Source organism: bacterium (assembly GCA_016124905.1).
Lineage (GTDB): Bacteria > Pseudomonadota > Alphaproteobacteria > Rickettsiales > RI-342 > RI-342.
The window spans coordinates 1-55,294 of record WGMV01000031.1 but is presented as its reverse complement, the minus strand read 5'-3'; the positions used below and the strand labels follow the sequence as shown (position 1 = coordinate 55,294).

Sequence of the window (55,294 nt, the reverse complement as noted above, 5' to 3'; positions counted from 1 at the left end):
GGCCTGATTCGAAGCAGCATGCAACTGCTTGAACAGGTTTATGGCCCATCCACCATCAGGTAAGGCTTTCCCTAGGGCGCTGGGTGCGTTATAGGCAATCCTGCCTGCGGATGTGGCGAAATGGTAGACGCACCAGGTTTAGGTTCTGGCGCCGAGAGGCGTGGAGGTTCAAGTCCTCTCATCCGCACCATTTGATCATGGACCCTGACATGAAAAAGCTCGTCGGCCTTGTTTTTCTTGGTGTATGGGCGATGTGCATATGGCTGTATTTGACCCGCCCCGATTTTTCAGAAATCAAACTTCAGGACGGCGATCTGGTTTTTCAAACATCCACCAGTAATCAATCCCTGGCTATTTTAACCGCAACCGCGAGCCTATACACCCATATGGGCATTGTGCGCGCTGGACATAATGGATTTGTGGTTCTGGAAGCGGCCGGAACAGTTCGGGAAACACCGTTAAAGGATTGGGCCAGGCGAGGCGTTATGCAACGTATTGCCGTTTACAGACATCCCAATATGCCAAAAGAAACCGCTGAAACCATTCTGGTGACAGCGGGAAGTTACAAAGGGAAGCCATACGACCCATTCTTTTCATTTAAGAACGACGCCATTTATTGCAGCGAGCTTCCCTATCTTGCCTATAAGCAGGCAGGCATGGCGATTGGTAAAGTACAGCGCTTATCCGAACTTCATTTCGATAATATGCTTGTACGCCAACTTATCAAGAAGCGCTGGAAACGCCATGAGGAATGCTTGACCAGGCATTTCGGCCTCAAGGAATGTTATGATTATCTGTTGAGTCAGGAGCTCATCACGCCCGACAGCATTGCAAAGGATGCCAGCCTGGTAAAAGTCTACTCCAACTATCCTTTTTAACATGAGCGCATTTTCGCTGCAGTGCACACTCCGCCTTTCTTTCAGCAATTCAGCATTATAAAAAATTCTTTTGCTTTCGGCGGTTTCCGGGAGTACTCAAGTGATTGTATCGGAAAAGAAATTATTGCGGCGCAGCATAAGCGCCGAGGTACAAGAAAACACAGGGAGCTTCCATGAGTGGGGTCGATGCGGCGTCCGCCAATCCGGTTATTTATCATGTTTACACATCCTCCTTTTATGACAGCAACAGTGATGGCACCGGTGACCTGAGAGGTATTCGCGAGAAGCTGGATTACATCAAAAGCCTGGGCGTGGATGCGATCTGGGTTTCGCCCTTTTACCCAAGCACACGGGACCCGAAGAATTCCGACGGCGGCTATGCGGTGAGCGACCATTGCGCGGTGGCGGACATATACGGCAATATGGACGATTTCGATGAACTGGTTCAGGCCGCCAGGGATATGGGCATTGAAATCTACGTGGATTTTGTGCTGTGCCATACGTCCGACGAGCATGAGTGGTTTCAGGCAAGCCGTGACCCGCACCACCCCGAGCATGAGCGCTACAAGGACCATTATGTGTGGTGGACGCCGCCGGAGGGGCAATCCGGCCCGCCGAACAACTGGCTTTCCTGTTTCGATGATCAATCCGCCTGGCAGTGGGACGATGTGCGCCAGGCCTATTATCTGCGGCATTTCGCCACCTCCCAGCCCGCGCTGAACCTCAACCGGGTGGAAGTGCAGAACGATGTGCTGGAGCAGATGAAATTCTGGGCGCAAAAGGGTGTGAACCTGCGCATCGATGCCATCCCTTTCGCCAATTATCATCCGGAACTTTATGATAACCCAGGTTATTACGGCGATGGGCGCAGCTGGGGCAGCCAGTATTTTCAGCACAGCATGTGCCAGCCGCAGACCAACGAGCTGGTGAAGCGCATCCGCGAGGAAGTGTGCGACGCTTACGGGGTGAAGGCGCTGGGCGAGGCCATCGCGGGGCGCGAGGGTGGAAATAATTCCATCTTCGTGGCCAGCGAATATCAAAAGGCCGGGCTACACATGGCCTATACCAACCTGCCGATCGGCACCATGTGGAAATACCCAACCGCCTATGATCTGCAAAGCATGGTGCTTCAGCTTCAGGAGCATTTGCCGGAAGGGTGCACGATCAATTTCGGCAACCATGATTTCATCCGCATGGCGAGCCGCCTGACGGCGCACGCGCCGCAGGAGCTGCATGACGAGATCATCAAACAGGTGCTGACCATCGGGCTGCACTTCATTCCGGGCAGCTTCTGCCTGTATAACGGCGATGAGCTGGGCCTGCCGCAATTTGACGATATTCCCGAATGGCGGCGCAAGGACTGGTCCGACAAAAAACGCCCACGGGATGGATGCCGGATTCCCTTTCCATGGCAAAAGGACACGGATGAGATCAGGAATGCCGGGTTTTCGACAGCCCCTGAGCCGGATCTTTATCTTCCCATACCGGATTCCTACCGCACGCGCGCCCGCTCCGTGGAGGAAACGGACCCCAGCTCGGTGCTGAACGTCACCCGTCGCTTGATCGCCGAGCGAAAGGCCAACCCTGCCCTGCAATATGGCGACATCACCTTTGTCGATTCCGGGCATCCGGATGTGGTGGCTGCCGTTCGGCGGGCGGATGGTCAGGAAGTGTTCCTGGCGTTTAATATGAGCGGGGTGCCGATCTCGCTGGATTTCAGCCATGTGCATGTGAATGGCGCGCCGGTGGGCCGCATGACGCTGCGCGCCTATGGCCGGGCCGACCGGGGGGTAAGAACGCCGGAGGAGGTGTCTCGCTTCGAGGGCGGCGACAGCGCCATTGAGCCAAGCCCGCCTATACCGGGGCACAAACGCGTGTTCGCCTGTGACATGATGTTCTGGGACCAGTTCCACCAGATAGATAATCTGGCGCATCTGAACGGCGCCATCCATAATGACGAGCTGCCGCGCAAGCGGCTGATCGACGGAACCCTGCACGAGGCCCTGAATTACGGCGGCGGCGAAGGCGCGCCCGGCGGTTCCACTTCCACCGTGATGTGGACCTTGAAGGAAATGCTGGGCGATGCCTGTGACGTCACCCTGCTCACCAGCCGTGCAAAGGACGATATTGGCGGGCGACTGAGTGCGTTCATGGAAAATGCCGACATTCGCCTGGTGCCGCAAAATAAGCGCTACTGGGGTGAAAGCAGCGCCATTTCCCATGTGATTGAGGATGGCAACGAGCCGCTGCGGGTGCTGACCTACACGGGCACGGCGCAGCAGGATATGTGGAATTACCTGCGCAGCACGCGCAACAGTTCCTATCACGATGTGGAGGACTGGATTGCCCAGTCCGACCTGGTGTATCTGCCTGCCTCGGTTGCGCAGAAATATGGCGTGATGCTGACCAACGCCATCCTGAAGGACCGTTATTTCCACCAGAAGGAGCTGGTGCTGGCGCTGCCGGTGAATGCCGAATTCGGCTATGACGATGTGAACCTGTTCCGCGGGCTGGTGGCCAGCGCCAATGTGGTGATCGGCTCTTACGACCAGTTTTGCCGGTTATACCAGCTGGAGGTGGACAGCCCGGCCTCGCAGGACGCCATCATCGAACGCATCCAGCTGGAATTCGCCAAGAACGTGCTGCAACGCGACGGCATGCCGCAGCACTGGAACGGCCAGGCCGCCGTGATGCTGCGTGAGAATGGCGATGCCGTTCTGGTGACCGCCAATGGTGTGGAAACCGTGCAGCAGCCACAGCCAAAAGCCGAAGGCAGCAGGCTTGGCTCCCTCCATGCGGCGATTGCGGGGTTCATGGCCGGTTACTGCGAGGATCTGTCGCATCTGGAATCCGTCAGGCTCGCATTGCAGATGCAGCGTATCAAGCACGAACAGAATGCACCGGAAGTGTTCCTTCACGAGCCGACGCAGGCGCTGAATACGGCGATTGCTTCGCTTGGGGACGAGCATCTGGCTGGTGCGTTTTCCGATATTCAGCACCGGGCGACGGAGCACCGAGCCAGCTGGGTTGCCTAAACAAGGCGTCAGGCAACGTGCTTTCTGGGGGCATCATCGCGCGATGTCGTGATGATGAGGTTTGGGATAAGGGTGTCGATCGGCTCCTGGGAGATCAGCCCCATGGCTTTTTCCCGGACAGCGTTCAGGCGATTGTAGATCGCCTCCCCGTCCACAGCATAGGCATTGCCGTCCAGAACCAGGCTGAGAGGGTTGGCAAACGTGTGCAGAGCCATACGCCTCACATCCTCATACGTGATGCGGTTGAGCAGATTCACTAAATTATCCGTCACTTCGAATTCGGGATTCTGCAGCAGGCATTTGGCTATGCGCGACATACCAAAACGCGCGCCATCCAGCCGCATGGCCTTGACGGTGGCTTCTTTCGTTTCATTGAACAGCCGCAGAAAACGCTCATCGGGTTCACGCAGGAAGGCTTCAAGCCCTTCCGCAATAATATTGGCAGCGTCCATAAAATATTCGCTTTCGACCTCTGTTCCAATGTAGAGGCCGCTACGCGTGTAATCTTCCTCTATGGACGCATTGATGTCGTAGCCAAGCCCATCCCCACGTAATTTTGAGCTCATCCACCCATCACGCCAGGCGGAAAGCATGTTTCCCAGCATAAAGAGGGCAGCCATGTTCTGCGTATCGCTGATGGCAACCGATGGGAAATAGAGCCGCAAGGAAAGCTGTTCTGCATTCGGATAGGGAAAGAGCACCCATCCGCCATCGGGGTTGTAGCGCTCGTCGCGCCATTGCGTGGAACCGGGCGGGATGAGGTGCATATGTTCCCGCACGGTTTCTAGCAATTCCATGTCCGGCTTGATGGAGCCGCTTAATGTCAGCACCATATTGCCTGCCCTGTAATGCTCATCCACATAGCGTTGCAGCTCTGGCAGGGTGATGTTGCTTACCGTGGCTGGCTGCCCGCCGACCAGCTTGTTGTGAGGAAAATTGGCGTAGATCAGCTCCATCAGTTTTTGCGCGGCCTGGTAGGAGGGTTTGTTGGCCTCACGCATTTCCTGCACGACGATAGCTTTTTGTTCCTCGAAAACATCCGGCGCGATGTCTTTGGCGGCGGCCATATGGGCCATTAGCTCCAGCGCATCGGGGAGTTCGTCGCGCAGGCATTCAATGGTGAAGATGGTGGTTTCCTGTCCTACCTGAAAAGGATTCTCGCGGTTGCCGAAGGCCGTGATGCGGGCCATGAGCTCCGGCTCCTGGGGGTATTGCTCGGTATGGGGAACAACATGCTCGGAAAGATGAGAGAGACCGTAGGTCGTTTTCTTTTTTTCCATGGCCTGACCGGAATGGATGTGAAGCCGCACCACCACCCCTTCTTTTCTGGAATCATATTCCGGGATGACGATCACGCGCATGCCGTTATCCAGATCGGCCACATGAATGTCGTTATCCGCCAGTACCTGTACCGTGCGCGCATTGAAACTGCGCGGCGCAAATGCCGTGTTGTTAAACATAAACCTGCCCTGTTTTTTTATTTGTATCGGCAGCGTAACAGCGATTGCCATTCCAATGCAAGCACTGCCTATAAGCCATTGAATCGCTGTTTTTAATCCTGCGCCTCATACATACCGGGTACGCGGCTGAAGGCAATTTTGTCGCCGCCGATTTTCTTTTTTACGTCTTCGTTCACGCCGAAGGTGATGGTGTTGCGGCCGAATTTGCGGTTGAGGGCGTCGACCGTCTGCATCACCTTGTTGCGTTTGGGCGCGGTGAAGAGGTCGTCCTGATGGTGCTGGGCGGCCACCAGGCCGTGCAGCACCACACCGGTGCGGTGCGGGCGGGTGTTTGGCGGGTGGAGGCGCCAGGCTTCTTCCAGCTGCCGGAGCAGGAAGGAGGTGTCCTGCGTTTCGTTGAAGCGAATCTGTTCGGCCCAATAGCCTGCATGATCCGCCAGTTTGACGTGGATGCTGAGGTTGCGGGCGTAGTAACCTTTGCTGCGAAGACGTTCGGCGGCTTTGGTGAGGAGGCCGCGGGTGATCTCGTAGGCATCCTTCCAGTTGCGCAGGTTGGGTTCCAGCACGTGCTGGTGGCCGATGGTGCTGGTGTTGGTATCCTGCGGCTCTATCTGCTCCCCATGCAGAAGCTGATGGAAACGCGCACCGCCAACATTGCCCCAGATGGCGCGAAGCTGCATGGAATCGCACGCATAAAGCTGGGTGATGGTGCCGATGCCGCATTTGTAGAGCCGACGCGCCATGCGCGGGCCGATGCCGGGAATGGCCTGAAGCGGCAGGTGCTCGATGGATTGGGGCAAGGATTCCTTAGTCAGCACCGTGAGACCATCGGGCTTTTGCATGTCCGACCCCAGCTTGGCCAGCAGGATGTTGGGGGCCAGCCCAACCGAGGATGTAAGGCACTCTCCGACCTGGGTAGTGATGGCTTTTTTGATTTTCTTTGCCAGGGCAATGGCATTTTCCAGTTCTTTTTCCGGGCCCATGAGGCGGCAGGCGACTTCGTCGATGGACATAATACGCTCCACCGGTATGCAGGTGTCGATCGCATCGAGGATGCGATGATGGTACTGAAGGTAGGTTTTCGGGCGGCTAAGGACGAAGCGCATGCCGGGGCACATGGCCCTCGCCTCTTTTACGCCGGTGCCGGTTTTGATGCCGTATCGCTTGGCTTCATAGCTGGCGGCGAGGATGGAGGTGTAGTCGGTCTCCACGGCGATGACGCCGACGGGCTTGCCGCGCAGTTCAGGGTTCTCCTGCTGTTCGCAGGAGGCGAAGAAACTATTGAGATCGAGCACTAGCCATTGGACCTGGGGCATATAAACAAAGCCCCCTCACCCCAGCCCTCTCCCACAAGGGGAGAGGGAGAGATTAAGCGGCTTCCACCTTGTGATAGATTTTGCTGCCGGTTTCGCGGAATTTTTCGGACATTTCTTTCATGCCTTCCTCTGCCTGTTGCTTGGCGGCGAAGTCACGCACCTGCTGGGTGATTTCCATGGAGCAGAATTTGGGGCCGCACATGGAGCAGAAATGGGCGACTTTCGCGCCTTCCGCCGGGAGGGTGGCGTCATGGTATTCCATCGCACGGGTGGGGTCGAGCGAGAGGTGGAACTGGTCGCGCCAGCGGAACTCGAAACGTGCGCGGGAGAGCGCATCGTCGCGGAGTTTGGCGGCGGGGTGGCCTTTGGCGAGATCGGCCGCGTGGGCGGCGATTTTGTAGGTGACGACGCCAACGCGCACGTCCTCGCGGTCAGGCAGGCCGAGATGTTCTTTTGGCGTGACGTAGCAGAGCATGGCGGTGCCGTACCAGCCGATCATGGCGGCGCCGATGCCGCTGGTGATGTGGTCGTAGCCGGGGGCGATGTCGGTGGTGAGCGGCCCGAGCGTGTAGAAGGGGGCCTCTTTGCAAAGCTCCAGCTGCTTGTCCATGTTCTCCTTGATCTGGTGCATGGGCACGTGGCCGGGGCCTTCGATCATCACCTGGCAATCGTGCTTCCAGGCGATATCGGTGAGCTCGCCCAGCGTTTCCAGCTCAGCGAACTGAGCCTGGTCGTTCGCATCGGCGATGGAGCCGGGGCGAAGGCCGTCACCGAGGGAGAAGGTGACGTCGTATTGTTTCATGATCTCGCAGATTTCCTCGAAATGGGTGTAGAGGAAATTCTCCTTATGGTGGGCCATGCACCATTTGGTGAGGATGGAGCCGCCGCGGGAAACGATGCCGGTGACGCGGTTAGCGGTCATGGGGATGTAGCGAAGCAATACGCCCGCATGGATGGTGAAGTAATCCACGCCCTGCTCGCATTGTTCGATGAGGGTATCGCGGTAGATTTCCCAGGTCAGGTCCTCGGCAATGCCGCCGACTTTCTCCAGCGCCTGATAGATGGGCACGGTGCCGATGGGCACGGAGGAGTTGCGGATGATCCATTCGCGGATGTTGTGGATGTTGCGGCCGGTGGAGAGGTCCATCACGTTATCCGCGCCCCAGCGGGTGGCCCAGATCATTTTCTCGATCTCGTCATCGACCGATGATGTGACGGCGGAATTGCCGATATTGGCGTTGATCTTGACCAGGAAGTTGCGGCCGATGATCATCGGCTCCACCTCGGGGTGGTTGATGTTGGCGGCGATGATGGCCCTGCCCGCGGCCACTTCGCTGCGCACGAATTCCGGCGTGATAAGGCCCGGGAGGTTGGCGCCGAAGCTCTCGCCGCCCTGGCTGGCTTTCATGGCGGCGGTGCGGCCTACATTCTCGCGCACGGCGATGTATTCCATCTCTTTCGTGATGATGCCCGCTTTGGCATAGGCCATCTGGCTGACATTCCTGCCGGGTTTGGCGCGGAGTTTGGTTTTGGGGACGTTGGGGAATTCCTCCACCAGTTTGCCGCTGGCGGCGTTCCAGTCCTTGAAGCCGTTATCCTCGGGTTTTACATCGCGGCCGGTATATTCCTCCACGTCGCCGCGGGCCTTGATCCATTCGCCGCGGATGTCGGCAACACCCTTGCGGGTGTCGATGGCGATGCTGGGGTCGGTATAGGGGCCGGAAGTGTCGTAGAGGCGGACGTTGGGTTCTTTGGCCTCGACACTCATCTGTACTTCGCGCATGGCCACGCGCATGCCAGAGGGGGTTTCCACGTAAATTTTCTTTGAGCCGGCGATGGGGCCGAGGGTCAGGGTGCCCGGCAGGTCGGCTTTCAGGTGGGTGAGTTTGGTGGAACTGGTCATGGCTGTAACCCTTCAGATTGGCTGGCCAGTGTAGCAAAACGCGGGGGGCTTACAAGCGTTAGAAGTCCAGAACGACTTTGTCGCGGGGTTTTTCCGAGATGAAGGCCATGGAGGCATCGTTTTCATCCTCAATCTGCATCAGCCAGTCATCCAGGGCTTCGACATCGATGGGCGTGGCATCCGGCTTCAATTCACCGAATACCGCGTATTCATGGTTCATTTCATCATCGCTGTCATGCGTCAATGTAACCAGTGCATTGTCCGGCTGCTGGCAGAACTGACGGTAATCCTCACTGGCCAGGAAGGCCTGAGCATCTTCTTTTTCCGAAAAAAAGGTGATGAGCCAGGCCACTACGCAGCACTCTTATTGCCGATGTTGCGGGCGGCGAGCATGTCGGCGAAGACTTTCTGGTTCTCCTCGCCCAGCGGCTTGAGGAAAACATTACCTAGGGCGACATAGCCGATGCGGTCATAGAATTTCGTGGCGTTCTCGTTGCCTTTGTAGGATTTGAGCAGCACCAGTTTGCAGCCGAGTTCCTCGGCGCGTTTTTCCAGCCAGTCCATCAGCATGCGACCGTAGTTTTTGCCGCGGTGTTCGGGCAGGACGATGAGGTTGTCGGGTTCCAGGAACTTGTCGCACCAGAACTGGTGGGCGAGCCAGTAGCCGACCAGAGCGGCGAGCTTGTTATCCTCAAACAGGCCGACGAGCACCTCCCCTTCATCGGTGACGATTTTCAGCAGGCGCTGGAAGGCTTCGTCCGTCATGTCGGGGTTGAGGGAATAGAGCAGCGGGTAGCAGGTTTGGGCTGCTTCTTCGTATGCTATTTCGCGGATGGTGATGGTGGCCATGATTGTATGTCGCCCTCGGAATAAAACCATATTGCGCAGGCTGGCGGCTGGGGCATGGCGGCAAGGAGGTTTTTGACCTGATCCTGTTTTGTTTTTTGGGGCGCGGCCAATACCAGCAAAGCGTCCTGCTTCAGGTCTTTTAGCGCGGTTTGCAGCCAAGGCAAGGAGGGATTTTCAGGGATTTTGGGGAGATGGATGGGGTGTGAGGTGGATTCGTTGAGGCGGTATTCTGCCTGGCCCTGCTCTTTGGTGAGGCGGCATTCAGCCATTTCGCCATGATGGGCGACATCCACTGTTTGGGCGATGATGTGGGCTTGCTCCAGCGCGGTCCAGTCCGCGGGAGTGATGTCGAAATGGAGGTTGGCGCTGCGGGCTTTCAGCAGGCGGGCGCATTCCCGCGTGATGTGGGAAGGTTCGTGCCAGTCGTAAAGCCAGTCGGAAAAGGGCATGGTTTGCTCGTCATTCCAGCGGAGGCTGGAATCCAGCCTTCTGTCGTACATGACAGGTTATTACGGATGAGAGATGGATTCCAGCTTTCGCTGGAATGACGGCTGTGGGGAGGTGTGGATCCTTCGCTGCGCTCAGGATGACAGGTTGGCTAAGCGCTGGACGCGCTAAGCAACCTGTCACATGTGGATTACCTGGCCGTAGGCATCCAGCACGGATTCGTGCATCATTTCCGACAGGGTTGGATGTGGGAAGATGGTGTGCATGAATTCGGCTTCAGTGGCTTCCAGCGTTTTGCCGAGGACGTAGCCCTGGATGAGTTCGGTGACTTCCGCGCCGATCATGTGGGCGCCGAGGAGTTCGCCGGTCTTGGTATCAAAGATGGTTTTCACCAGGCCTTCGGGCTCACCGAGGGCAATGGCCTTGCCGTTGCCCATAAAGGGGAAGCGGCCTACCTTGATGCTGAAGCCTTTTTCCTTGGCTTTGGCTTCCGTCAGGCCGACGCTTGCGACCTGCGGGTGGCAATAGGTGCAGCCGGGGATGTTTTCGCGTTTCATGGGGTGGACGTGTTTTTTGCCGGCGATTTTCTCGACGCAGATCACGCCTTCGTGGCTGGCTTTGTGGGCGAGCCATGGGGCACCGGCGACGTCGCCGATGGCATAGACACCTTGTTCGGCGGTTTCGAGCCATTCGTTGACGACAATGTTGCCTTTTTCGACCTTTACCTTGGTGTTCTCAAGGCCGATATTCTCGGTGTTGGCGGTGATGCCGACGGCCATGATGACGCGGTCGACGGTGATTTCTTCCGTCTTGCCGCCGGATTCCACGGTGGCGGTGACGTTGTTCGCGCCTTTCTTCAGGGCTTTGACGGTGGCACCGGTCTTGATGACCATGCCTTGTTTCTCGAAGGATTTGCGAGCGAGTTTGGAGATTTCCTCATCCTCCACCAGCATGACGCGGTCCATGACCTCGACCACGGTGACTTCGGCACCCAGGGTGCGGTAGAAGCTGGCGAATTCGATGCCGATGGCGCCGCTGCCGACGACGAGGAGTTTTTTGGGCATGACATCCGGCACCATGGCTTCGCGGTAGCTCCAGACGAGTTTGCCATCGCTTTCCAGCCCAGGCAATTGGCGGGCGCGGGCGCCGGTGGCGATGATGATGTGTTTGGCGGTGACTTCCTCGACCTTTTTGCCGTCCTTGGAGACCTCGATCTTGCCTTTGCCGGCCAGTTTGCCGAAGCCGTCCACCACGGTGACCTTGTTCTTTTTCATCAGGTGGCCGATGCCCTGCGTCAGCTGCTTGGAGACGGCGCGGGAGCGTTCGACGATCTTTTTTAGGTCAAAGCTGACATTCTCCACCTTGATACCGAAGGCATCGCCATGTTTGGCGAGGTGAAGCACCTCGGCGCTGCGCAGCAGGGCTTTGGTGGGGATGCAACCCCAGTTGAGGCAGATGCCGCCCATGTGTTCCTTCTCGATTACCACGGTTTTCAGGCCGAGCTGGGCAGCGCGGATGGCGGCAACGTAACCGCCGGGGCCGCCGCCGATGATGGCAATGTCGCAGGAGATGGGCATGGGTGTCCTCTTGTGTTTAGGCCCCCTCACCCCCACCCCCCCCCCGCAAGCGGGGGGGGGGGGAATAGAGGCCGGTTAATGGGTTAGGCCATCATGGCGAGTGGGTTTTCGAGGTAGCGCTTGAGCGCTTCGAGGAAGACGGCACCGACTGCGCCATCGACCACGCGGTGGTCGGATGAGAGGGTGATGGTGGCGACATGGGCCACGTGCATCTGGCCTTTTTTGGCGACCACACGCTCTTCCGTCGCGCCGACGGCGAGGATGCAGGCCTGTGGCGGGTTGATGATGGCGTTGAATTGCTTGATGCCATACATGCCGAGGTTGGAGATGGAGAAACCGCCGCCTTGGAATTCCTCCGGCTGGAGCTTGCCAGCGCGGGCGCGCTTGATGAGGTCTTTCAGCTCGTTGGAGAGGGTGGAGAGGCTCTTCTGGTCGGCATTGCGGACGATGGGGGTGATGAGGCCGCCATCGATGGCAACGGCTACGGAGACATCCACGTTGTTGAACTGGATGATCTTGTCGCCGCCCCAGGAGGCGTTGGCCTCCGGCACGTCGCGCAGGGCCTGGGCCGTGGCTTTCACGATCATGTCGTTGACGGAGATTTTGTAGGCGGGCTGGGCGTCCTTGTCCTTCAGGCTTGCTTCGGCAGCGGTATTGAGCTGTTTGCGGGCGTTCAGGAGACTATCCATCTCGATATCGACGGAGAGGTAGAAATGCGGGACGTTCTGTTTGGATTCCAGCAGGCGGGAGGCGATGACCTTGCGCATCATGGAAAGCGGGACATCGATGCTTTCGACCGGATTGCGGCCAACGAGGGAGGCGGCAGCGCCCTTGGCGGGTTTGCCGCCCTTAGCGGAGCCGGAGGCAATGGCTTCCTCGACATCGGCCTTGATGATGCGGCCATGTGGGCCCGTGCCCTGGACGTTGCCGAGGCTCACGCCGCCCTGCTCCGCCACACGTTTGGCGAGCGGGCTGGCGAAAACCTTTTCGCCTGATTTGGAGGTAGCAGGCGCAGCAGCCGGAGCGGATGCGGCAGCGGCGGGGGCTGTGTCTTTTTTGGCGGGTGCTGCGGCAGCGGGGCTGTTGCTGTTGGCGGCGTAGCCTTCCAGCGCTTTTTTGTCTTCACCGTCTTCCAGCAGCAGGGCGATGAGGTCGTTCACTTTCACGGCCTGGGCGCCGTCGGGCACCATGATCTTGCCGATGATGCCTTCGTCGACGGCTTCCACTTCCATGGTGGCTTTGTCGGTCTCGATTTCGGCAATGACCTGGCCGGATTTGATCTTGTCGCCTTCTTTCACGAGCCAGCGGGCCAGATTGCCCTCGGTCATGGTGGGGGACAGAGCAGGCATCAGGATTTCAATTGGCATCGTGAATCTCCCAGGATTTACTTATTGCGGTAGCACGCCTTGCGGACGGCTTCGATGATCTGTGGTGCTTTCGGCAGGGCCAGGGCTTCCAGGTTGGCGGCGTAGGGCAGCGGGATGTCGAGGCCGGCCACGCGGGTGACGGGAGCGTCGAGGTAATCGAACGCGTGTTCCATCATCACGGCGGCGAGTTCGGCGCCGATGCCGCTTTGGGCCCAGCCTTCTTCCACCGTCACCAGGCGGCTGGTCTTTTTGACGGATTCGATGACGGTTTCGGTATCCAGCGGGCGGATGGTGCGAAGGTCGATGACTTCCACGGAGATGCCGTCTTCTTTCTCCAGCACCTCGGCTGCCTGAAGGGCATGGCCAACGCCGATGGAGAAGGTGGCGATGGTAACATCCTTGCCTTCGCGGCGGATGCGGGCTTTGCCGATTTCGACGATGTGGTTGTCGTTTTCGGGTACCTCGAAACTCTGGCCGTAGAGAATCTCATTCTCGAGGAAGACAACCGGGTTTGGGTCACGGATGGCGGCTTTTAGCAGGCCTTTGGCGTCATCAGCGGAATAAGGAGCGAGAACTTTCAGGCCCGGCACATGGGCATACCAGCTGGCGTAGCACTGGGAGTGCTGCGCTCCCACGCGGGAGGCCGCGCCGTTGGGGCCGCGGAAGACGATGGGGCATTTCACCTGACCGCCGGACATGTAGAGCGTTTTGGCAGCGGAATTGATGATGTGGTCGATGGCCTGCATGGCGAAGTTGAAGGTCATGAACTCCACCACGGGCTTGAGGCCCATGAAAGCCGCGCCGACGCCGAGGCCCGCAAAGCCGTATTCGGTGATGGGGGTGTCGATGACGCGTTTGGCGCCGAATTCTTCCAGCAACCCTTGAGTCACTTTGTAAGCGCCCTGGTATTCGGCCACTTCCTCGCCCATGACGAAGATTTTGTTATCCTGGCGCATTTCCTCGGCCATGGCATCGCGCAGCGCTTCACGTACGGTTTGAACGGGCATGTTTGGTAGACTCCTTTAAGAGGCCCCCTCACCCTACCCCTCTCCCACTAGGGGAGAGGGAGCAAGGCAGGTGTTAGTTCGATAGGTACACATCGGTCCAGAGTTCGGATGCATCCGGCTCTGGCGCGGTTTTGGAAAATTCGGCGGCGTCGTTGACCTGTTTCTTGATGTCCTTATCAAGCGCGGTCAGCTGGTCCTCAGTGGCGAAACCGTTATCCATGAGCAGTTTTTTTACGTGCTCGATGGGGTCGTGCTTTTCTTTCATCGTTTCCACTTCGTCCTTGGTGCGGTATTTCGCGGGGTCGGACATGGAGTGGCCGCGGTAGCGGTAGGTTTTCATCTCAAGGATGACGGGGCCCTCACCTTTGCGGCATTTATCGGCGGCTTCTTTTACGGCGGCTTTGACGGCCAGCACGTCCATGCCGTCCACCTCTTTGCCTTCAATGCCGAAGCCCGCGCCGCGGTTGTAGAGCGCGGTGCCGGAGGCGGCGCGTTTGACGGCGGTGCCCATGGCGTAGCCGTTATTCTCGATGACGAAGATGACAGGGAGTTTCCAGAGGGCAGCCATGTTGAAGGCCTCATACACCTGGCCCTGGTTGGCACCGCCATCGCCGATGAAGGCCATGGTGACGTGGTCGTTCTCTTCATATTTGTGAGCGAAGGCCATGCCGACGCCAAGGGGGATCTGCGCGCCGACGATGCCGTGGCCGCCGAAGAAATTCTCGGGCACGTTGAACATGTGCATGGAGCCGCCCTTGCCCTTGGAGCAGCCGGTGGAGCGGCCGGTGAGTTCGGACATTACGGATTCCGGCGTCATGCCCCACATGAGACAATGGCCGTGGTCGCGGTAGCCGGTGATGCAGCCATCGCCCTTTTTGGTGGCGGCGCGGGCGCCGACAACCACGGCTTCCTGGCCGATATAAAGGTGGCAGAAGCCGCCGATCAGGCCCATGCCGTAGAGCTGGCCCGCTTTTTCCTCGAAACGGCGAATAAGGAGCATGTCCTTGTAATATTGAAGCAATTCTTCCGCGTTCAATTTAGAATTATGCCCTTGTTTGCCCATGTTCTGTTGCTCTGCCGCCATTGCTTTTGCCATGTATAGCCTCCGTTGAAGCGGAACCTTTGTAATCAATTCCTTAGAGGGTGCAAGGAAAAGTGGTTTGTGCAGCGCAGCAATTTGAGGCATTGCTAGGCTTGCATCAGGTCCGATAGGGGCCAGCGGGCGCGGGGTGTCAGCATGAGATCATCATGCCTGCCGGCCTTGTAATTCTGAAGGCCTGCCCAGGCGATCATGGCGGCATTGTCGGTACAGAGTTTCAATGGCGGCGCGGCGAGCTGCCACCCCAGCGCATCGCACTCCTGCAATAGGCGCATGCGGAGATACTGGTTGGCGGCAACCCCACCCGCGATGACGAGTTTGGAGATGCCATCGGTCTGTTCGGCGGCGTAACGGAAGCGCTGGGCGAGGCTTTCGCCGACGGTGTATTGGAAGGAGGCGCAGAGATCTGTGCAGTCTTTATCCGACAGTGGTTTACCTTGGTTCAGTTCCAGCGCCAGATTGCGCACGGCGGTTTTCAGGCCGGAGAAGGACATGTCGCAGCCCTTGCGGCCTTCCAGCGGCATGGGGAGCTTGAAGCGTTTGGGGTTGCCGGTTTGTGCGGCTTTTTCCACCGAGGGGCCACCGGGATATGGCAGGCCGAGCATCTTGGCACATTTGTCGAAGGCCTCGCCCACGGCATCGTCGAGTGTTTGGCCGAGCAGGCGGTATCGACCTATGCCGGTGACCTCCAGCCACTGACAATGACCGCCGGAGACGAGCAGCAGCAGGTATGGCGGTTCAAGGCCGTCCGACAGGCCGACGGTGAGCGCGTGGCCTTCCAGATGATTGACGCCGATAAGGGGTTTGTTCAGGCAGGCGGCAAGGGTTTTGGCCGTCATGACGCCGACAATGAGGCCGCCGATCAGGCCAGGGCCGGAGGTGACGGCGATGGCGTCGATCTCGTTCCAGGTGAGGTTGGCTTCGGCCAGACTGTCGGCGATCATGCCGTCGAGCCGATCCAGATGCGCGCGGGAGGCGAGCTCGGGCACCACGCCGCCATAGGCTTCGTGCTCCTGCTGGGACCAGAGCTGCTGGGCAAGGATTTCGCGTTCGTCGTTTACAATGGCAACGGCGGTTTCATCGCAACTGGTTTCAATGCCCAGAACCTTCATAGCGCCTAGCGAAGTGTTTCGGTTGGTGTTGCTTCTGACCATAGCGCTATCATTTATGTGTCGTTGCTCTGCGCGTTGCGCAACCGCTTCATGTGTCTTCGCTCTGCGCGTTGCGCAACCGCTACCGGCTTATTTCCATTCATGGTAAAGGTTGAGCTGTTTTTCTTTCAGCCACATCCACACCACACCGGCAGAAGCCGGGTCTTTCTCGTTAACCTTCTCAAAACAAAGCCACTCGCCCACCAGGGGAAGGCCGGGATATTTTTCAAGAAAATAGCCAAAGGGGCGGCGCATGTCGGCACAGGGCTTCAGGCCATCCTGATCCAATGGTTTGGCAGGGCCTTCCGCAATAAAAGAAATCCACAGGTCCTTCTTCACCCAGGATTCACCGCCGCCTTTCAGTTCCTTCACGCCTTCGGGGCGGATGCCGAAACGCTCTTTCAGAATCTGCTCGGCATCGATTTTGTCGGCATTTTTTGCCATGGCGGAAATGGACAGGCCGCCGCCGATCAGGATGAGGGCCAGCATGGCCATCAAGGCATAGCTGGTGGATTTCACCAGTAGATAAAGCACGCGACGCATCTGTCTCTCCCTTATTTCTTCAGATAGGTTTTCACCTGGCGGGATGCCGTGACCTTTTGTTTCTCAAAATAGGCCTCGTGGCAATCGTCAATCTCGTCCAGGTCGTAATAATAATTCACCATGATGCCCGCAGCCTGCTTAAAGCCCTTGGCGGAGACATCCGCCAGGCAGTTGATGCGTTCCAGCCGCGCGCCGTTGCTGAGGTGGAAATGGGCGACGGGATCCAGCGCGTAGCCTTTTTTGTTTTTGGCTTCGCACAAGTAATAGGCGCAAAGGGAAGTGAGCGCCTGTTGCAGCCATTCCTCCTGCCCTTTTTCGCGCTGGCCAGGTTCAGCCAGCATGGCTTGCAGGGTTTTCCAGGCATCCTTGCCAAGGCGGCGAAGGGCAGCGGGGGCGAGGATATCCTCCGGCTTGGGTTTGGGGGCGTCAGAAGCCAGCCATGCCATGAAGCCGGGCACGGGTGAGAGCGTAACAAAATGCTTGAGGTTCTTGAACTCGCTGGAGAGCTTGGCCACCACCCGCTTGATGAGAAAATTACCGAAGCTGATGCCGTTCAAACCCTTTTGCGTGTTGGAGATGGAGTAGAACACCGCCGTATCCGCCTCTTTGGGATTGCCGACGGGTTTGGACTCATCCAGCAATGTCTGCACATTGTCGGGGATGCCCTTTTCCAGCGCCACTTCGATGAAGATGAGCGGTTCATCGGGCATTTTGTGATGGAAGAAGGCAAAGCAGCGACGGTCGGAATCCAATCGGTTTTTCAGGTCCGCCCAGGATTCGATTTTATGGACGGCTTCGTATTCGATCAGTTTTTCAAGGATGGCGGCAGGTGAGCGCCAGTCGATCTGCACCATGTCGAGCAGGTCGACATCGAACCAGGAAGCGAGCAGGAGCTTGAGCTCCGTTTCCAGGCTTTTGCACTGGGGGCTTTCCTTGGTGAGCGGCACCAGGTCGTTGCGGAGGTCGACAAGGAACTTCATGCCGTTGGGCAGGCCGCTGAACTGACGGAGAATGCGGATGCGGCCGGAGATGAGCATCTCGCGCAGGCTGGTTTCCAGCTCGGCACGGGTGGCATCCTCGGTGGCGTCCAGGTAGCGTTTGCACCATTCTGAGACCTTGGCGTGGGGCACGTCAAAACGCTCTGCCAACAGGGTAAGAAAGCGCGTTCTGCCCTTGTCGGACAGGCGCAGGTACATCTCGCCCAGCTCGATGGTGCGGGCGCGGGAGGCCACCTCGCCGCCTTTGCCATCCAGGCAGCTGGCCATGAGTTTGACGATGCGTTCGGCATCGTCGCGCTTGAGATCAGGCGTGAGGGTGCCGAACATGGCATAGCGTGCCGAGGAAGCGGCATTCTGCCAGGCACGGAGCATGCCGATCACGGTTTTGTTTTTGAGTGCAGCCACCATCACCATTTATCCTTCATGATGCGTTGCTGGTCACGCTTCCACTCACGGTCCTTGATGCTGTCGCGCTTCTCGTGAAGTTGCTTGCCTTTGGCGACCCCGAGCAGGCATTTGGCCAGCCCCTTGTCGTTGAAATAAATCTTCAGCGGCACCAGGGTCATTCCTTTGGTGTTGCTGAAGCCTTGTAATTTATTCAGCTGTTTTTTGCTGACCAGCAGTTTGCGGTTGCGCTTGGGCTCGTGATTGTAGCGGTTGCCGCCCTCCCACTCCGCAATGGTGCTGTTGAAAAGCCAGAGCTCACCTTTGAACTCACCGGCATAGGATTCCTGAATATTGCACTGGCCGCGGCGGAGGGATTTAACCTCCGACCCGGTAAGGACCATGCCTGCCTCGATGGTTTCGAGCACGTCATACTCAAAGCGGGCCTTGCGGTTTTCCGACACCTGCCCGTGGCTGATATAACGGTTCGTTGGTTTGCTCTCTTTGGACATTTTCTTCTTATTCGATGATGCCGGCCTTTTTCATGGCCTCGTCCATCGCGCGGCGGGTGGCATCGCCGGGCGGGACGAGCGGCAGGCGCAGGTTCATGCCGCAGAAGCCGAGCTTATGGGCGGCGTATTTCACTGGACCTGGGTTGGTCTCTAAGAACATGGCCTGATGTAAAGGAGCAAGCTGATCCTGAATGGCGAGGCAGGCATTGATGTCGCCTTCAAACCAGGCGGCTTGCAGCGCGGCGCAGAGTTTGGGCGCCACATTGGAAGTAACCGAGATAACACCACGGCCGCCCTGGGCGTTGAAGGCCAGCGCGGTCATGTCCTCACCGGAAAGCTGGACGAATTCCGCCCCCACCAGCATGCGGAGCGTGCTGACGCGCGCCAGGTCGCCGGTGGCGTCCTTGAGCGCCACGATGCGCGGAAGCTCGGCCAGGCGGGCGATGAGCCCGTCGCTCATGTTGAGTACGGCGCGGCCGGGGATGTTATAGAGAATGAGCGGGATGTCGGTGGCATCGTGGATGGCCTTGAAGTGCTGGTACAGCCCCTCCTCGCTCGGCTTGTTATAATAAGGCGTGACCAGCATGGCGGCATCCACACCCGCATTCTGTGCGATCTGCGTGCGTTTGATGGCCTTGCCCGTGTGGTTGGAGCCGGTGCCGGCGATGACCTGCTGGCCGTGTTTTTTCTTATGGGCGACATCCACAGCACAGCGGATGAGCCAGAGTTGCTCCTCGGCATCCAGCGTGGGGGATTCCCCCGTGGTGCCGCAGGGCACCACCCCCTGAATGCCGGAATTGAACTGCCATTCGACGAATTTCTCGAAGCTGGCATGGTCCAGCGAGCCGTCGGATTTGAACGGGGTGATGAGTGCGGTGTAGACGCCTTGAAACATGATCCGGTCCCTATCTGCTCAGTTTTTCGATGGCCGTGGCCACGGTGATGTCTTTTTCGGTGATGCTGTTGCCCGCATCGTGCGTTTGCAGGGCGATTTCGCAATAGCCCCAGCCCAGTTTGGCATCCGGATGGTGCTGATGCTTCTCGGCAATATAGGATACCTGAAGCATGAAACCCATGGCCTCACGAAAATTTTTAAACGCGTAGCGTTTGTGCAGCACCTCCCCCTTGCCATCGGTATTGGGCGCACGCTGCCAGCCCGGCAGCGTGGCAAGACCGGCATCGATATCGGAAGCATTAAGCGCAGGGCTGCTCATGACAAAACCTGTTTTTCCTACGGATGGTTGGTTGCGAAAGCATGCTCCACCAGATATGGTGCAGGTCCGATTTCACAATGGTACGTATCTTGTCCAATATCGTCAGGTTGCAGCGCATGGCAAGCTTTTCCTCCCTGTGGAGGCTGCTGGCACTGATCATGATCATCCTGCTTTCCGCCGGGGCGGATGTTGCGCGCGCATCGGACGCAACGGTGATGAAGCAGTTTCTGGATGCCGCGCGGGCGAACCGATGGAGCGATGCGGCAGGCATCGCCCGCAGGCAAAGCGGCTATGTGAAGGAATTCATGTATTGGTATTACGTGCGCGACAGCAAGAGCGGCGCGCCGTTTGACGCGATCACCGAATTTCTTGGCAAAGACCCGGACTGGCCGGACCGCGATATGATCATCACCCGGGGCGAGCAGGCGCTGATGGGCAGCCATCCGCTGGAGACGCGCCTGAAATGGTTTGCCCATAACCCACCCAAAACGGCGCATGGCAAGATGCTGTACGCGCAGAGCCTGCTGGAGCAGAAAGGCGGCAAGGCGCGCGAGGCGCAGGACCTCATCCGCGAGGCGTGGCGTAGCGGGGAGCTGGACAGCAGCGACCAGAAACAGTTTTACAGTGAGTTCGGCAATATGCTGACCACGCAGGACCATATCGCCGCCGTGGACGGGCTGCTGTGGAACGACCGTTTCGACCAGGCGCAACGGCTGATGGAGATGGTGCCGGAAGAATATCAACGGCTGTTTACCGCGCGCATCAAACTGACGCAGGGCGGCGGGGGGCTGGAAACGGCCGTGCGCCGCGTGCCGCCCAAATTGCTGAACGACCCGGGCTTTCTCTATGCCCGCCTGGTGTGGCGCGACAAGCGCGGGATGGAAGAAGGCGTGAATGAATTGCTACGCATGGCCCCGACCAAGGTGCCCAAGCCGGAATTATGGTGGAAAATACGAAAAACGGCCATCTGGAACAAGATCGAGGAACGGCGGTATCAGGAGGCTTATGCCCTGCTGCGCAACCATGGGCAGGTGGACGGCGCCAGCCAGGCGGAAGCCGAGTGGTTCGCCGGGTGGCTGCAATATGCTTACCTGCGCAACCCGGGCGAGGCGTATAAGCATTTCTATAAAATCTACGACAAGGTGCAGTATCCGGTGAGCCTCTCTCGTGGGGCTTATTGGGCGGCACGGGCGGCGCAGAAGCATGGCAGCCTGGATATCGCCACGCGCTGGTACCAGGTGGCGGCGCAATATCCTTCCACCTTCTACGGGCAGATGGCGCTGGCGGCGCTTTCGCCCAACGCCACCAACAACCTACCGCCGCCCGCGCGGATTTCCAACGAGGATTACGACCGCTTCCGTAAGCGCCCGGTGGCGCGCGCGGCGCTGGTACTGATGGATGCGGACGAAGTGGTGCTGACCAAGCGATTCATGGATTACCTGATCGACAACGCCCGTTCGCCCGCCGAGCGCAGCCTGGCCGCCCAGCTTTCCACTGAAATGACGCCGCAGATGCAGGTGAAGGCCAGCAAGCAGGCCTTGCAAAATGGCAGTATTCTGCCGGAGCTGGGTTATCCCATCCCACCCATGCCCAAGCAGGTGTCGGGCGAGCGGGCGCTGGCGCTGGCCATCATGCGGCAGGAAAGCGAATTCAACAGCCGTGCGCTCAGCGGCGCAGATGCACGGGGGCTGATGCAGCTTTTGCCCTCCACCGCTGCCCATGAAGCCAAAAAGATGGGTATCGGCTTCAACAAAGACCGGCTGTATGAGCCGGAATACAATATCATGGTCGGCTCCTATTTCCTCAACCACCTGGTGGAGAATTACGGCGGATCTTACATCCTGGCCATTGCCGCCTATAATGCCGGGCCGGGCCGCGTGAGCCGCTGGCTGAAAGAATTCGGCGACCCGCGCAAGGGGGAGATCGAACCGCTGCTGTGGATTGAGCGGATTCCCATCACGGAAACGCGCAATTATGTGCACCGGGTGATGGAGAACCTCATCATGTATCGCCACCGGCTGAACAAGTACCGGCCGCTGCCGGTGACGCTGCCGCAGGATTTGGAGCGGTAATTCTCAATAAACAGGCTATTGCCTTGCCGGTGCTAATCCGCCGGGCTGGCGATACGGCCATTATCAATAATAATAGCGATTGCTCTGGTCGTTGGTGGGGTCCATCAGCAGCATGTATTCCGTGTCGTTATCGCGCACGGTGGCGTTGTTATATTGCTGCGCGGGGACATATTGCGGAGGGTGGTATTTGTATTTCTGCGGCCTGTCCATGCAGGCGACGAGAACCAGGCATAGGGCACAGGCTAACAGGTGGCCACGCATGTTCATCCTCCGGTTTTTGCAGGATGACAGGATAGGCGTTTTATGCCGATTGTCCAGTTTCATGGACGAAGTTTTTAATAGCCTGCAGGCTGCCGGCATCCCACAGGCTGGGAGCATGCCCCGCCCCCGGCACGGTGTGCGTGCGGGTGACGGCGCCGGGACGGGCCGTTTTCATGATTTCTATGGTGCCAGGGAGCAGCAGGTCGGAATATTCCCCGTGTATGATGAGCACCGGACAGGTCAGCTGGTTATAAAATGCCGTGAGATCAATCGGCGTGCCGGCCTCCATGCCGCTGAACGCCTGCTTGAAGCAATCGGCAATGGCCAGATCATAGGCCAGGCTGTAGCGGGAGCCATCCGACAAAGGAGCCGGAAGCCCGGTGATGGAATGGCGGAGGAAATGTTCCGTGGCTTGTTCGTCCGGCAGGGCCCAGGTGGCGAGGTTGAGCCGCACGACGCGCTCGGCCTGTTCGCGTGTCTGGTGAAAATGCCCTTCCCCCACATAGGTGTTGATGCGTTTCAGCCCGCCGTAATCCACCTGGCTGCCGACATCATTGAGGATAAGCCATTGGAGTTTTTCTTTCACTACGGGGCCCAGCGCCATGCCGATCATCCCCCCCATGGAGGTACCGAGAATGCCGAATGAGGGATTGCCCAGCTTTGCCAGCCATGGCAGCATGAGGCCGACATAGAGCGGCAGCTGATAGTCTTCTCCATGCGGAAGGTTGGGGCTTTCGCCACGGCCTGGCATGTCCGGGCAGAGAGCGTAATACCCCATGTCAGCCAGCATCCGGGCGGGGCGGTCGAAATCCCGGCCGTTTCGCGTAAGGCCGTGCAGGCAGAAGACGAGCGGCCCGGATGAATCGCCCCATGCGGTGACGTGGATGGGAATGCGCTCGCCTTCGCGCGTGGGATGGTTGAACAGTTCCGTGAAAAAAACAGGCTCCATCATGCCCTCATCCGGTTCCAGGCGGGAGGAACAGGTTTGCCTTCCATCAGGTCGGCCAGCCAGGCGGCGCTGCCGGCAGCCATGGTCCAGCCGAGCGAGCCATGGCCGATATTGACAAAGAGCCCCCGCTGGTTGCTGACATGGCCAATGAGCGGCAGGCCCGACGGCGTAGCGGGACGGTAACCTGTCCAGGGAATTGAAGCCATGCTCCTCAGATGCGGAAAGGTGCGTTCCGTCCAGGCACGGAGCATGTCGTAGCGGTGATTCTGCCAATTCTGGCTGATGCGCCCCAGATCGCCCATGCCGGCCACACGCAGGTGGTTGCCAAGGCGCGAAGCGACGATTTTGGCCTGATTGTCCGTGATGGAAGCCTGCGGCAGAAGGCCCGCATCCACGTTGCTGTACGTGACGCTGTAACCGGCGAGCGGGTGAACCGGGTACTGCACGCCAAGCGGCTTGAGCAGCATGTTGGTGGCATTGCCGGTGGCCAGCACACAGGCGTTGGTTTCGATCACCTCCCCCCCCAGGTTGGCGCGCCAGCCCTGGCCGAATTCATGAAGCGCGTGCATGGGACTGTTGAAGCGCAGCTCGCAGCCGGGCTGGCGACTCAGCCAGTCGGCCAGGCCAAGGCACCAGCTGTGGGCATCGCCCACTTCGTCCTGCGCGAAAAAGATAGCGGACTGGAAGCTGCTCTGGGATAGGCTGGCCTCCACATTCAGCACAGCCTGGCGCTCAAGCTGCTGCATGGGGCAACTGAGTTTGCGAAGCGGCTCGAGCTGCTTCCATGCTTTTTCAGCGGCCTGAGGGGAATCGTATAAATGAAGTGTGCCGCACTGGCGGTGCGCCATCTCGATGCCGAGCGACTGCTGCATGCGGTGCAGCGCCGTGCGGCTGGCATGGGTAAGCGCATAAATGGCCTCCATGTCGTCCTTTTGGCTCCATGGAGAAAAGCATAGCCCGGCGAAATGCATGGCCCAGCGCCATTCGTCGGGGTTGAGGCTCGGGTGCCAGCGGATAGGCGCATCCATACCCCTGAAGGCCTTGATGAGATAAGGAATGACGCGCGGGTTGGCCCATGGCTCGGCGTGGCTGTAGCTCAACTGGCCGCCATTGGCGTAACTGGTAACGGAAGCGGGGGTGGGCTGCTGGTCCACCAGCGTGACGCGGTGACCACGCAGCACCAGCTCGGCGGCACTGGTCAGCCCGATCACTCCCGCGCCGATAATCAGTACATGCATGGTCCCTACCCCGTCCCTCTATCGCTTATGTTACGCGTTCAGCCAGGCCAGCATGGACTGGTGGTTCGGCGCATGCCACTCACCCGGCTGCAATTCCACCCGGCCGCCATCGTAATGGAAATGATCGCCATAAAACACTGGAATGCAACCGGTATTTCGCGCGCATTCCACGTCCACGATGCTGTCGCCGACGAACCAGGTCGGCGTCTCGGCGGTGATGTTCAGGCGCTCGCGGATGCCGTCCACGGGGATATGAGAGGGCTTGTCGGCACTGTAATCGCTGGAGCCGACGATGGCGGCGAAATAATCGTTCCAGCCGAGGTGGGTGCATTCCAGCCGGAGGATCTCGCCCGTTTTGTTGCTGAGAATGGCCGCAAGGATGCCTTTGGCCTTCAGCGCGTCCAGCACGGCTTTGGCGCCATCCAGCGGCTGAAGGTTGTTGATGTGGAGCTGGCGAAAATAGCCGCGATAGACCTCGCCGGCCTCTTTCCAATCATCGCCGAACAGTACCGGAAAGGCATCGCGCATGGAGTGGCGGATGCGGTTTTTCACGTCCTCGATGCTCCAGGTTGGCATGCCCCATTTTTCCAGCGTCATGTTCATGGCGCGGTGGATGATGGGCCAGCTGTCGACCAGGGTGTTGTCCCAGTCAAAAATTACGCATTGGGGTTTTAAAGGATGGGGCATGCTTCGCCTGTGATGTTGAGGATGTGATGATGGTAATGATTGAGCAGCTGTTTGCTGACGGGCCCGATACCGTCGGAGATTTTTTTGCCGTCGATGCTGGTAACGGGCAGCACATGGGCGCTGGTGGAGGTGATGAAGCATTCCTTCGCGTTCATGACCTCCTCTTTGCTAATCATACGCTCTTCCACCTTAATACCGAGCTCGGCGGCGAATTTCAGCACGTGGATGCGCGTGACACCCGGCAGAATGTGGTGGTTGCGCGGCGGGGTGGCGATGATGCCCTTGTCGGTGACGATGAAGATGTTGCTGGAGGAGCTTTCACGCAGGTTGTTTTTTTCGTCGAAGATAAACACATCTTTTGCGCCCTGTTGGGCGGCTTCGTATTTCATGAGGATGTTACCGAGCAGGGAGACGGTTTTGATGTCGCAGCGGCCCCAGCGGATGTCGGGCGCGGTGGTGACCTTGATGCCCTGGCGGTAGGTTTCCGCCGTCGGCGTGCGGCGCGGCAGAATGTGGGCGATCACGATGGGCTTCATGGGCCTGATCTCGTGGTTGCGCATGCCCGCGCCCCGGTTGACCTGAAGGTAGATGAGGCCGTGGCGGCGGACGTTTTTGCGCACCAATTCGTTCAGCATATGGAGCATGGCCTTGCGTGACATGGGCATGGGCATGTGCATTTCGCCGAGGGAACGCTCCAGACGGTCCATATGCTCTTCGGCATCGAGGATGTGGAGGTTGAAATATTCCATCACCTCGTAGATGCCGTCGGCGAATTGCAGGCCGCGATCCTCGATCGGGGTGACGGCTTCGGCATGGGGCTGGTAGCGGCGCTCGGCATAGGCAACGCGTGACATCAGAAATGATCCTTACGGGTTCGCAGTTCGATAAAAACATCCAGATCGCTGGCATCGGAGCCAAGCCCGAGCGTGCGGCGCATGACGGGCAGATAGGTGCGCAGGAAGGGATTGATGGCATTCTCGAAACCGACCGAGCTCGGGTAGGTGCAGAGTTTGCGCGATTGCAGGATGCGCACCGTCTCTGCGTGGGATTGCAGCACGTCGTTATCGGGCTCGATGGTGAGGGCGAATTCGATGTTTTTCATCGTGTATTCATGCCCGGCATAGATGAGCACCTGCTCAGGCAGGGAGGAAAGGCGCAGCAGGCTGTGAAAGAGCTGGGCCATGGTGCCTTCCAGCGTGCGGCCGCAGCCGACGGAAAAGAGCGTGTCCCCGGTGAAGATCAGGTTGTCGTTCGGGAGATAATAGGCAATGGCGCCCTGCGTGTGGCCTGGAATGTGCATGACCTCGACCCGGTGGCCGTGCCAGTGAAAAGCCTCATTGTCATGAAATGCCATGGTGACGCAGGGGATGCGTTGTTTGTCCGTATCGGAGGCGATGACCTCGCAGGCGGTTTCCACATGGATGGCCTCCACCCCGCCGATATGGTCGCCATGGTGGTGGGTGCACCAGATGGCGTCCAGCGCCACGCCTTTTTCACGCAGGACGTTCAGCACGGGTTCGCCCTCGGACGGATCGATCAGCACGGCATGGCCGTCTTCCGCCAGGAGGTAGGCGTAATTATCCTTGAGCAGCGGTATCGGCGTGACGGTGAGGCCCATAATGGGCTTCCTTATCCCCCATCGCGTGTTCATGCGCAATGAGGGATTGGATGGGAGGAGGAAAAGCATTATAGGTTTTGCAGTTCAACCGAAAGGCACAGGATGTTCTGGCCCGACAGCCTTATTTGCCAGGGATTTTACAGTTCCGACCTGGGGCTGCTGGTCAAGCGCGCGTTGCGGCAGCATGCACGGCAGAAGCTTTGCGCCCAACCCGGAGATCAGTTGATTGCCATCGGCCATTGCCAGCCGGTGCTGGGTGCATTGGCGCAGTCCGAAACGGCCTGGCTTTGCATCCCCGGCGGGCAGGGCGGCGTGCGCTGGCCGGAAAACCTCCAAAGTCAGGGTGGCACCAACCGCAGCGTAGTGGCGGATGAGTTCGACCTGCCCTTCCCCGACCAGAGCGCCGATTGCCTGCTGCTGATGCATGTGCTGGAACATACGGCCGCGCCACAGCCCATGCTGGCGGAATGCTGGCGCGTGTTGAAACCCGGCGGGCGGCTGCTGGCACTGGTGCCCAACCGCATGGGGCTGTGGGCGCAGGCGGATGAGACGCCGTTCGGCTATGGCCGCCCTTACAGCCGCCGCCAGTTGCAGCGGCTGCTGCATGATGCGCAGTTCAGCGTGGAGCGTATTGACACAGCCCTCCACTTCCCGCCCAGTCAACGGCGGCTTTTGCTGAAAATGGCGCTCGGGCTTGAGAATATCGGCAATAAGGGTTTCAGCCTGATGCCCGGCCTGCTGGTGGCGCAGGGAGTGAAAACAGTGTTTGCCACACAGGCGCGGCCCGTTTATTCAAAACGCAGCAAAATCCTTGGAACAGCACAAGCCGCCACCGCCTGATATGAACATATACCGTGACGCCATTCAACCGCTGCGCGACCAGATCGACGCCATCGACCGCGAGCTGGTGCAACTGCTGAAAAAACGCAGCCAGGTGGTGCAGCAGGTGGGGCATGTGAAGCAATCCTTCCACCCCACCGCCTGCTACATCCGCCCCGCGCGGGAAGCGAACATGACGGAAGCCGCCATGGGCTGGGATGCGGCGCCCTTCCCCAAGGCCTATATGGCGCTGATATGGCGCAACATCATCAACGGATCCCTGAATATCGAGCAGCCCATCAATGCCAGCGCCCCGGTGCGAAACGGCGCGCGGGATTATGTGTGGCTGGCGCGGGAATATTTCGGCGCGGTGACACAGGTGCAGGAGCGTGGCGAAAGCGGGGATGTGCTGGCCGATATCGCCGCCGGGCGTGCGATGGTGGGCGCCTTGCCCATGCCCGGTGAGGGGCCGGCCAATGCGGATGACTGGTGGGTTCAGCTTACCCGGCACCCGAAGCTCAGGGTGTTTGCCACCGCGCCGCTGTTTGAAAGCCCGGGGCTGCCCCGCGCGCTGCTGGTGGCGGATGTGGAGCCGGAAGCCAGCGGCAGGGATGCCAGCCTGGTGGTGAGTCAGTCGGCTGGACCAGTGATACTGGAGGGGGCGGAAAAGCTTGCCTCTATTCAAAAAGACGGCCGATGGTACGGGCTTTGGCGAATGGAGCATTTCCTGACGCCCGAGGCCTTCGATGCCCTCAAGACGAAACAAGCCCAAACGGGCATGGACATCTGGTTCATTGGCAGCTATGCCTTGCCGCAGACCATCGCCAAATAGCTGTTTCCCTCATTTTCAGCATTTTGCCTTCATAACAATAACATTGTGGTTACCTCGATGAAAACCAAAGCCAAACAGAGTGATACTTTCCCCTCCACCCCGCAGCCGCGCGCCATGATCATGGATATTTCGCCCTATCAGCAGGGCAAGGCAAAAGTGGCCGGCCAGGGCGCGGTGATCAAGCTTTCCTCCAACGAATCCAACCTCGGCCCATCGCCCAAAGTATATGACGTGCTGCGCAAGGCCGAGCGCGAGCTGCACCGTTACCCTGAAGGCAGCGCCCAGCTGCTGCGCGAGGCGATTGCCGAGGTGCACAAGCTGCCAGCCGGGCAAATTGTGTGCGGCAACGGCTCGGACGAGCTGATCGGCCTGCTGATTCAGGCCTATTGTGACCCGGGCGACGAGATGATTTACAGCCAGTACGGCTTTTTGATGTATCGTATTTATGCCAAGGCATTTGGCGTGAAGGCCGTGGCCGCGCCGGAGAAGAACCTGAAGACCGACGTGGATGCCGTGCTTGGCTGCGTGACGGACAAGACCAAGGTAGTGTTCATCGCCAACCCGAACAACCCGACCGGCAGCTACATCTCCCAGCGTGAAGTGGCGCGGTTGCGCAAAAAGCTGCCGCCGCATGTGCTGCTGGTGCTCGACAACGCCTATAGCGAATATGTGGAGCGTGAGGATTATACCGATGGGCACGAGCTGGTGGCCGAGGGTGAAAACACGGTCGTGCTGCATACGTTTTCCAAAATCTATGCTCTGCCGCTGATCCGTGTGGGCTGGGCCTATGCGCCGGAGCCGGTGGCCGATGTGCTGAACCGCATCCGCTCGCCCTTCAACGTCAACGGGCTGGCCAATGTGGCGGGCGCGGTAGCGATGCGCGACCAGGACCATATCCGCGAGGCGCGCGCCTGGAACAGCCGCTGCCTAAAGGAGCTGCCGCCGCAGTTCGAGGAAATCGGCATCAAGGTGCACCCGAGCGTGACGAATTTTCTGCTGCTGGAATTCCCGGATAAAAAAGGCAAACGCGCGGAAGATGCCAACAAGTTTTTGCTCTCCAAGGGTATCATCCTGCGCGATACGGTGGCCTATGGGTTGCCGAACTGCCTGCGCATGACGATTGGTCTGGGGGTTGAGAACAGCGTGGCGATCGATTCGCTGGCGACCTTCATGAAGCTGTAGCCTTATGGCGAAACTGGCGGAGATGCATGTCGGGATTGTGGGGACCGGGCAACTGGGAACCTCGCTCGGCATGGCATTGGCCGACAGCGATATCGTAGCGCGGCGCATCGCCTATGATGCCAATGAGCAGGCATTGACACAGGCCATGATCCTGGGCGTGGCGCACGAGGCGGCGAAAACGCCGCAGCAGCTGATCGAGGCCAGCAACCTGATTGTGCTGTGCTGCCCGCTTGGAGCAACGCAAGACTGGTTCAAGCTCGTCGAAGCTTATGCCAAAGAGCCGGTGCTGGTGACGGATATCGGGTCTTCCAAAATGGCGCTGGTGCAGGCCGCGGCGAAGTTAATGCCAAGCCACCGTTATGTGCCCGGCCACCCGATTGCAGGGGATGACCGCACCGGGCCGCAGCACGCGAATGCGCAGTTTTTCCGCAACCGCAAAACATACCTGACACCGACGGACATGCATGTGGCGAGCGTGAACACCGTGGTGCAATTGTGGCAGGAACTGGGCGCAAAAGTAGAGACACTCGACCCCGTGCGGCATGACATGATTTTCGCCAGCAGCTCCCACCTGCCCCATTTGCTGGCGTTTGCCTATCTGGCGCTGCTGGTGGAAAGCCGCACGCCGCCGGGCAAGGATGTGGACAGCATCTTCCGCCAGTTCATGCGGTTGAACGGCGCGGGCGCGGCCACCTGGGCGGATGTGTTCCATTTCAACCATGTGGCGCTGCAGGATGCGTGGCTGCGTTTCAAGCGAAGCTGGCAGCAGGATATCTCCCCGGTGCTGGAAGGGGGGGATGCGAGCAGGATACCGGCCATTCATCACTGGCGGATGGAAGCGCGGCGCATGCTGCGGCCGGTGCAGTGGCTGCCCACCCATTTGCACGATCCCTATCTGCCGCCGATTTACCGCGCCCTGCCCGTGGCGATTGCCTACAGCCTAGTGGACGGCACGATGCGTGCGGAGGATATATTGAACGAATCGCTTTACGCCCATGTGGGCGAAGGGTTCATGAGTTTTTCCACACCATCCGTCACGCCGGTGCAGGATGTGCTGGAGCTGATGGTGAACACGCCCATACGCGCGTTGATGGACCGCTATATGGTGATTGCCGAGGAGATGCTTGATACGGCCGAATCGCTTGAGGCGATCCATAAGCGGCTTGCGGAACTGGCGGTGGCGCGGCAGAATCTGGTTTCCACTATCCATTATAAGGACTAACGAATGTTAGTCCTTATACCCTTGCTGGCTCGCGACGCTCGCTTTCACGCGCCAATAAGGCGCGGGGCGCTTGCACCCAGTCGCTGCGCTCCCTTATAATGTTAGGCTTGATATACAGAGGAGATGTCGCATGAGCCGGTATGACGGACTTGAGCAGCTTGGCAATAAAACGCCCATGCCCGCCTCCCCCGATGAGGCCGTGCTGGAGGTGGTGAGCAACCCGCACCCCGGCAAGCATTACAATGTGCGCTTCAGTTGCCCGGAATTTACCTCGCTTTGCCCGATCACCGGCCAGCCGGATTTTGCGCATCTGGTGATCGATTATGTGCCGGACGGGCATCTGGTGGAGAGCAAATCACTGAAGCTTTATCTTGCCTCCTTCCGCAATCATGGGGATTTTCATGAGGCCTGCACGGTGGGCATTGCGGAAAAGATCGTCGCCGCCACCAAGCCACGCTGGCTGCGCATCGGCGGATACTGGTATCCGCGTGGGGGGATTCCGATTGATGTATTTTACCAGACGGGTAAGCCACCCGAGGGCGTGTGGATTCCGGAGCAGGAAGTGGCGAATTATCGGGGGCGGTGATTTAAAGTCAGCGTGTGCGTTACGTTCGGTTGGATTCCAGCTTTCGCTGGAATGACGTCTTAAAGAAACCGCTGTTATAGAGATGCTTCCACCTTATCCCAGAAACTGACGGCGAGATCCTGCCCGGTGAGTTTTTTCACCTGGGCGATGCCGAGGGGGGATGTGATGTTGATTTCGGTAAGGTAGTCGCCGATGACGTCGATGCCGGCGAAGAAGATGCCGTGATTTTTCAGCCAGGGTTTCAGGCTTTCGCAGATTTCGTGGTCGCGTTTGGATAATGTGTAATTGGCAAGGCTGCCGCCGGCCATGAGGTTGGCGCGGTGGGCGTCCGTCTGGGGAACGCGGTGGAACGCACCGATGACCTCGCCATCCATCAGCAGGATGCGGGCATCGCCTTTTTTGACTTCAGGAATGAAACGCTGCGCAATGCAGGGAACGTTATAGCGTGACAGCATCAGTTCCACGGCGGGAATGAGGTTGCTGTCGCCCTTTTTAAAATAAAGCACGGCCTCGCCGCCAAAGGCGTAGAGCGGTTTGATGATGATTTCGCCATGCTGCTGCAGGAACAACTGAAACTCGGCAGGGTCGCTGCCGATCAGCGTTTCCGGCACCAGATCGGGGAAGAGCATGGGCGCGATTTTTTCGGGAAATTCGATCAATGCCGCGGGGGGATTGATGAATTTCACCTTGCCGTCCAACAGCCGCCACAGGTGCGCATTGGTCAGGTAGCCCATGTCATAGGGCGGGTCCTGACGGATGAGCACCACATCCAGCGCATCGCCCTTTATGCCGTTGACCGGCTTTTCGACAAAACCATCATCACGCCACTCAACATGACTGGCATGGCTGATGGTGATGTCGCCCTTGTGGCGATGCACCGTATGCGGCAGAAACTGAACGCAGCGGTGTCCGCGTTTCGCAGCCTCTTTAGCCAGCGCGTAACTGGTGCTCTTGGAGCCGTCGGCCTGCGCCAACGGCTCCATTTGCAACCCAATTCGCAACATGCTTATTGGCAGCCGACTGCGCCGGAGGATTTTTGACCCGTTCCGAGCGCGCAGGCGATGTAATTGAACACGTTGTACAATTCATCACCCAGATAGTTCAACGCCACGATGGCGGCCACGCTGATGAGCGCGGCGATCAGGCCGTATTCGATGGCGGTGGCGCCGGATTCGTCACGGATGAATTTTTTAATCAGAGTCATAGCATTAGGCTCCCTCAGTGGATTTTCACGACTATACGTGGCCAAATCTTAAAAAATCATTTAAACGTCTAGATGTTGGCATTTTTTTCTGACATCCGCCCCACAATTGGTAGTCGTAATTTTCGGTATGGATTACTCTGGCACACGCGCGCTTGCGAATGTAAAAGGCAAGGATTCACAAGGGTTTTTACAAGGATTGCTGAGCATCGACGTGGATGCGCTGCATCATGCGCCCGGCTATGCCTTGTTGCTGACGCCCCAGGGAAAATTTTTGCATGGTTTTTTTATTTTTCACGGGGATAACGGCTTCGTGATCGATGCGGACACGCGTTTCGCGCCCGCCTTATGGCGGTTGCTTTCCATGTACCGGTTGCGGGCGGAGGTGGAGATTACCCCCCTGGAGGATATGCGCGTGATTCGCACGGATGATGCCACGGGAAAACTCGCCTTTCACGATCCGCGTCACGATGCGCTGGGCCTGCGCTGCTACGAACAGAAGGGGGCCTTACTCCCCGCTTCCATTGCCGAAGATGCGTGGCAACGCAGACGGCTTGAGCTCGCCATACCCGAAGCCTATGACGACATGATGCAGGACAAGGCCCTGCCCATGGAATTCCGTATGGACCGCCTGCATGCCATCGATTTTCGTAAAGGCTGTTATGTCGGGCAGGAAGTGACGGCGCGAAGCAAGCACCGTGCCACACTGCACAAACAGATTTATGCCGTGACGCTAGAAGCGGCGGTGCCAAACGGCACCGAAATTCATAAAGACGGCAAGCTTATCGGCACGATGTTTTCCAACGATGGCGCCCATGGCATCGCCATGTTGCGCACGGAACATGCCACCACGGGTAATAGGCTGGAATGTGGCGAAACGGTGGTTACGGTTTCACCGCAGCCGGGCTGGATGACGGAGTAGGTTCGCCTGCTTTTGGTTCGTCGCTCGCCGGAGTGACGTCATATTCCGCCGATTCGGTAGGCGTTATGATGGTGACATGCAGGGTTGATGGAACCGGCGCATGCTTGATTTGACGCTCCACCGCGATGCGGAAGCGCGTCCCGCCTTCATGCGGGCTGGCCCCGGGCGGATTGAAACGATAGGCGCCCGCGCCTTCCACAATCACATCCGCCTTATCCAGCGGCTGTTTGGAGATGACATCCAGCTCGATGAATTCCACCGCGTCGCGCTTGACCCATTTTACATCCCGGATAGTGAAGCTCTTTGAGTCTCGCTGAGGAATGGTTTTTAGCGCCGATGCCAGGGCGGACACGGCTTCCTTGTCTTCCGTTTTTACGATATCGGCCTTAACCTGCAGCGGGATGACGAGGTTGACCGGCACGCAGATATTCTCGCATACCATGAATGACAGGTTCAGCTCATCCTCACTGGTTTTCCCCGGGGTTTTCCATTCCGCGCGAAAGGGAATGGCGATGTTGCCGCTGTAGATGAAGCTTTGCATGTTGGTTTCCATCACCCGCTCCGGGGCCGGCCACATCAGCTCAACTTCGCCCAGGGCCGGTTTGTTGATGTCGCTGGAAACCGTGAGCGGCAGCCCGGCATCGCCTGCGTAGCGCCAGTAAGTCTTCCAGCCTTTATCCAGCTCGTGCTGAACCACGCCATCCAGGTAGGTTTTGCCGTTTACCTGCTCGCTTTTGGCAATCAGCACACGTGTGCGGCCATGCAGGTGGGCTTGCCAGGGAGTAGAAAACGCCAGCGCAGCCGAACTGAACGAGGTTGCGATAAAAACAGCGAATAAACCGAACGCAATCACCGTGGAAACGTTCACGAAAAGCGGTTTTGTGCGCATGCGTGTTGTCCATCATGTTATTATCCGTTATCGTTTACCGCAACCTAGCGAGTTTCGCCAATGGATAAGTTCAAAAACATCCGCGAGAAGAAAAAAACGGGGCGATACCTGGAGGGGCAGCTGCTGATCGCCACGCCGCAGCTGACCGGCTCCTGCTTTGAAAAATCCGTTATTTATATTTGCGCCCATAATGATGAGGGCGCGATGGGCATCATCATCAATCAGCCCATGGAAGCGCTGAAAAGCAAGGATGTGTTCTCCCAGCTCAATATTCACCTGAGCAAGCAGGCCAACGAGGTGAAGGTCTATTTCGGCGGGCCGGTGGAATCCGCCCGCGGGTTTGTGCTGCACAGCGCGGATTATACGCTGAACGACACGCTGATGCTTGGCGATGACATGGCGCTTACCTGCACCATCGAAATCCTCAAGGATATTGCCGCGGGCCGGGGGCCCAAGGACGCCATGCTGGCGCTCGGCTATGCCGGATGGGGCGCAGGCCAGCTGGAAAGCGAGCTGGAGACCAACAGCTGGCTGGTTTCACCGGTGACGCATGAGCTGGTGTTCCTCACCACGGATGATGAAAAATGGCAGACGGCCGCCGCTTTGGGCGGGGTGGACATCTTTAAGCTCTCCGGCGATGTCGGGCATGCTTAAGCGTTTGTGAATCATCACAAAACCATCATATTGCCGTGGTAATGCTTTTGGGCCGTTCATTCTGTTGAGGATATCATGACCGATACCACCCGCTTTACCACCGTTGCCGATGTTCAGGCCGCCATTGCGACAGGCAGGACCGATTTCAGCCATTGCACCTTTTCGTGCGAGTTTAACGGTTCACCCGCCGTCAACTTCTCGGGGCTGAACCTGAGCGATGCGCTGTTTGAGCAGCCGGTTTCCCATAGCCGCTTCAACGGCGCGAACCTGAGCGGGACGGTTTTTGCACAGGCGGTGGATGATTGCGATTTTCAGAGCACCGCGCTTTCCGACACCCGCTTTCGCGGTACGCTGGATAACAGCAACCTCCGCCTGGCAACGCTGGAGCGCGTGGCAATTGACGGGGCTTTCGGCCATAACGACCTGGGCGGCGCCAAACTGACCGACGTTACCTTTTCCGGCGGGGTGGATACCAATGATTTCGGCGGCAGCAAACTGTATCATGTTCAGTTTTTCGGCCCCGTTACGGGCAATAACTTTGCCGTGACCGTGTGGGACAGCGTTGCCTTCAGCAACAGCGTGATCAGCAATAACGAATTCGGCCCGGCCTTCCGCGCGGCAAACACCACCACCAGCAACAGCTTCATGGCGGATAATCATTACGCCCTGCCAAACCTGGAGCGCGACGCCGCGGCGCTGACCACCATCACCGCGCCGTTCAGCGTGACGAAGGATTTCGTCGCCGGTGACTTGCCGACATCGGGTCTGCTTTCGGCTGTCAGCGCGCTTCAGCAAACGCCGCAGGGCGAGCGTTACCTGAATGAGCATACCGTGCAGTATGACCCGGCCACGCAGCAGTTCGCCGTGTATTTTGACGGTATTCACCCGCCTGAAGGAGTGGTGATTCATCTGAGCTATGACGAGGCGCTGGCCTATAACGGCGCACGCGGCTCCATCGGCGCCACGGTGCTGGAAGCCGCCTGGGCCAAGCTAGTGACGGACCCGCAATATAAGGGCGACCTGGCCGCAACGACGCCCTGGCTGCTGGAAAAGGCCGGGCTGATGATTGCGCCGGATAAAGCCGCCCCGCTGATCGACCCGTTCTATGCGCTGACCGGCCACCATGCGGATGCCATCTCGATGGAAAGCCTGCGCGATTATGCGGCACAGCCGGGGCATGAGAACAGCGTTTATACGGCAAGCCGGGGTGTGTTTCTGGGTCAGGAAGGTATTTCGCTGTTCAACAGCCAGGTGAATGACGCCAGCATCGACGGTGTGTGTGAGTTTCCAAATTTCCAGGCGATGAACATCGCGCTGAATGAAGAAGGTATCACCGCCACGGCGCCCTATCAGACCAGCCAGCCGATGGAACTGACGGATGCGCAGGCCGCCAATGTGTTCGACAATGGCCCCATCAACCGTGAGGTTTATGCGTTCGATCTGGACTGGATTGCCGATAAGCTTGCCGATAGCGGCATGAGTTCCGTGGTGGATGCGGATGGCACCCAAGCCGCGCCGGACGCCACGGCCATGAACAGCCGCACCGGCGTGCTCGCACTTTAATTGGCGAAGCGCTTCAGCAGCGACGTTTCATCCGGGCATTTGGCGGTAAGTCCCAGGGCACATACGGTGGGCTTGCTCTTGAGGCATTCGTTCAGCAAAAGACCTACCTCCTCACGCGTGACGGCCATGATGGCGTCGATCACCGTTTGCGGCTGTTTGTAGGTGCCATAATAGAGCATATGTCGGCCAAGTGTTTCCGCCAGGCCGCCAGGGCTTTCAAGCCCCATCAGGATGCCCGCGCGAAGCTGGTTTTTCGCGCGCTGCAGCTCATCCTCGGTAATGGTGGCGGCAAAGCCGCGCAGCTCATCGGCAATGACGGATAAAAGTTCATCGGCATGGTCTTCGCCGCAGGCGGCGTAAACGCCGAGCAGGCCGGTGTCGATGTAGCTGGAAACGAAGGAATTGACGGTATAGCAAAGGCCGCGCTTCTCACGGATTTCCTGAAACAGGCGCGAGGACATGCCGCCGCCAAGCGCCGTGGCCATCACCTGTGCGGCGCGGTAATGCGGGTGATGCACCGATACGGCGTTGTAGCCCACCAGCACATGGCACTGCTCGAAGTCAGCCTCCACCAGTTTTACGCCGCCGCCGTATGCGGCCGTGGGGATGACATTACCCTCCCCTTGCGGCGCGCTGCTGAAATAGCGGCGGGCGATATCCACCAGCTGCTGATGCTCCACCGCACCGGTGGCGATGAGCGCAATGTTTTTCATGCCGTAATAGCGCGTGGTGAAATGCTTGAGCATGTCACGGTCGGCCGTGGTGATAGATTCATTTGTGCCGAGAATGCTGCGGCCGAGCATCTGGCCCGGATAGGCCAGGGCCGTGAACTGATCCAGCACCATGTCTTCCGGTGCATCGTGATGCATGGCGATTTCCTGCAGGATGACCTGGCGTTCGCGCTCCATCTCCTCCTGCACGAAGGTGGAATTGCACATGATGTCGGCCAGGATGTCGGCGGCCAGCGGCAAGTCATGCGGCAGCATGCGCGCATAATAGACCGTGTGTTCCATGGAGGTGTAGGCGTTCAGGTTGCCGCCGATGGCATCGAATTCCTCGGCGATCTGGCGGGCGGAGCGGCGCTCGGTGCCTTTGAAGGCCATGTGCTCCAGAAAATGAGCGATGCCGTGTTCTTTTTCCGTTTCGCTGCGCGCACCCGCATTGACCGCGATGCTGATGGCCACGCTCTGCGCATGCGGCATGGTGATGGTGGCGACGCGCAGGCCGTTTTCCAGAACAGTGGTTTCTTGTTTCATATTCATATCAGGCTGATTTCTGCAGGTAGCCGCGCAGCTTGGCGATGTCGTTTGGCATGACATCGAACCGTTCCTTGCGCGTGGTTAAATCGGACAGGTGGGGCGGCAATGCCGGGTTAAGGCCGATGGCCTTGTGCACGGCATCGGGGAATTTGGCCGGGTGCGCGGTGGCCAGATAGACGGTGGGACCTTGCAGTTTCATCTGGCGGCCCACATGGATGCCAGCCGCCGTATGCGGATCCACCACCATGCCGGTTTGCTGATGCACCTGCTGGATGGTGGCGGCAATATCCTCGTCACCCGCACTGCCTGCGGCCATGCGTTTGCGCAAATAGCTGAGCGGCGCCCCCTTGAGCTGGAAGCCGCCTTCCTCGCGCAGGGCGCGCATCTGTTTGGTGAGCGGCGCGGGGCCGTGGTCGGCCTCCAGCAACAGGCGCTCCAGGTTGCTGGCCACCTGGATATCCATGCTCGGGGCGAGGCTGTGCTCGACGGAACGTGTATGGTAATCGCCCTCGTTCCATAGGCGCGAGAGGATATCGTTGCGGTTGGTTGCGACCACCAGACGACCGAGCGGCAGGCCCATGTGGCGGGCGACATGACCGGCGAAGATATTGCCGAAATTACCCGTGGGCACCACCATGTTCACCGACTGCCATGGACCGCCTAGACGCAGCGCCGCATAGGCATAATAAACGGACTGGGCCATGATGCGGCACCAGTTGATGGAATTGACGGCTGTCAGCCGAAGCTTCTGACGAAATTCGGCATCGGCGAAAAGCTGCTTCACCAGAAATTGACAATCGTCGAAGCTGCCGTCGATGGCGATGTTGTGGATGTTGTCATCCGGCACGGTGGTCATCTGCAGGCGCTGGACATGGCTGATTTTACCATGCGGGTGCAGGATAACGCAGCGGATGTTCGGGTTGCCGCGGCAGGCTTCGATGGCAGCGGAGCCAGTATCGCCCGACGTCGCACCGATGACGGTGACCTGCTGCTGCCTGGTTTCCAGCATGCGGCGCAGGCACTGGCCGAGGAACTGCAGGGCGACGTCCTTGAACGCCAGGGTCGGGCCGTGAAACAGTTCCAGCACCCATTCATCCGCGCTCAGCTGCACCAGCGGCGCAATGGCGGCATGATGAAAGCCGCGATAGGCCTCTTCCACGATTTCATCCAGCTGCGGCAGAAGGCTGCTGCCCTGCATGAAGGGCGTGAGCATGGCGGTGGCCAACGTCTGATAGGGCGCCTGGGAGAGTTTGGTCCATTGCGGGAGGGTGATGTGCGGCCATTTGGAGGGTACATAAAGCCCACCGTCCGGCGCCATGCCCGCCAGCAGCACATCGTCGAAACCGACAGGCTCGGCATCGCCACGCGTGCTGATATAGGTGAGCGGCTTAATCATCGGATTTCGGCCTTTTTTCCAATTGCAGATGATACACGACATAAATCACCGCCAGGGCCAGGGCCAGGCCGAACCATGTCAGGGCATACATGAGATGGTCATTGCGCAGCGTGATTTCCGCCTTGGCCGTCATGGGGTAATTAGCCGCGGGTTCAATGCGCGTGGCATCCACCACCATGGAGGGAACGGACTGCATGCCCAATGCCTCTTTCAGCGCGGGCGCATCGTACCAGAACCACATGTTATCCTTCGGGGTGTTGTTGGGTACAAAAAGCCCCTGAGGCGGCAGGGCGCGCATCATGCCCTCCACCTGGATATGCTCGGGCTTATCGCGCTTGGATTCTTTCATCAAAAAGCTATCGCGCATGGCTTGGGGAATCCAGCCGCGATTGACGAGCACCTCCCCGCCCGAAGGCAATTGCGCGGCGCTGACCACGTTATAACCGAGTGAGCCTTTGTAATATTTGGCGGCAAATGTGGCCGGCGTATGGGCCGGAAGGCTGGCGTCAAAATTCACATGGCGGAAGCGGAAGCGCTCAAGCGGCGTGCGCAGCATGTCGTCGTCCAGGGGCTTGGGCGGGCTGGAGAGCTCCTCGCTCAGATTGGCAAGCAGGGCTTCCTTCCATTGCAGGCGCTGAACCTGCCAGCAGCCCAGCGCAATCACCATGAGCAGGCATGGCACCGTCACGAGGGTCGGTATCAGCTTGGGTTTAAACATGAAAAACCTATGGCTTATTCTTGAAATTTTCAGGCAGGGTTTTGATCTCCAGACCGATCATCGCCGCTTTGACCACCCTTAACAGGTATAGGCCAAGCCCCAGCGTTACAAAAGGCCATAAAAGCGCATGCACCCACAAGGGCGGGGCGAACGCCAGTTCAACCCAGCCAGCCAGAGCAGACACCAACAGGCATAAAAAAGTCATGACAAAGAAAGCCGGGCCATCGCCCGCTTCGTGTTTAGCGAGCGGAAATCCACAAACATCGCAGGTTTTCGCAACGTTCAAAACGCCACTATAGACATGGCCCTTCATGCAGTTGCAGCAGCGAAGCAACAGGGCCGACCTGACGATGCGAGACAGCCCTATCGCTTCCATCTGTGCAACCTATCCGCCCGATCAGGCATTGCCCCAGACATAGACGAACATGAACAGGAAGAGCCAGACCACGTCCACAAAGTGCCAGTACCAGGCGGCGAATTCAAAGCCCAGATGCTGTTCCGGCGTGAAGTGGCCACGGCGGGCGCGCAGCAGGCAAACCAGCAGGAAGATGGTGCCGATCAGCACGTGGAGGCCATGGAAACCGGTGGCCATGTAAAAGGCGGAGGAATAGATGCCGTCTTTGAACTTGAAAACAGCATGATGGTATTCATATGCCTGAACGCTGGTGAAGAAGATGCCGAGCGCCACGGTGCAGGCCAGGCCCTGAATCAGCCCCTTGCGGTCGTTATGTAGAAGCGCATGGTGCGCCCAGGTGACCGTGGTGCCGGAAAGCAGCAGGATCAGCGTGTTCATGAACGGCAGGTGCCAGGGGTCCAGCACTTCCACGCCTTTTGGCGGCCAGACGCCCTTGGCCATGGCCCAGACATCGGTCAACGGTTGGACGGGCATGAGGCTGGCGTTGAAGAAGGCCCAGAAAAAGGCGAAGAAAAACATGATCTCCGAGACGATGAAAAGCGCCATGCCTGCGCGCAAACCGCGACGGACAATGGGAGTATGCGCATGGTCCACCATGCTTTCGCGCACCACATCGCGCCACCAGGTATACATCATGCTGAGGATGGAAATGAGACCGACGCCCATCAACACTTCGCCGAATTTATGCTCATGCATGAAAAGCGCGGTGCCGAGCGTCAGGCTAAGCATGGCAAAGCTCATCAAAATGGGCCAGGGGCTTGGATTTACCAGGTGGAAATCATGCTGTGGTTTGCTGTGGGCCATGGGTCACACTCATAGGTTGGCTAGTTAGCGGGGGTTGGCTAGTTAGCGGGATTTTTATCGGTAGAGGAAAAAAAAGTATAGGATAAAGTCACCGTATCCACGTCCTTCATGTCAGGATCCTTCATAAAATCGGGGTCGATAAAAAAGGAAACGGGCATGGTGGCCTTCTGATGCGGTTGCAGTGGCTGCTTGTTATAACAAAAACATTTAATTTTGTTGAAATAGGCCCCCACTTTTACGGGGGTGACGTTGTAACTCGCCACGCCGTAGGTCATGTGGTCGGATTTATTCTCCACATCGAAAAAAACCAGGCGGTTTTCGCCGATCATCACCTCCACTTCCCTTTTTTCAGGCTTGAAATGCCAGGGAAGACCGGGCGCGACATCGCTGTTGAACTGCACGGTGATTTTACGGTCTTTGACGATGGTGGACGGGATTTTGGTGGCAAACTGGGTGGTGCCGGCAAAGCCGGTTACGCGGCAGAAAATGCGGTAAAGCGGCACCGAGGCATAGGCTAGCAGAAGCATCCCAATCACAATAGCGGTGCAATTAATGGCCAGGTTGCGGTTTCGCCGCCCGATGTCGCCCTTCATGACGCGCTGCCGAGGCGGATCACCGTAATGGCAAAGAACACGGCCATCATCGCCAGCAATATGGCAAGCAGGGCGAAGTTTTTGGCGCGTTGCTTTTTATGTAGCGGGGAAAGCGGCATCTAGGCCCCCACCGCGTAATCCAGCACCATGGCACCGAACAGGCCGAAGAGATAGAGGATGGAAATGCCAAACAGCTTCATGGCATTTTGCGGTGTGCCATGGCGAAGCAGCTTCCATGCGGCCAGCAGCATCCAGCCGTTCAACGGCACACAGGCCGCCAAATAGACCCAGCCGAGCTCGCGAAAATAGAGCGGCGCGGTGGCGATGACGGCCAGCAGCAGCGTGTAGCCCATGATGTAGCGGCGGGTGGTGATTTCCCCCTTCACTACCGGCAGCATGGGGATACCCGCATGTTTATAGTCATCATGGCGGTAGAGGGAGAGCGCCCAGAAATGCGGCGGCGTCCAAAAGAAAATGATGGCCACCATCAACCAGGGCAGCAAGGCCATTTCACCGGTGACTGCCATCCAGCCGATGAGCGGCGGAAGCGCGCCAGCGATGCCGCCGATGACGATATTCTGGTGCGTGCGGGGCTTCAGGAACATGGTGTAAAGCCAGCAATAGGAAAGAATGGCGGCCAGCAGGCAAAAAGCAGCCGGCCAGTTGGCCACCATGCCGAGGATCATGACGGAAAAGAGATTCAGAAAAATGGAAAAGCTGAGTGCGTCATCCGGCTGGATGCGGCCGCCGGGAATGGGGCGGTTTTTCGTGCGCTGCATCAGGGCGTCCGTGCGGCGCTCGTACCACATGTTATAAGCGCCACTGGCGCCGGTGGCCATGGCGATGCACAGCACGACCATGAAGGCGCGGAAAGGATGAAGATTACCCGGCGCGAGCCACATGCCCACCGCCCCGCAGAATACCACAAGCGTCATGACGCGGGGTTTCAACAGCTGCCAGAAATCACGAAGGGAGGAAGATGGCGTCGCCGCCACTTCCTCCACATCTTTCCATGCGATGACGTGGGTCATTTTTCCCTATTTGATCACCGGGAGTTTTTCAAACGTATGGAATGGCGGCGGTGAAGGAAGCGTCCATTCCAGCGTGGTGGCACCTTCGCCCCAGGGGTTGTTGCCCGCAGGCTTGCCGTAGCGAAGCGTGTGGAACACCACAAAGAGGAAGAAGATGGCACCGAAGCCCGCGATGGCCGCGCCGATGGAGGCGACCATGTTCCAACCCGCAAACGCATCCGGATAATCCGGAATACGGCGCGGCATACCTGCAAGGCCGAGGAAGTGCATGGGGAAGAAGGTAACGTTCACGCCGATGAAGGTGATCCAGAAATGGATTTTGCCCAGCGTTTCGTTGTACTGGCGGCCGGAGATTTTGCCGATCCAGTAATAGAAGCCCGCAAACACGGCAAAGAGCGCGCCGAGCGACATGGTGTAGTGGAAGTGGGCTACGACGTAGTAGGTATCCTGCATGGAGACGTCCATGGCCGCATTGGCCAGCACCACGCCGGTGACGCCGCCCACGGTGAACAGGAAGATGAAGCCGACAGCAAACAGCATCGGCGTGGTGAAGCGAATGGAGCCGCCCCACATGGTGGCGATCCAGCTGAACACCTTGATGCCGGTGGGCACAGCGATGGCCATGGTTGCGATGGTGAAGTACGCGCGGGTATCCACATCCAGCCCCACGGTGAACATGTGGTGAGCCCATACGATGAAGCCCAGCACGCCGATGGCGCTCATGGCGTAGACCATGCCCAGATAGCCGAAAATCGGCTTGCGGGAGAAGGTGGAAACTATCTCGCTCATGATGCCGAAGCCGGGTAGAATCAGAATGTATACTTCCGGGTGGCCGAAGAACCAGAACAGGTGCTGGAACAGAACCGGATCACCGCCGCCAGCGGGGTTGAAGAAGGAGGTGCCGAAGTTACGGTCGGTCAGCAGCATGGTGATGGCGCCGCCGAGAACGGGTACCGCCAGCAACAGCAGGAAGGCCGTAACCAGGATGGACCAGGCGAAAAGCGGCATTTTGTGCAGCGACATGCCGGGTGCGCGCATGTTGAATATGGTCACCAGGAAGTTGATGGCGCCGAGAATGGAGGAAATACCGGCCAGGTGGAGCGCGAAAATGCCCATGTCTACCGACATGCCGGGGTGTGAGCCGGGCATGCTGAGGGGCGGATAGACAGTCCATCCGGTGCCGACGCCCTCGCCCACCATGGAGGAGGCGACGAGCAGCCCAAGCGCGGGCACCAGCAGCCAGAAGCTGATATTGTTCATGCGTGGAAAGGCCATGTCCGGCGCGCCGATCATAAGCGGCACAAACCAGTTGCCGAACCCGCCGATGAGCGCGGGCATGATGAGGAAGAACACCATGATGAAGGCGTGTGCCGTGACCATGACGTTGTAAAACTGGTAATTGCCGTTGGTGAACTGGTCGCCCGGCTGGGCCAGTTCGGCGCGCAGATACATGGACATGGCGCCGCCGATAAGGCCCGCGATGCATGCGAAGATGATGTAGAGCGTGCCGATATCCTTGTGGTTGGTGGATAGCAGCCAGCGACGCCAGCCCGTGGGGGCATGGTCGTGCGCATCATGCGCATGGTTGGCGGAGGCGTTTTTCTTCGTGGCCATAGATCAAAGTCCTGAATAGGAAGTTGGCTTGATTATTGAGCGGAAGCAAGGGTGGACGCAGCGGGCGCATTGTCCTGGCTGATGGCGAATTTGGTTTTCGCTTCAGCCACCCATGCGGCGAATTTCTCCTTGGAAACGACATCGATCACGATCGGCATGAAGCCGTGATCCTTGCCGCAAAGCTCCGAGCACTGGCCGCGGTACGTGCCTTCACGCGTGGCGCGGAACCAGGTCTCGTTAAGCTTGCCGGGAATGGCGTCGCGCTTCACGCCGAAGGCGGGCATGGCGAAGCTGTGGTTCACATCCGCCCCCGTGACCAGCACGCGAACGCTCGTATCCACGGGAATGACCAGGCGGTTATCGACTTCCAGCAGGCGAATCTGTCCTTTGGCGGGGTCGGCATCGCGGTTGATGTAGCTGTCGAAGCCGATCTGCTGATCGGGGTATTCGTAGTGCCAGTACCATTGATAGCCGACGACCTTCAGCGTCATGTCGGCATGCTCGGTCTTGTCCATGTAATAGAGGGTGCGCAGCGCGGGAATGGTGATGATCACCAGGATGAGCACCGGGATGGTGGTCCAGACGATTTCCAGCATGGTGTTGTGCGAATTTTTGCTCGGCACCGGGTTGCGCTTGGCGCTGAAACGCCAGCAGGTGTAGCCGAGAAGGCCCATCACGAACACGCTGATGCAGGTGATGATGACCAGCAGCTCGTTATGCATGCCATTGAGCATTTCCATCACCGGGGTGGCAGGCACTTGAAAATCAAGCTGCCACGGAACCGGATGACCGTCTCCCCTGCCGGGAAGCTCAAACGCCATTGCGGGATTCGCCAGCAGTAGCGTGGCGATAACGGATTGTACTATATAAAGTATTTTGCGTACCATGTGGCCTTCCATTTCGCTACATGTAGATTTTTTCGCAGCTCGCTTGCGTTTTTATAGAGCTTGTCCGTATATTTCAACTGATTTTCCTTATGCGATTCATATATGGCCGACCATTTCAGCATTTTATCGGAGCAGCTGCTGCACCCTAACCATCTGGGACAGGAAGAGCTTGCGCGCTTTACCAACGAGGCGCTGCACGGGCTGGACGACGGTGAATTATTCCTTGAAAAACTCTATTCCGAGCAGCTGGCCTGGGATGACGGGCGCCTGAGGCAGGCCTCGCAGAACAGCTCCAGCGGGTTCGGCCTGCGGGGTATTCTGGATGAGACGGTGGCCTATGCGCATAGTTCGCGCCTGGATATGCCAAGTTTGAAACGGGCGGCGGAAACCATCTCGCTTCTGAAAGGCAACCATGCGGCACATGCGGATGTGGGCGAACAGCCCGCCCATGCCCCGCTTTACACCGAGGCCAACCCGATCGGCCAGGTGCCGCAGGCGGAGAAGATCGCCCTGCTGCAGAGCATCGATCAGTATGTGCGCCGCAAGGATAACCGCGTGCGGCAGGTGAGCGTGAGCATCTACAGCGAATGGCAGGTGGTGGGCATTCTGCGCAGCGACGGCGTGTGGGCGACCGATGTGCGCCCGCTGGTGCGGCTGAATGTGAGCGTGGTGGTGGAACAGGACGGCAGGCTGGAACGGGGGAGCGCCGGCGCGGGCGGACGCTTCGGGTTTGACCGGTATATGCAGCCGCATGAATGGCAAAAAATCGCCGATGACGCGCTGCGTCAGTCCCTGATTAACCTGGACGCGATTGCCGCGCCCGCGGGGGAATATAATGTGGTGCTTGGGCCGGGCTGGCCCGGCGTGCTGCTGCATGAGGCCATCGGGCACGGGCTGGAGGGCGATTTCAACCGCAAGCAGACCTCGGCCTTCCATAACAAGGTGGGCACACGCGTGGCGGCCAAGGGGGTTACCATTGTGGATGACGGCACCCTGCCCGACCGGCGTGGCTCCATCACCATTGACGACGAGGGCACACCGAGCGGCTGCACCACCCTGATTGAGGATGGTATTTTAAAAGGCTTCATCCATGACCGGATGAATGCGCGGCTGATGGGACAAAAACCTACCGGCAACGGGCGACGCGAAAGCTACGCCTGCGCGCCGATGCCGCGCATGACCAATACCTATATGCTCGGAGGCGAGCAAACGCCGGAGGAAATCATCCAAGGCGTGAAACGCGGCATTTATGCCCCTTATTTTGGTGGCGGCCAGGTGGATATCACCTCGGGCAAATTCGTGTTTTCGGCATCGGAGGCCTACCTGATCGAGGATGGGCGCCTCACCTCCCCCATCAAAGGGGCTACCCTTATCGGCAACGGACCGGATGTGCTGACGCGCATCACCGCCATTGGCAACGATGCCCGCCTGGATGACGGCATCGGCACCTGCGGAAAAGCCGGGCAGAGCGTGCCGGTAGGGGTGGGGCAGCCGACACTGCGCATCGACGGGTTGACCGTGGGTGGAACGGCGGCATGAACAGGGGCGCTTTTTCGCTTATTTCTTCTTCCCGTTCTGTTTTCAGCTCCATCTGTGTGAAAACCAGCCTCAGAAATATCAAATGCTTAGTTTTTACGCTTTTTAAGCTCGTTTTAAATCTCTCTAAAATTCAATCGCTAATGAAAAAATCTATCAAATCGCTACAGGTAGTCTTATCTGTCATGGAACCGTCATATCGGCGGTGTAATAATTAGACATCGAAGGTAGCAATGAGCGAATTAACCATTGTTAAGCCTATCGGTGCTAAATTAACGTTTAGACAGGGACCTTACGGGGATATACATGGCGTTTGATTCCGATAAATATATCAACGAAATCATGAACGACGAATTCAACAATTCGGACCCCGAAACCCGCCTGCGTGACTATTTTGCCGAAGTGGAAAGCGTGCAGACCGTGGAGCATGAAGGCGCCACCCTGTTCATGCTGAACCCGCAGCAGTTTGAACAGAACCCCGATATGGCTGATATTGAACTGCCGGAACATGCGGATAAGTTCCAGCAGATTTTCGGCGACATGATGCTGGCGATGCAAAGCCAGCCGGAAATGACCCTGGCCGAAATGACCCAGCGCGGCCTGATGAATGAAATGACCAATGTTGGCGACAAAGCCAAAAATGCGCTACAGGTTGCCTTCCATGCATCCCAGAAGCTGATGGAAAAGCTGCAAATTGCCAATCTTGCTTCCAAGGCAAATCAGGGTTTCTCCAGGTAATTTCAAGGAAATTTGAGAAAATAGGCCGCAATGCGGCCTATTTTTTTGCTTTTTCGCATGGTATGCTTATAGAAGAAGCCATAAATCCCCATGATATAGCGCAGGTTAAGGCATCGTTAAGCTTGCTGTTCTATGGGTTGGTGGTTCGAGTAAGGCAGCATGACAAACAACAGCTGGGTAGCCAAGGCAATTGGGTTTCGGGCAGATTTGCCCGCCGCCAACGTGCCACCGCATGAGGAAGTGGTGCTGCTTTTGCAGGCCAGCAATCATTTTGGCGACATGATTTTCTGCTACCTCAAACTTCCATTTGAAAAATACAGTGAGCTGAAAGAAAAGATCGCCAATGCCGATGTGGTGGACCCGCGTGCCTATGGCACGATCGTCGCGGCTGGGCTGGGTAAACCTTCAGAAGAATTGCAGCAGGAAGTGGCGAAGGAACTGGGCATCGTTTCGGTGAACCTGGTGGGCAGCGAACCGACGCCGGACCGTTTCAATGTCGAGGACGTGGACGATTATCCCTTCTAGTTACCATTTCTAATCCGCCATTCAGGCATAAAAAAAGCCCGCTGTTTCCAGCGGGCTTTTCTGTTTTATCGGGACCGATTAGGCACCAGCGGCTTTGCGGACTTCCTCGGCAAAGTCGGAGGTTTCCTTCTCGATGCCATCGCCCAGCTGGAAGCGGACGAAGCCGGTCAGCTTCACCGGAGCGCCAACGGTGGCTTCGGATTGCTTGACCACATCGGAGATCTTGGTCTTGCCGTCGATCACGAAGACCTGCTCGAGCAGACATACTTCTTCGTAATATTTGCGGATACGACCTTCGATCATCTTTTCGATGATGTTGGCGGGCTTGCCGGAGGCGGCTGCCTGCTCGGAGAATATCTGCTTTTCACGCTCGATCAGCTCTTGCGACAGGCTTCCCGAATCCAGGGATTCCGGTTTGGCGGCAGCGATGTGCATGGCGATCTGGCGGCCGATCTCGTTCAGCTTATCCGCATTGCCGGTGCTTTCCAGACCGACCAGGATGCCGATTTTGCCGAGGCCCGGCTTTACCGCGCTGTGGACATAGGTGGCCACCACACCGGTGCCGACTTCAAGGAAGGCTACGCGGCGGAGGTTCATGTTCTCGCCAATGCTGGCCACGTGCTGGACGATCTCATCCTGCACGCTGCGGCCGGTATTGGGGTAAGCGGCGGAAAGGGTCGCTTCCAGCGTCTTCTGCTGAAGGGCCACTTTGGCGATGTTTTCCACGAGGGCCTGGAACTGGTCGTTACGGCCAACGAAGTCCGTTTCGGAGTTCAGTTCGACCACGGCGGCCTTGTTGCCGGCGGAGGCAACGGCCACGAGGCCTTCAGCGGCCACGCGGGAGGCTTTCTTGGCGGCAGCGGCCAGACCTTTTTTGCGCAGCCAGTCAACGGCGGCTTCCATATCGCCACCGTTCTCATCGAGCGCGCGTTTGCAATCCATCATGCCAGCGCCGGAACGCTCGCGAAGTTCTTTAATCAGTGCAGGTGATGCGGACATAACGATCCCCATGGTGTGAAACTCCTAAAAATACTGGGCCAAAATTATTTGGCCTAAGATAGGTCCCCGGAGGGACCTATACAAGGTAGGCGAAATTAGGCGGAAGCGGCCTTCTTCTCGTCCTCGGCTACCGTTTCATTCGCGGCAGCTTTCGGCTTGGCGGGAGCGCGCTTACGGGCAGCAGGCTTGGCCGCGCCTTTTTTGCCTTCGCCTTCGGCACCAAAGCCTTCCGGCAGGTTCTCGGCTTCGCCGATATCCACGCCGGAGCGGATCATGCCCGCTTCGATACCGGCCAGGGCGGAATCAGCCACCAGGCGGCAGTAGGTCTCAATGGCGCGGGCGGAGTCGTCGTTGCCCGGAACCGGATAGGTCACGCCGTCCGGATCGGAGTTGCTGTCGAGGATGGCGATCACGGGGATGCCAAGGCGGGCGGCTTCTTTCAGCGCGATGGATTCCTTGTTGGTATCGATCACGAAGATGATGTCCGGCAGGCCGCCCATATCACGGATACCGCCAAGGGTCTTGTCCAGGGACTCGCGCTCGCGCTCAAGCTGGAGCATTTCCTTTTTGGTGAAGCCGGTCTGCTCCTGGGTCATGATCGTTTCGATCTCGCGCAGGCGCTTAATGGAGTGGGAGATGGTCTTCCAGTTGGTGAGCATGCCGCCGAGCCAGCGGTGGTTCACGTAATATTGACCGCTGCGCCTGGCATGCTCGGCCACGATGGTTTGCGCCTGGCGCTTGGTGCCGACAAACAGCACGCGGCCGTTGCGGGACACGACGTCGTTGACGGCCTTCAGGGCGCGCTTCAGCATCGGGTAGGTCTGCTGGAGATCGATGATGTGGATATCGTGACGGATACCGAAGAGGAACGGCGCCATTTTCGGGTTCCAGCGCTTGGTCTTGTGACCGAAGTGAACGCCGGCTTCCATCAGTTCCCGGATGGTGAAATCTACTTGAGCCATGGTAAAATCCTTTTCCTGTTTGGCCGCCGCAGCGTCTAGCGAACCTTGAAGATCCACAGGAAATGACACTGCGTGAGTTATACGAAACCGCCGGATGACGGCTTCGGGAGGCTGGCTATAGCCCAGCCCCCTTGAAAACGCAAGTGTTAACGCAGGATTTTTAGAGGTTTTTGCCGAAAATGGCGGGCAAAATGCCTTCCAGCTCGTTCACCACGTTGTAGCAGGTGCTGGTGTGGGCCGGGGCGAAGCCTTCCTTCATGATGTTTTCGGTCAGCTTAACCCAATGATCCCAATAACCTTTGTGGTTGTAGATGATGATGGGGCGATCGTGGAAGCCGAGCTGACGCCAGGTGATCATCTCAAACAGCTCATCCAGCGTGCCGAAACCGCCCGGCAGTGCCAGAAAGCCGTCGGAAAAATCGAACATCATCTTTTTGCGTTCGTGCATACCGGACACCACGTAGATTTCCGTCAGCGCGCTGTGCTCGGCCTCAAGACCGCGAAGCTCTTCCGGAAACACGCCGATGACGCGCCCGCCGTTGGTGAGTACGGAGTTGGCTACCGCGCCCATCATGCCGGAATTACCGCCGCCATAGACGAGTGTGATATCGTTATCCACCAGGAGTTTGCCGAAGGCCCGGCCTGCTTCCAGATAATGATCGGGAACCCGGTTTTGAGCCCCGCAATACACGCAAACCGCGCGTTTTCTTGCCATATGTGTTTTCCTTAGGCCGCTTTGGATGTTGCACGTTTCAGGCTGTCGGTAATCAGGTCGGCTGCCGTTTCGGCATCTTTCCAGCCAATTACCTTGACCCATTTATTCTTTTCCAGATCTTTGTAATGCTCAAAGAAATGGGCGATCTGGTCCAGCAGGATTTTGGGCAGATCGGTGTAGTTTTTCACGTTTTCATAAAATGGGATCATCTTGTTGACGGGAACGGCGAGGATTTTCTCATCCTGGCCGGACTCATCCTCCATCAGCAGCACACCGACGGGGCGGCTGCGCAGCACAGAGCAGGGCTGAACGGGGAATGGGGAAACCACGAGCACATCTGCCGGGTCGCCATCGCCAGAGAGGCTGTGCGGGATGAAGCCGTAATTGCAGGGGTAATACATGGCGGTGTGCAGGAAGCGATCCACAAACAGCGCACCGGAATCCTTGTCGATTTCGTATTTAATGGGGGAGACGCCCATCGGCACTTCGATAATGACGTTGATGTCCCAGGGGGCGTCCTTGCCCGGCGAAATCTTGCTGATATCCATGATTCAAGCCTACAGAATATTGATTAATGAAGGGTGACTTATAACGCCAAGGGGGGTGGTGTAAAGGCCATTGCTTATGCTGCGATGCAGCAAGCCGTGTTTTATCAGGCGCTTTGGCTTTCCTGCGGGAAGTAATCCAACCATATGGCCTGTTTCACCCCTTTGATGAAAGCCAGGTGGTTGGCCTTTTCCTCTTCGGTTGGCTCTATCACGATGATGCTGGTTGCCATCGCCGCCATGTCCGCCGCGGGGATGTAGAGCATGGGATCGGCCGCGTTGCCGGTTTCATCCTGCCAGAGGCTGTTCTGTTTGCCGCCGGTGAGTTCCAGGTAGATATCGGCCAGCAGTTCAGCATCCAAAAGCGCGCCGTGATAGACGCGTTTGCCCAGGTCGATGTTGAAGCGTTTGCAGAGCGCATCCAGGCTGGAAGGCGAACCGGGGAACATGCGCTTGGCCATCATCAGCGTATCGATGGCACGCATGCCGGGTAACGGCGGATGTTTGGCGTTGATGAGCTCCGCGTTCAAAAATTTCATGTCGAAGGCGGCATTGTGAATCACCAGCGGCGCGTTGCCGATGAAGGAAACGAATTCCTTGACCACCTGTTTGAAGGTGGGCTTGTCTTTGAGGAAATCGCTGCTCAGTCCGTGGATGCGCTGGGCTTCCTCCGGCATGTCTCGCTGGGGGTTGAGGTATTTATGAAAGGTATTGCCGGTGCGGATGCCGTCTATCATCTCCACACAGCCGATCTCGACGATGCGGTGGCCCTCCTCCGGCTCCAGACCCGTGGTTTCCGTATCGAGGGCGATTTCCCTTTTGCCACGCATTAGAGGATTTCCTTCAAGAAGCTCTGCAACTGCCTGCGAGTGTAGCCTATCCCCAGCGAGGTGTGAAGATGGCGCGTGGCGTGTTTTTTCTTGATGTGGTTCGGCAGCTGGCTGGCGCGGATGGCGGCGAATTTTTCGCGCGTCATCCCGGGGCGTTTCAGCACGCGGCGCTCCTGAATGAAGGCGGGGGAATGAACAACCCAGACCTCGTCCATGTCGGCCTCCCTGCCCGTTTCAAACAGAAGCGGGATGTCGAGCACGACGAGTTTTTTCTTTTCGCGCCGGGCGCGGTTGAGGAAAGCATTCTGCATTTGCCATACCAGAGGATGCAGGATGGATTCCAACTGGCGGCGAAGGTCCGGATTGCCGAACACGGCGCGGCCGAGCTTTTGACGGTCGATACGGCCATCCACCAGCACATCCTTGAAATGCTCCGACACGGGGCGCACGCCGGGGCCGCCTTTTTCCAGCAGCGCGTGCACGGCTTCATCGCTGCAGAAAACGGGAACGCCCATTTGCCGCAACATGGCGGCCACGGTGCTTTTGCCCATGCCGATGGAACCGGTGAGGCCGATGATCTTCATCAGCTAAGCCTTGAGGCCAGAATAACCTTGATGGCCTCATCCACCTTGGGGTCGATGCCGAACCAGCGCTGAAAGGCCGCCCTGCCCTGATGGATAAGCATGCCGAGGCCGCTGACGGTGAGGTGGCCGTTCTGGCGTGCCTTGCGCAGCAGGTCGGTTTCCAACGGGTTATAGACGGCATCCATCACCATGGCGGATGGCTTGAGGTTGCGCACGTCGATTTCCAGCGGCAGTTCGTGCAGCATGCCAAGCGAGGTGGTGTTGACCAGCAGATCGACTTCCCTGTGCTGCGCATCCTGCTCCTCCCATGGCAGCGCCGTTACTTTTTTGCCGAAGCGCTGGGCGATGGCTTCGGCTTTCTCAAAGGTACGGTTGGCGACATAGATAGTGTTGATTTTAGCGCGCTGCAACTCGTGCACGATGGCATGGGTGGCGCCGCCCGCGCCGAGAATCAGGGCCGTTTTTACCTGCTTTTCCCAGCGGGGCATGGCTTCCGACATGGCAACGCGAAAGCCGAAACCATCGGTGTTGGCACCGAGTATTTTGCCGTTATCCTTGAAGATAACCGTGTTCACCGCGCCGATTTGCTCGGCCTCCGGTTCCACCTCATCAAGCAGCGGCATAACCAGCTCCTTGTAGGGAATGGTGATGTTGACGCCGCAAAATCCGAGCTTGGGCAGTTCACGAAAGACGGATTCGAAATGTTGCGGCTTGATGGCCAGCGGCACGTAAGCGGCATCAATGCCATGGCGGGCCAACCAATAGCCATGCATGGCGGGTGAGAGCGAATGGCCGATGGGATCCCCAATCACGCCGGCGAGTTTCGCCATGCCGGAAATCAGGTGATTGCCGCAGGAATAAGGCTTTGCGCCGTCAGCCTGGATGAGCGCCATGTTCGTTCTCCTTGTTTTCGTTCTTTTCTTTCTTTTCGTGGTACAGCTTCAAGATGGTGGCGGCGGTTTCCTCCACCGAGCGGCGGGTGACATCGATTACCGGCCAGCGCTGCTTGGTGAACAGGCGGCGGGCGGCGGCCATCTCCTCTTTCACCTGCTCGATATCCACGTAGTCCGTATTCTCATGCTCGTGCAATGAGAGCAGACGGTTTTTACGGATCTGCACGAGGTTTTCCGGGTTGATGGTAAGGCCGACAATGAAGGCGCGTTTCAGTTCAAACAGCTTATCGGGCAGCGGAATATTGGGGACGAAGGGTACGTTGGCGGCCTTGTAGCCCCGGTAGGACAGGTAGATGCAGGTGGGTGTCTTGGATGTGCGCGACGGGCCGACCAGCACGATATCCGCCTGGTCGAGATGGTCGGCATGCTGGCCGTCATCATGCACGAGCGAATAGTTGATGGCTTCCATGCGGGAAAAATATTCTTCATCGAGGATATATTGCCGCCCCGGCATGGCGCTGGTTTCGATATTGAGGTAGGCGGAGATCTCTTTCACCACGCGGGAGATGATGGGGATGCAGGGGACATTGAGCTCCACGCAGGCTTCGTTGAGCGCCTGGCTGAGGCCGCCATCCACCAGGGTATAAATAACCACGCCGGGGTTGGCGGCGACGCTGTCGATGGCCTTTTGCATCTGGCTGCGGCTGCGCACCAAAGGCCAGTGATGCTCGATGGCATGCACGTTGTTGAACTGCACCACGCTGGCGCGGGCGACGCTGGCAGCCGTCTCCCCCGTTGAATCCGAGATAAGGTGCAGGTGGAGAATGGTGGGGCCGCCGCTCATGATGCCGCCTTACTTGAAGCGACGCGGATCGGCCGGGTACACGCCGAGCACGTCCACCTTTTTGCAGAAGAAGCCAAGCTCCTCCAGTGCCAGCTGCACGCCGCGCCGGCGCGGGTGGCCTTCAAAGGTGATGAAAAACTGAGCAGCATCCTGCGAGGTGAAGGAAATGTAGCTTTCCAGCTTCAGGATGTTGATGTTGTTGGTGGCGAACCCGCCCAGCGCCTTGAACAGGGCGGAGGGAACGTTGCGGACGGTGAAGAGGAGCGTCATCAGCACTTTGCCGTCCTCGGGGTTGGGGTCCACCGGCTCACGCGAGATGCAGACGAAGAGGGTGGTGTTGTCCTTGGAATCCTCGATATTGGGCTGGAGGACTTCCAGGCCGTAAAGCTCTGCCGCGAGGGGGGATGCGATGGCGGCCTTGGTGGGGTCGTTCCATTTGGCGACATCGGAGGCGGCCTGGGCGGTGTTGGAATATTCCATGCGGTTGTTGATGCCTAGCTTGCGGAGGCTCTCACGGCATTGCAGCAGGCCCTGGGGGTGGGAATAGACCTCTTTCACCCCCTTGGCGGTGGCGCCCTTCACCCCAAGCAGGTGGTGCTGGATGGGCTGGAAGGTCTCATTGACGAAATGCAGCTTGGTTTTGGGCAGGATGGTGTGTATTTCCGCCACGCGGCCCGCCTGGGAGTTTTCGATGGGGATAAGGCCGTAGAGGGCATCGCCGGTCTGTACGGCGGTGAAAACATCGTCAAATGTCGGGCAGGCCAGGGTTTCCATGTAAGGATAGGCACGGCGGCAGGCCATGTCCGAATGGGCGCCCGGTAGGCCCTGAAAGGCAATTTTTTCAAGCCCGTTATTGGATTTTTGTGGTGACATGCTTATCTCTCGTTTAGAAGGCCATATACCGTATAACCGTCATGTTCGCCGGGCACTCTACGGAGAGCCTTGAGAAAAAACAACTGCTAGCATCTTTT

Annotated in this window: 58 protein-coding genes and 1 tRNA gene (1 of these 59 cut by a window edge); 16 read left to right on the top strand and 43 right to left on the bottom strand. The window is 58.2% G+C overall.

The window, feature by feature from the left end; all coding sequences use genetic code 11:
- The 4 genes from GC177_08610 to GC177_08595 form a co-directional block, all read left to right on the top strand.
- A protein-coding gene (locus GC177_08610) for a hypothetical protein (protein MBI1276018.1) crosses the window boundary here: on the top strand, positions 1–63 show its end. The gene continues 240 nt to the left of window position 1, outside the view; 63 of the gene's 303 nt are visible here — the last part of the coding sequence; its start codon lies off the left edge, out of view; the stop codon is at positions 61–63.
- Between the two features lie 43 nt (positions 64–106).
- Positions 107–190, top strand: a tRNA-Leu gene (locus tag GC177_08605).
- 7 nt (positions 191–197) lie between these two features.
- Positions 198–878 (top strand): peptidoglycan peptidase, encoded by a 681-nt coding sequence (locus GC177_08600; protein ID MBI1276017.1) that lies wholly within the window; start codon positions 198–200, stop codon positions 876–878.
- A gap of 173 nt (positions 879–1,051) precedes the next feature.
- A complete protein-coding gene (locus GC177_08595; GenBank protein ID MBI1276016.1) occupies positions 1,052–3,913 on the top strand; it encodes a hypothetical protein in 2,862 nt (953 codons plus the stop codon).
- Positions 3,914–3,921: 8 nt separating this feature from the next.
- Here the strand turns inward: GC177_08595 and GC177_08590 are convergent, their stop codons facing one another.
- From GC177_08590 to GC177_08515, 16 genes are all read right to left on the bottom strand, one after another.
- Positions 3,922–5,424 (bottom strand): hypothetical protein, encoded by a 1,503-nt coding sequence (locus GC177_08590; protein ID MBI1276015.1) that lies wholly within the window; start codon positions 5,422–5,424, stop codon positions 3,922–3,924.
- A gap of 41 nt (positions 5,425–5,465) precedes the next feature.
- On the bottom strand, positions 5,466–6,689 hold the full coding sequence (locus GC177_08585) for a DUF4113 domain-containing protein (GenBank protein ID MBI1276014.1): 1,224 nt from the start codon (positions 6,687–6,689) through the stop codon (positions 5,466–5,468).
- A gap of 52 nt (positions 6,690–6,741) precedes the next feature.
- Positions 6,742–8,592 carry a phosphomethylpyrimidine synthase ThiC gene (gene thiC / locus GC177_08580; GenBank protein ID MBI1276013.1) on the bottom strand — a complete coding sequence of 617 codons (1,851 nt, stop codon included), beginning with the start codon at positions 8,590–8,592 and terminating at the stop codon, positions 6,742–6,744.
- Between the two features lie 58 nt (positions 8,593–8,650).
- Positions 8,651–8,944: a hypothetical protein gene (locus tag GC177_08575; protein ID MBI1276012.1), complete on the bottom strand. Its 294-nt coding sequence runs from the start codon at positions 8,942–8,944 to the stop codon at positions 8,651–8,653.
- Positions 8,944–9,471 carry a GNAT family N-acetyltransferase gene (locus tag GC177_08570; GenBank protein ID MBI1276011.1) on the bottom strand — a complete coding sequence of 176 codons (528 nt, stop codon included), beginning with the start codon at positions 9,469–9,471 and terminating at the stop codon, positions 8,944–8,946. Before GC177_08570 ends, GC177_08575 begins: the two co-directional genes overlap by 1 nt.
- On the bottom strand, positions 9,414–9,941 hold the full coding sequence (locus GC177_08565) for a hypothetical protein (protein MBI1276010.1): 528 nt from the start codon (positions 9,939–9,941) through the stop codon (positions 9,414–9,416). The genes GC177_08570 and GC177_08565 overlap by 58 nt, the downstream gene beginning before the upstream one ends.
- A 126-nt stretch (positions 9,942–10,067) precedes the next feature.
- Positions 10,068–11,465, bottom strand: a complete 1,398-nt coding sequence (gene lpdA / locus GC177_08560; GenBank protein ID MBI1276009.1) for a dihydrolipoyl dehydrogenase — start codon at positions 11,463–11,465, stop codon at positions 10,068–10,070.
- 83 nt (positions 11,466–11,548) lie between these two features.
- Positions 11,549–12,832 carry a pyruvate dehydrogenase complex dihydrolipoamide acetyltransferase gene (locus GC177_08555; protein ID MBI1276008.1) on the bottom strand — a complete coding sequence of 428 codons (1,284 nt, stop codon included), beginning with the start codon at positions 12,830–12,832 and terminating at the stop codon, positions 11,549–11,551.
- 17 nt (positions 12,833–12,849) lie between these two features.
- Positions 12,850–13,839 (bottom strand): pyruvate dehydrogenase complex E1 component subunit beta, encoded by a 990-nt coding sequence (locus tag GC177_08550; GenBank protein MBI1276007.1) that lies wholly within the window; start codon positions 13,837–13,839, stop codon positions 12,850–12,852.
- Between the two features lie 73 nt (positions 13,840–13,912).
- A complete protein-coding gene (pdhA, locus tag GC177_08545; protein ID MBI1276006.1) occupies positions 13,913–14,935 on the bottom strand; it encodes a pyruvate dehydrogenase (acetyl-transferring) E1 component subunit alpha in 1,023 nt (340 codons plus the stop codon).
- 92 nt (positions 14,936–15,027) lie between these two features.
- Positions 15,028–16,050, bottom strand: coding sequence for a tRNA (adenosine(37)-N6)-threonylcarbamoyltransferase complex transferase subunit TsaD (gene tsaD / locus GC177_08540; GenBank protein ID MBI1276005.1), 1,023 nt, complete (start codon positions 16,048–16,050; stop codon positions 15,028–15,030).
- A 129-nt stretch (positions 16,051–16,179) separates the two neighbouring features.
- Positions 16,180–16,632 carry a hypothetical protein gene (locus GC177_08535; protein ID MBI1276004.1) on the bottom strand — a complete coding sequence of 151 codons (453 nt, stop codon included), beginning with the start codon at positions 16,630–16,632 and terminating at the stop codon, positions 16,180–16,182.
- An 11-nt stretch (positions 16,633–16,643) separates the two neighbouring features.
- Positions 16,644–18,038 (bottom strand): malonyl-CoA decarboxylase, encoded by a 1,395-nt coding sequence (locus GC177_08530; protein ID MBI1276003.1) that lies wholly within the window; start codon positions 18,036–18,038, stop codon positions 16,644–16,646.
- Positions 18,038–18,526: an SsrA-binding protein SmpB gene (gene smpB / locus GC177_08525; protein ID MBI1276002.1), complete on the bottom strand. Its 489-nt coding sequence runs from the start codon at positions 18,524–18,526 to the stop codon at positions 18,038–18,040. The genes GC177_08530 and smpB overlap by 1 nt, the downstream gene beginning before the upstream one ends.
- Positions 18,527–18,533: 7 nt before the next feature.
- A complete protein-coding gene (locus GC177_08520) occupies positions 18,534–19,421 on the bottom strand; it encodes a 4-hydroxy-tetrahydrodipicolinate synthase (protein MBI1276001.1) in 888 nt (295 codons plus the stop codon).
- Between the two features lie 10 nt (positions 19,422–19,431).
- Positions 19,432–19,740 carry a 4a-hydroxytetrahydrobiopterin dehydratase gene (locus tag GC177_08515; GenBank protein ID MBI1276000.1) on the bottom strand — a complete coding sequence of 103 codons (309 nt, stop codon included), beginning with the start codon at positions 19,738–19,740 and terminating at the stop codon, positions 19,432–19,434.
- 23 nt (positions 19,741–19,763) lie between these two features.
- On the opposite strand from GC177_08515, the gene GC177_08510 reads away from it, so the two are divergent.
- Positions 19,764–21,812 carry a transglycosylase SLT domain-containing protein gene (locus GC177_08510; GenBank protein ID MBI1275999.1) on the top strand — a complete coding sequence of 683 codons (2,049 nt, stop codon included), beginning with the start codon at positions 19,764–19,766 and terminating at the stop codon, positions 21,810–21,812.
- A gap of 63 nt (positions 21,813–21,875) precedes the next feature.
- On the opposite strand, the gene GC177_08505 is transcribed toward GC177_08510, so the two are convergent.
- From GC177_08505 to gloB, 6 genes are read right to left on the bottom strand one after another with little or no spacing between them, the layout of a single operon-like run.
- Positions 21,876–22,073: a hypothetical protein gene (locus GC177_08505; protein ID MBI1275998.1), complete on the bottom strand. Its 198-nt coding sequence runs from the start codon at positions 22,071–22,073 to the stop codon at positions 21,876–21,878.
- Between the two features lie 40 nt (positions 22,074–22,113).
- Positions 22,114–23,025, bottom strand: a complete 912-nt coding sequence (locus GC177_08500) for an alpha/beta fold hydrolase (GenBank protein MBI1275997.1) — start codon at positions 23,023–23,025, stop codon at positions 22,114–22,116.
- Entirely contained in the window at positions 23,022–24,260 is a 1,239-nt protein-coding gene (locus GC177_08495; protein MBI1275996.1) for an FAD-dependent oxidoreductase, read from the bottom strand. Before GC177_08495 ends, GC177_08500 begins: the two co-directional genes overlap by 4 nt.
- Before the next feature lie 30 nt (positions 24,261–24,290).
- Positions 24,291–25,088 (bottom strand): HAD hydrolase-like protein, encoded by a 798-nt coding sequence (locus tag GC177_08490; protein MBI1275995.1) that lies wholly within the window; start codon positions 25,086–25,088, stop codon positions 24,291–24,293.
- Positions 24,932–25,801 carry a D-amino acid aminotransferase gene (locus GC177_08485; protein ID MBI1275994.1) on the bottom strand — a complete coding sequence of 290 codons (870 nt, stop codon included), beginning with the start codon at positions 25,799–25,801 and terminating at the stop codon, positions 24,932–24,934. Before GC177_08485 ends, GC177_08490 begins: the two co-directional genes overlap by 157 nt.
- Positions 25,801–26,634: a hydroxyacylglutathione hydrolase gene (gene gloB / locus GC177_08480; protein ID MBI1275993.1), complete on the bottom strand. Its 834-nt coding sequence runs from the start codon at positions 26,632–26,634 to the stop codon at positions 25,801–25,803. The genes GC177_08485 and gloB overlap by 1 nt, the downstream gene beginning before the upstream one ends.
- Before the next feature lie 33 nt (positions 26,635–26,667).
- Here gloB and GC177_08475 point away from each other — a divergent pair, with 33 nt between their 5' ends.
- The 5 genes from GC177_08475 to queF all read left to right on the top strand — a co-directional run bounded on the left by GC177_08475 (position 26,668) and on the right by queF (position 31,206).
- The gene (locus GC177_08475) at positions 26,668–27,405 is read left to right on the top strand and encodes a methyltransferase domain-containing protein (GenBank protein ID MBI1275992.1); all 738 of its coding nucleotides are present in this window, start codon (positions 26,668–26,670) and stop codon (positions 27,403–27,405) included.
- A 1-nt stretch (position 27,406) separates the two neighbouring features.
- A complete protein-coding gene (locus tag GC177_08470) occupies positions 27,407–28,216 on the top strand; it encodes a hypothetical protein (protein ID MBI1275991.1) in 810 nt (269 codons plus the stop codon).
- Positions 28,217–28,273: 57 nt separating this feature from the next.
- The gene (locus GC177_08465; GenBank protein ID MBI1275990.1) at positions 28,274–29,398 is read left to right on the top strand and encodes a histidinol-phosphate transaminase; all 1,125 of its coding nucleotides are present in this window, start codon (positions 28,274–28,276) and stop codon (positions 29,396–29,398) included.
- 4 nt (positions 29,399–29,402) lie between these two features.
- Positions 29,403–30,620, top strand: a complete 1,218-nt coding sequence (locus tag GC177_08460) for a prephenate dehydrogenase/arogenate dehydrogenase family protein (GenBank protein ID MBI1275989.1) — start codon at positions 29,403–29,405, stop codon at positions 30,618–30,620.
- A gap of 130 nt (positions 30,621–30,750) precedes the next feature.
- Positions 30,751–31,206 carry an NADPH-dependent 7-cyano-7-deazaguanine reductase QueF gene (gene queF, locus GC177_08455; GenBank protein ID MBI1275988.1) on the top strand — a complete coding sequence of 152 codons (456 nt, stop codon included), beginning with the start codon at positions 30,751–30,753 and terminating at the stop codon, positions 31,204–31,206.
- 74 nt (positions 31,207–31,280) lie between these two features.
- On the opposite strand, the gene gshB is transcribed toward queF, so the two are convergent.
- Together gshB and GC177_08445 are read right to left on the bottom strand one after the other, a co-directional pair.
- Positions 31,281–32,210, bottom strand: coding sequence for a glutathione synthase (gene gshB / locus GC177_08450; GenBank protein MBI1275987.1), 930 nt, complete (start codon positions 32,208–32,210; stop codon positions 31,281–31,283).
- Positions 32,211–32,212: 2 nt separating this feature from the next.
- On the bottom strand, positions 32,213–32,410 hold the full coding sequence (locus GC177_08445) for a Flp family type IVb pilin (protein ID MBI1275986.1): 198 nt from the start codon (positions 32,408–32,410) through the stop codon (positions 32,213–32,215).
- 127 nt (positions 32,411–32,537) lie between these two features.
- Between GC177_08445 and GC177_08440 the strand changes: the two genes are divergently transcribed.
- Positions 32,538–33,329 carry a folate-binding protein gene (locus tag GC177_08440; protein ID MBI1275985.1) on the top strand — a complete coding sequence of 264 codons (792 nt, stop codon included), beginning with the start codon at positions 32,538–32,540 and terminating at the stop codon, positions 33,327–33,329.
- Here the strand turns inward: GC177_08440 and GC177_08435 are convergent.
- Positions 33,292–34,218, bottom strand: coding sequence for a hypothetical protein (locus GC177_08435; protein MBI1275984.1), 927 nt, complete (start codon positions 34,216–34,218; stop codon positions 33,292–33,294). The genes GC177_08440 and GC177_08435 overlap by 38 nt on opposite strands.
- 60 nt (positions 34,219–34,278) lie before the next feature.
- Between GC177_08435 and GC177_08430 the strand changes: the two genes are divergently transcribed.
- Complete coding sequence (locus GC177_08430; GenBank protein ID MBI1275983.1) at positions 34,279–34,872, top strand: YqgE/AlgH family protein; 594 nt, start codon at positions 34,279–34,281, stop codon at positions 34,870–34,872.
- A gap of 75 nt (positions 34,873–34,947) precedes the next feature.
- On the top strand, positions 34,948–36,435 hold the full coding sequence (locus tag GC177_08425) for a hypothetical protein (GenBank protein ID MBI1275982.1): 1,488 nt from the start codon (positions 34,948–34,950) through the stop codon (positions 36,433–36,435).
- On the opposite strand, the gene GC177_08420 is transcribed toward GC177_08425, so the two are convergent.
- The 9 genes from GC177_08420 to coxB form a co-directional block, all read right to left on the bottom strand.
- Positions 36,432–37,754: an insulinase family protein gene (locus GC177_08420; GenBank protein ID MBI1275981.1), complete on the bottom strand. Its 1,323-nt coding sequence runs from the start codon at positions 37,752–37,754 to the stop codon at positions 36,432–36,434. The genes GC177_08425 and GC177_08420 overlap by 4 nt on opposite strands.
- Positions 37,699–39,090, bottom strand: coding sequence for a threonine synthase (locus tag GC177_08415; GenBank protein ID MBI1275980.1), 1,392 nt, complete (start codon positions 39,088–39,090; stop codon positions 37,699–37,701). Before GC177_08415 ends, GC177_08420 begins: the two co-directional genes overlap by 56 nt.
- On the bottom strand, positions 39,083–39,808 hold the full coding sequence (locus GC177_08410; protein MBI1275979.1) for a hypothetical protein: 726 nt from the start codon (positions 39,806–39,808) through the stop codon (positions 39,083–39,085). Before GC177_08410 ends, GC177_08415 begins: the two co-directional genes overlap by 8 nt.
- Before the next feature lie 7 nt (positions 39,809–39,815).
- Positions 39,816–40,184: a DUF983 domain-containing protein gene (locus GC177_08405; GenBank protein ID MBI1275978.1), complete on the bottom strand. Its 369-nt coding sequence runs from the start codon at positions 40,182–40,184 to the stop codon at positions 39,816–39,818.
- Between the two features lie 21 nt (positions 40,185–40,205).
- A complete protein-coding gene (locus GC177_08400) occupies positions 40,206–41,027 on the bottom strand; it encodes a cytochrome c oxidase subunit 3 (GenBank protein MBI1275977.1) in 822 nt (273 codons plus the stop codon).
- A gap of 38 nt (positions 41,028–41,065) precedes the next feature.
- On the bottom strand, positions 41,066–41,620 hold the full coding sequence (locus GC177_08395) for a cytochrome c oxidase assembly protein (GenBank protein ID MBI1275976.1): 555 nt from the start codon (positions 41,618–41,620) through the stop codon (positions 41,066–41,068).
- Positions 41,621–41,739: 119 nt separating this feature from the next.
- A complete protein-coding gene (locus GC177_08390; protein ID MBI1275975.1) occupies positions 41,740–42,651 on the bottom strand; it encodes a protoheme IX farnesyltransferase in 912 nt (303 codons plus the stop codon).
- 6 nt (positions 42,652–42,657) lie between these two features.
- Entirely contained in the window at positions 42,658–44,265 is a 1,608-nt protein-coding gene (gene ctaD / locus GC177_08385) for a cytochrome c oxidase subunit I (protein ID MBI1275974.1), read from the bottom strand.
- 32 nt (positions 44,266–44,297) lie between these two features.
- Entirely contained in the window at positions 44,298–45,164 is an 867-nt protein-coding gene (coxB, locus tag GC177_08380; protein ID MBI1275973.1) for a cytochrome c oxidase subunit II, read from the bottom strand.
- Between the two features lie 90 nt (positions 45,165–45,254).
- Between coxB and tldD the strand changes: the two genes are divergently transcribed.
- The 3 genes from tldD (at position 45,255) to GC177_08365 (ending at position 47,951) form a co-directional block, all read left to right on the top strand.
- On the top strand, positions 45,255–46,691 hold the full coding sequence (gene tldD / locus GC177_08375) for a metalloprotease TldD (protein MBI1275972.1): 1,437 nt from the start codon (positions 45,255–45,257) through the stop codon (positions 46,689–46,691).
- 303 nt (positions 46,692–46,994) lie between these two features.
- Positions 46,995–47,426, top strand: coding sequence for a hypothetical protein (locus tag GC177_08370; GenBank protein ID MBI1275971.1), 432 nt, complete (start codon positions 46,995–46,997; stop codon positions 47,424–47,426).
- A gap of 159 nt (positions 47,427–47,585) precedes the next feature.
- The gene (locus GC177_08365) at positions 47,586–47,951 is read left to right on the top strand and encodes a hypothetical protein (GenBank protein ID MBI1275970.1); all 366 of its coding nucleotides are present in this window, start codon (positions 47,586–47,588) and stop codon (positions 47,949–47,951) included.
- A 78-nt stretch (positions 47,952–48,029) separates the two neighbouring features.
- On the opposite strand, the gene GC177_08360 is transcribed toward GC177_08365, so the two are convergent.
- The 9 genes from GC177_08360 to GC177_08320 form a co-directional block, all read right to left on the bottom strand.
- A complete protein-coding gene (locus GC177_08360) occupies positions 48,030–48,950 on the bottom strand; it encodes an elongation factor Ts (protein ID MBI1275969.1) in 921 nt (306 codons plus the stop codon).
- A gap of 95 nt (positions 48,951–49,045) precedes the next feature.
- The gene (gene rpsB, locus GC177_08355) at positions 49,046–49,912 is read right to left on the bottom strand and encodes a 30S ribosomal protein S2 (GenBank protein ID MBI1275968.1); all 867 of its coding nucleotides are present in this window, start codon (positions 49,910–49,912) and stop codon (positions 49,046–49,048) included.
- A gap of 160 nt (positions 49,913–50,072) precedes the next feature.
- Positions 50,073–50,729 carry a TIGR00730 family Rossman fold protein gene (locus GC177_08350; GenBank protein ID MBI1275967.1) on the bottom strand — a complete coding sequence of 219 codons (657 nt, stop codon included), beginning with the start codon at positions 50,727–50,729 and terminating at the stop codon, positions 50,073–50,075.
- Entirely contained in the window at positions 50,639–51,175 is a 537-nt protein-coding gene (locus GC177_08345) for an inorganic diphosphatase (protein MBI1275966.1), read from the bottom strand. Before GC177_08345 ends, GC177_08350 begins: the two co-directional genes overlap by 91 nt.
- Positions 51,176–51,279: 104 nt before the next feature.
- Complete coding sequence (dnaQ, locus tag GC177_08340; GenBank protein ID MBI1275965.1) at positions 51,280–52,002, bottom strand: DNA polymerase III subunit epsilon; 723 nt, start codon at positions 52,000–52,002, stop codon at positions 51,280–51,282.
- A complete protein-coding gene (locus GC177_08335; GenBank protein MBI1275964.1) occupies positions 52,002–52,586 on the bottom strand; it encodes a dephospho-CoA kinase in 585 nt (194 codons plus the stop codon). Before GC177_08335 ends, dnaQ begins: the two co-directional genes overlap by 1 nt.
- Positions 52,586–53,479, bottom strand: coding sequence for a shikimate dehydrogenase (locus GC177_08330; GenBank protein ID MBI1275963.1), 894 nt, complete (start codon positions 53,477–53,479; stop codon positions 52,586–52,588). Before GC177_08330 ends, GC177_08335 begins: the two co-directional genes overlap by 1 nt.
- Positions 53,460–54,323: a pyruvate, phosphate dikinase/phosphoenolpyruvate synthase regulator gene (gene ppsR / locus GC177_08325; GenBank protein MBI1275962.1), complete on the bottom strand. Its 864-nt coding sequence runs from the start codon at positions 54,321–54,323 to the stop codon at positions 53,460–53,462. The genes GC177_08330 and ppsR overlap by 20 nt, the downstream gene beginning before the upstream one ends.
- A 9-nt stretch (positions 54,324–54,332) precedes the next feature.
- On the bottom strand, positions 54,333–55,196 hold the full coding sequence (locus GC177_08320) for a prephenate dehydratase (protein ID MBI1275961.1): 864 nt from the start codon (positions 55,194–55,196) through the stop codon (positions 54,333–54,335).
- Between the last annotated feature and the right edge of the window lie 98 nt (positions 55,197–55,294).

Excerpts from the sequence above, each read along its gene's own strand:
- GC177_08600 (MBI1276017.1), top strand. The coding sequence starts at position 198 with ATGGACCCTGACATGAAAAAGCTCGTCGGCCTTGTTTTTCTTGGTGTA.
- GC177_08595 (MBI1276016.1), top strand. The coding sequence starts at position 1,052 with ATGAGTGGGGTCGATGCGGCGTCCGCCAATCCGGTTATTTATCATGTT.
- GC177_08590 (MBI1276015.1), bottom strand. The coding sequence starts at position 5,424 with ATGGCAATCGCTGTTACGCTGCCGATACAAATAAAAAAACAGGGCAGG.
- GC177_08585 (MBI1276014.1), bottom strand. The coding sequence starts at position 6,689 with ATGCCCCAGGTCCAATGGCTAGTGCTCGATCTCAATAGTTTCTTCGCC.
- thiC (MBI1276013.1), bottom strand. The coding sequence starts at position 8,592 with ATGACCAGTTCCACCAAACTCACCCACCTGAAAGCCGACCTGCCGGGC.
- GC177_08570 (MBI1276011.1), bottom strand. The coding sequence starts at position 9,471 with ATGGTTTTATTCCGAGGGCGACATACAATCATGGCCACCATCACCATC.
- GC177_08565 (MBI1276010.1), bottom strand. The coding sequence starts at position 9,941 with ATGTACGACAGAAGGCTGGATTCCAGCCTCCGCTGGAATGACGAGCAA.
- lpdA (MBI1276009.1), bottom strand. The coding sequence starts at position 11,465 with ATGCCCATCTCCTGCGACATTGCCATCATCGGCGGCGGCCCCGGCGGT.
- GC177_08555 (MBI1276008.1), bottom strand. The coding sequence starts at position 12,832 with ATGCCAATTGAAATCCTGATGCCTGCTCTGTCCCCCACCATGACCGAG.
- GC177_08550 (MBI1276007.1), bottom strand. The coding sequence starts at position 13,839 with ATGCCCGTTCAAACCGTACGTGAAGCGCTGCGCGATGCCATGGCCGAG.
- pdhA (MBI1276006.1), bottom strand. The coding sequence starts at position 14,935 with ATGGCAAAAGCAATGGCGGCAGAGCAACAGAACATGGGCAAACAAGGG.
- tsaD (MBI1276005.1), bottom strand. The coding sequence starts at position 16,050 with ATGAAGGTTCTGGGCATTGAAACCAGTTGCGATGAAACCGCCGTTGCC.
- GC177_08535 (MBI1276004.1), bottom strand. The coding sequence starts at position 16,632 with ATGCGTCGCGTGCTTTATCTACTGGTGAAATCCACCAGCTATGCCTTG.
- GC177_08530 (MBI1276003.1), bottom strand. The coding sequence starts at position 18,038 with ATGGTGGCTGCACTCAAAAACAAAACCGTGATCGGCATGCTCCGTGCC.
- smpB (MBI1276002.1), bottom strand. The coding sequence starts at position 18,526 with ATGTCCAAAGAGAGCAAACCAACGAACCGTTATATCAGCCACGGGCAG.
- GC177_08520 (MBI1276001.1), bottom strand. The coding sequence starts at position 19,421 with ATGTTTCAAGGCGTCTACACCGCACTCATCACCCCGTTCAAATCCGAC.
- GC177_08515 (MBI1276000.1), bottom strand. The coding sequence starts at position 19,740 with ATGAGCAGCCCTGCGCTTAATGCTTCCGATATCGATGCCGGTCTTGCC.
- GC177_08510 (MBI1275999.1), top strand. The coding sequence starts at position 19,764 with ATGGTTGGTTGCGAAAGCATGCTCCACCAGATATGGTGCAGGTCCGAT.
- GC177_08505 (MBI1275998.1), bottom strand. The coding sequence starts at position 22,073 with ATGCGTGGCCACCTGTTAGCCTGTGCCCTATGCCTGGTTCTCGTCGCC.
- GC177_08500 (MBI1275997.1), bottom strand. The coding sequence starts at position 23,025 with ATGATGGAGCCTGTTTTTTTCACGGAACTGTTCAACCATCCCACGCGC.
- GC177_08495 (MBI1275996.1), bottom strand. The coding sequence starts at position 24,260 with ATGCATGTACTGATTATCGGCGCGGGAGTGATCGGGCTGACCAGTGCC.
- GC177_08490 (MBI1275995.1), bottom strand. The coding sequence starts at position 25,088 with ATGCTTCATCACCTCCACCAGCGCCCATGTGCTGCCCGTTACCAGCAT.
- GC177_08485 (MBI1275994.1), bottom strand. The coding sequence starts at position 25,801 with ATGTCACGCGTTGCCTATGCCGAGCGCCGCTACCAGCCCCATGCCGAA.
- gloB (MBI1275993.1), bottom strand. The coding sequence starts at position 26,634 with ATGCTTTTCCTCCTCCCATCCAATCCCTCATTGCGCATGAACACGCGA.
- GC177_08475 (MBI1275992.1), top strand. The coding sequence starts at position 26,668 with ATGTTCTGGCCCGACAGCCTTATTTGCCAGGGATTTTACAGTTCCGAC.
- GC177_08470 (MBI1275991.1), top strand. The coding sequence starts at position 27,407 with ATGAACATATACCGTGACGCCATTCAACCGCTGCGCGACCAGATCGAC.
- GC177_08465 (MBI1275990.1), top strand. The coding sequence starts at position 28,274 with ATGAAAACCAAAGCCAAACAGAGTGATACTTTCCCCTCCACCCCGCAG.
- GC177_08460 (MBI1275989.1), top strand. The coding sequence starts at position 29,403 with ATGGCGAAACTGGCGGAGATGCATGTCGGGATTGTGGGGACCGGGCAA.
- queF (MBI1275988.1), top strand. The coding sequence starts at position 30,751 with ATGAGCCGGTATGACGGACTTGAGCAGCTTGGCAATAAAACGCCCATG.
- gshB (MBI1275987.1), bottom strand. The coding sequence starts at position 32,210 with ATGTTGCGAATTGGGTTGCAAATGGAGCCGTTGGCGCAGGCCGACGGC.
- GC177_08445 (MBI1275986.1), bottom strand. The coding sequence starts at position 32,410 with ATGACTCTGATTAAAAAATTCATCCGTGACGAATCCGGCGCCACCGCC.
- GC177_08440 (MBI1275985.1), top strand. The coding sequence starts at position 32,538 with ATGGATTACTCTGGCACACGCGCGCTTGCGAATGTAAAAGGCAAGGAT.
- GC177_08435 (MBI1275984.1), bottom strand. The coding sequence starts at position 34,218 with ATGCGCACAAAACCGCTTTTCGTGAACGTTTCCACGGTGATTGCGTTC.
- GC177_08430 (MBI1275983.1), top strand. The coding sequence starts at position 34,279 with ATGGATAAGTTCAAAAACATCCGCGAGAAGAAAAAAACGGGGCGATAC.
- GC177_08425 (MBI1275982.1), top strand. The coding sequence starts at position 34,948 with ATGACCGATACCACCCGCTTTACCACCGTTGCCGATGTTCAGGCCGCC.
- GC177_08420 (MBI1275981.1), bottom strand. The coding sequence starts at position 37,754 with ATGTCATGCCAAACGACATCGCCAAGCTGCGCGGCTACCTGCAGAAAT.
- GC177_08415 (MBI1275980.1), bottom strand. The coding sequence starts at position 39,090 with ATGATTAAGCCGCTCACCTATATCAGCACGCGTGGCGATGCCGAGCCT.
- GC177_08410 (MBI1275979.1), bottom strand. The coding sequence starts at position 39,808 with ATGTTTAAACCCAAGCTGATACCGACCCTCGTGACGGTGCCATGCCTG.
- GC177_08405 (MBI1275978.1), bottom strand. The coding sequence starts at position 40,184 with ATGGAAGCGATAGGGCTGTCTCGCATCGTCAGGTCGGCCCTGTTGCTT.
- GC177_08400 (MBI1275977.1), bottom strand. The coding sequence starts at position 41,027 with ATGGCCCACAGCAAACCACAGCATGATTTCCACCTGGTAAATCCAAGC.
- GC177_08395 (MBI1275976.1), bottom strand. The coding sequence starts at position 41,620 with ATGAAGGGCGACATCGGGCGGCGAAACCGCAACCTGGCCATTAATTGC.
- GC177_08390 (MBI1275975.1), bottom strand. The coding sequence starts at position 42,651 with ATGACCCACGTCATCGCATGGAAAGATGTGGAGGAAGTGGCGGCGACG.
- ctaD (MBI1275974.1), bottom strand. The coding sequence starts at position 44,265 with ATGGCCACGAAGAAAAACGCCTCCGCCAACCATGCGCATGATGCGCAC.
- coxB (MBI1275973.1), bottom strand. The coding sequence starts at position 45,164 with ATGGAAGGCCACATGGTACGCAAAATACTTTATATAGTACAATCCGTT.
- tldD (MBI1275972.1), top strand. The coding sequence starts at position 45,255 with ATGGCCGACCATTTCAGCATTTTATCGGAGCAGCTGCTGCACCCTAAC.
- GC177_08370 (MBI1275971.1), top strand. The coding sequence starts at position 46,995 with ATGGCGTTTGATTCCGATAAATATATCAACGAAATCATGAACGACGAA.
- GC177_08365 (MBI1275970.1), top strand. The coding sequence starts at position 47,586 with ATGACAAACAACAGCTGGGTAGCCAAGGCAATTGGGTTTCGGGCAGAT.
- GC177_08360 (MBI1275969.1), bottom strand. The coding sequence starts at position 48,950 with ATGTCCGCATCACCTGCACTGATTAAAGAACTTCGCGAGCGTTCCGGC.
- rpsB (MBI1275968.1), bottom strand. The coding sequence starts at position 49,912 with ATGGCTCAAGTAGATTTCACCATCCGGGAACTGATGGAAGCCGGCGTT.
- GC177_08350 (MBI1275967.1), bottom strand. The coding sequence starts at position 50,729 with ATGGGTCAAGGTAATTGGCTGGAAAGATGCCGAAACGGCAGCCGACCT.
- GC177_08345 (MBI1275966.1), bottom strand. The coding sequence starts at position 51,175 with ATGGATATCAGCAAGATTTCGCCGGGCAAGGACGCCCCCTGGGACATC.
- dnaQ (MBI1275965.1), bottom strand. The coding sequence starts at position 52,002 with ATGCGTGGCAAAAGGGAAATCGCCCTCGATACGGAAACCACGGGTCTG.
- GC177_08335 (MBI1275964.1), bottom strand. The coding sequence starts at position 52,586 with ATGAAGATCATCGGCCTCACCGGTTCCATCGGCATGGGCAAAAGCACC.
- GC177_08330 (MBI1275963.1), bottom strand. The coding sequence starts at position 53,479 with ATGGCGCTCATCCAGGCTGACGGCGCAAAGCCTTATTCCTGCGGCAAT.
- ppsR (MBI1275962.1), bottom strand. The coding sequence starts at position 54,323 with ATGAGCGGCGGCCCCACCATTCTCCACCTGCACCTTATCTCGGATTCA.
- GC177_08320 (MBI1275961.1), bottom strand. The coding sequence starts at position 55,196 with ATGTCACCACAAAAATCCAATAACGGGCTTGAAAAAATTGCCTTTCAG.